This window comes from Gilliamella sp. X-46 (assembly GCF_057063525.1).
Map to the genome: position 1 here is coordinate 346,029 of NZ_JBXSQH010000001.1, position 55,889 is coordinate 401,917.

Annotated in this window: 69 protein-coding genes, 1 tRNA gene, 1 pseudogene and 1 CRISPR repeat array (1 of these 72 only partly in view); of the genes and pseudogenes, 9 read left to right on the forward strand and 62 right to left on the reverse strand. The window is 36.0% G+C overall.

Annotation, left to right across the window (positions count from 1 at the left end; all coding sequences use genetic code 11):
• Positions 1 to 1,299: the 5' portion of a heme anaerobic degradation radical SAM methyltransferase ChuW/HutW gene (hutW, locus tag ACYIAJ_RS01735; RefSeq protein ID WP_483559383.1), read on the reverse strand. The gene continues 117 nt to the left of window position 1, outside the view; only the first 1,299 of its 1,416 coding nucleotides appear in the window; it begins with the start codon at positions 1,297 to 1,299; its stop codon lies off the left edge, out of view.
• 342 nt (positions 1,300 to 1,641) lie between these two features.
• On the opposite strand from hutW, the gene ACYIAJ_RS01740 reads away from it, so the two are divergent.
• Together ACYIAJ_RS01740 and ACYIAJ_RS01745 are read left to right on the forward strand one after the other, a co-directional pair.
• Complete coding sequence (locus ACYIAJ_RS01740) at positions 1,642 to 2,493, forward strand: heme/hemin ABC transporter substrate-binding protein (protein ID WP_483559381.1); 852 nt, start codon at positions 1,642 to 1,644, stop codon at positions 2,491 to 2,493.
• 106 nt (positions 2,494 to 2,599) lie between these two features.
• The gene (locus tag ACYIAJ_RS01745; RefSeq protein ID WP_483564227.1) at positions 2,600 to 4,903 is read left to right on the forward strand and encodes a TonB-dependent receptor domain-containing protein; all 2,304 of its coding nucleotides are present in this window, start codon (positions 2,600 to 2,602) and stop codon (positions 4,901 to 4,903) included.
• A gap of 711 nt (positions 4,904 to 5,614) precedes the next feature.
• On the opposite strand, the gene ACYIAJ_RS01750 is transcribed toward ACYIAJ_RS01745, so the two are convergent.
• The 3 genes from ACYIAJ_RS01750 to ACYIAJ_RS01760 form a co-directional block, all read right to left on the reverse strand.
• On the reverse strand, positions 5,615 to 7,090 hold the full coding sequence (locus tag ACYIAJ_RS01750) for a hypothetical protein (protein WP_483564228.1): 1,476 nt from the start codon (positions 7,088 to 7,090) through the stop codon (positions 5,615 to 5,617).
• 817 nt (positions 7,091 to 7,907) lie between these two features.
• Positions 7,908 to 8,558, reverse strand: coding sequence for a hypothetical protein (locus tag ACYIAJ_RS01755; RefSeq protein ID WP_483559378.1), 651 nt, complete (start codon positions 8,556 to 8,558; stop codon positions 7,908 to 7,910).
• Between the two features lie 415 nt (positions 8,559 to 8,973).
• Positions 8,974 to 9,423 carry a hypothetical protein gene (locus ACYIAJ_RS01760; protein WP_091349688.1) on the reverse strand — a complete coding sequence of 150 codons (450 nt, stop codon included), beginning with the start codon at positions 9,421 to 9,423 and terminating at the stop codon, positions 8,974 to 8,976.
• A 352-nt stretch (positions 9,424 to 9,775) separates the two neighbouring features.
• Between ACYIAJ_RS01760 and ACYIAJ_RS01765 the strand changes: the two genes are divergently transcribed.
• Positions 9,776 to 10,348, forward strand: coding sequence for a serine acetyltransferase (locus ACYIAJ_RS01765; protein ID WP_483559376.1), 573 nt, complete (start codon positions 9,776 to 9,778; stop codon positions 10,346 to 10,348).
• Positions 10,349 to 10,607: 259 nt separating this feature from the next.
• Here the strand turns inward: ACYIAJ_RS01765 and ACYIAJ_RS01770 are convergent, their stop codons facing one another.
• Positions 10,608 to 11,039, reverse strand: a complete 432-nt coding sequence (locus ACYIAJ_RS01770; RefSeq protein WP_483559374.1) for a hypothetical protein — start codon at positions 11,037 to 11,039, stop codon at positions 10,608 to 10,610.
• Between the two features lie 952 nt (positions 11,040 to 11,991).
• Here ACYIAJ_RS01770 and ACYIAJ_RS01775 point away from each other — a divergent pair.
• Positions 11,992 to 12,699, forward strand: a complete 708-nt coding sequence (locus ACYIAJ_RS01775) for a CatB-related O-acetyltransferase (RefSeq protein WP_483559373.1) — start codon at positions 11,992 to 11,994, stop codon at positions 12,697 to 12,699.
• An 11-nt stretch (positions 12,700 to 12,710) separates the two neighbouring features.
• On the opposite strand, the gene ACYIAJ_RS01780 is transcribed toward ACYIAJ_RS01775, so the two are convergent.
• The 15 genes and pseudogenes from ACYIAJ_RS01780 to ACYIAJ_RS01850 all read right to left on the reverse strand — a co-directional run bounded on the left by ACYIAJ_RS01780 (position 12,711) and on the right by ACYIAJ_RS01850 (position 29,494).
• The gene (locus ACYIAJ_RS01780) at positions 12,711 to 13,145 is read right to left on the reverse strand and encodes a tail fiber assembly protein (RefSeq protein ID WP_483559371.1); all 435 of its coding nucleotides are present in this window, start codon (positions 13,143 to 13,145) and stop codon (positions 12,711 to 12,713) included.
• 2 nt (positions 13,146 to 13,147) lie between these two features.
• Complete coding sequence (locus ACYIAJ_RS01785; RefSeq protein WP_483559369.1) at positions 13,148 to 14,398, reverse strand: prophage tail fiber N-terminal domain-containing protein; 1,251 nt, start codon at positions 14,396 to 14,398, stop codon at positions 13,148 to 13,150.
• A 39-nt stretch (positions 14,399 to 14,437) separates the two neighbouring features.
• Positions 14,438 to 17,419: pseudogene (locus ACYIAJ_RS01790) on the reverse strand (TipJ family phage tail tip protein); the annotation flags it as partial.
• A 253-nt stretch (positions 17,420 to 17,672) separates the two neighbouring features.
• Positions 17,673 to 18,302, reverse strand: a complete 630-nt coding sequence (locus ACYIAJ_RS01795) for a tail assembly protein (protein WP_483559368.1) — start codon at positions 18,300 to 18,302, stop codon at positions 17,673 to 17,675.
• A complete protein-coding gene (locus ACYIAJ_RS01800; RefSeq protein WP_483559464.1) occupies positions 18,245 to 18,961 on the reverse strand; it encodes a C40 family peptidase in 717 nt (238 codons plus the stop codon). The genes ACYIAJ_RS01795 and ACYIAJ_RS01800 overlap by 58 nt, the downstream gene beginning before the upstream one ends.
• Before the next feature lie 3 nt (positions 18,962 to 18,964).
• Positions 18,965 to 19,669 (reverse strand): phage minor tail protein L, encoded by a 705-nt coding sequence (locus ACYIAJ_RS01805; RefSeq protein ID WP_483559366.1) that lies wholly within the window; start codon positions 19,667 to 19,669, stop codon positions 18,965 to 18,967.
• Positions 19,666 to 19,995 carry a phage tail protein gene (locus ACYIAJ_RS01810; RefSeq protein WP_483559364.1) on the reverse strand — a complete coding sequence of 110 codons (330 nt, stop codon included), beginning with the start codon at positions 19,993 to 19,995 and terminating at the stop codon, positions 19,666 to 19,668. The genes ACYIAJ_RS01805 and ACYIAJ_RS01810 overlap by 4 nt, the downstream gene beginning before the upstream one ends.
• A gap of 62 nt (positions 19,996 to 20,057) precedes the next feature.
• Entirely contained in the window at positions 20,058 to 20,531 is a 474-nt protein-coding gene (locus tag ACYIAJ_RS01815; protein ID WP_483559462.1) for a type II toxin-antitoxin system death-on-curing family toxin, read from the reverse strand.
• Between the two features lie 18 nt (positions 20,532 to 20,549).
• The gene (locus ACYIAJ_RS01820) at positions 20,550 to 20,729 is read right to left on the reverse strand and encodes a hypothetical protein (protein ID WP_065567067.1); all 180 of its coding nucleotides are present in this window, start codon (positions 20,727 to 20,729) and stop codon (positions 20,550 to 20,552) included.
• A 510-nt stretch (positions 20,730 to 21,239) separates the two neighbouring features.
• Positions 21,240 to 21,965: a DUF3800 domain-containing protein gene (locus ACYIAJ_RS01825; RefSeq protein WP_483564229.1), complete on the reverse strand. Its 726-nt coding sequence runs from the start codon at positions 21,963 to 21,965 to the stop codon at positions 21,240 to 21,242.
• A 254-nt stretch (positions 21,966 to 22,219) separates the two neighbouring features.
• Positions 22,220 to 22,667: direct repeats of the CRISPR family, unit length 28 nt; unit sequence TTTCTAAACCGCCTATTCGGCGGTGAAC.
• Positions 22,668 to 22,870: 203 nt separating this feature from the next.
• Positions 22,871 to 23,692: a phage antirepressor N-terminal domain-containing protein gene (locus tag ACYIAJ_RS01830; protein ID WP_483564230.1), complete on the reverse strand. Its 822-nt coding sequence runs from the start codon at positions 23,690 to 23,692 to the stop codon at positions 22,871 to 22,873.
• A gap of 242 nt (positions 23,693 to 23,934) precedes the next feature.
• Entirely contained in the window at positions 23,935 to 24,732 is a 798-nt protein-coding gene (locus ACYIAJ_RS01835; protein ID WP_483564231.1) for a hypothetical protein, read from the reverse strand.
• A 9-nt stretch (positions 24,733 to 24,741) separates the two neighbouring features.
• On the reverse strand, positions 24,742 to 25,188 hold the full coding sequence (locus ACYIAJ_RS01840) for a hypothetical protein (RefSeq protein ID WP_483564232.1): 447 nt from the start codon (positions 25,186 to 25,188) through the stop codon (positions 24,742 to 24,744).
• Positions 25,189 to 25,615: 427 nt separating this feature from the next.
• Complete coding sequence (locus ACYIAJ_RS01845) at positions 25,616 to 28,849, reverse strand: tape measure protein (RefSeq protein WP_483564233.1); 3,234 nt, start codon at positions 28,847 to 28,849, stop codon at positions 25,616 to 25,618.
• Between the two features lie 90 nt (positions 28,850 to 28,939).
• On the reverse strand, positions 28,940 to 29,494 hold the full coding sequence (locus ACYIAJ_RS01850; RefSeq protein WP_483564234.1) for a Rha family transcriptional regulator: 555 nt from the start codon (positions 29,492 to 29,494) through the stop codon (positions 28,940 to 28,942).
• A gap of 201 nt (positions 29,495 to 29,695) precedes the next feature.
• On the opposite strand from ACYIAJ_RS01850, the gene ACYIAJ_RS01855 reads away from it, so the two are divergent.
• A complete protein-coding gene (locus ACYIAJ_RS01855; RefSeq protein ID WP_483564235.1) occupies positions 29,696 to 29,992 on the forward strand; it encodes a hypothetical protein in 297 nt (98 codons plus the stop codon).
• Positions 29,993 to 30,006: 14 nt separating this feature from the next.
• Here ACYIAJ_RS01855 and ACYIAJ_RS01860 read toward each other — a convergent pair whose 3' ends face one another.
• The 42 genes from ACYIAJ_RS01860 to ACYIAJ_RS02065 all read right to left on the reverse strand — a co-directional run bounded on the left by ACYIAJ_RS01860 (position 30,007) and on the right by ACYIAJ_RS02065 (position 52,408).
• Positions 30,007 to 30,297 (reverse strand): hypothetical protein, encoded by a 291-nt coding sequence (locus tag ACYIAJ_RS01860; protein ID WP_483564236.1) that lies wholly within the window; start codon positions 30,295 to 30,297, stop codon positions 30,007 to 30,009.
• 10 nt (positions 30,298 to 30,307) lie between these two features.
• Complete coding sequence (locus tag ACYIAJ_RS01865; RefSeq protein ID WP_483564237.1) at positions 30,308 to 30,892, reverse strand: DUF6246 family protein; 585 nt, start codon at positions 30,890 to 30,892, stop codon at positions 30,308 to 30,310.
• Positions 30,893 to 31,381, reverse strand: a complete 489-nt coding sequence (locus tag ACYIAJ_RS01870) for a phage tail tube protein (RefSeq protein WP_483564238.1) — start codon at positions 31,379 to 31,381, stop codon at positions 30,893 to 30,895. It abuts the gene before it with no gap.
• A gap of 10 nt (positions 31,382 to 31,391) precedes the next feature.
• Positions 31,392 to 31,775 carry a phage tail termination protein gene (locus tag ACYIAJ_RS01875; RefSeq protein WP_483564239.1) on the reverse strand — a complete coding sequence of 128 codons (384 nt, stop codon included), beginning with the start codon at positions 31,773 to 31,775 and terminating at the stop codon, positions 31,392 to 31,394.
• The gene (locus ACYIAJ_RS01880; protein ID WP_483564240.1) at positions 31,772 to 32,170 is read right to left on the reverse strand and encodes a hypothetical protein; all 399 of its coding nucleotides are present in this window, start codon (positions 32,168 to 32,170) and stop codon (positions 31,772 to 31,774) included. The genes ACYIAJ_RS01875 and ACYIAJ_RS01880 overlap by 4 nt, the downstream gene beginning before the upstream one ends.
• On the reverse strand, positions 32,170 to 32,523 hold the full coding sequence (locus tag ACYIAJ_RS01885; protein WP_483559346.1) for a hypothetical protein: 354 nt from the start codon (positions 32,521 to 32,523) through the stop codon (positions 32,170 to 32,172). Before ACYIAJ_RS01885 ends, ACYIAJ_RS01880 begins: the two co-directional genes overlap by 1 nt.
• Positions 32,516 to 32,899, reverse strand: coding sequence for a DUF7370 family protein (locus ACYIAJ_RS01890; RefSeq protein WP_483564241.1), 384 nt, complete (start codon positions 32,897 to 32,899; stop codon positions 32,516 to 32,518). The genes ACYIAJ_RS01885 and ACYIAJ_RS01890 overlap by 8 nt, the downstream gene beginning before the upstream one ends.
• 2 nt (positions 32,900 to 32,901) lie before the next feature.
• Positions 32,902 to 33,081, reverse strand: coding sequence for a hypothetical protein (locus ACYIAJ_RS01895; RefSeq protein WP_483564242.1), 180 nt, complete (start codon positions 33,079 to 33,081; stop codon positions 32,902 to 32,904).
• A gap of 3 nt (positions 33,082 to 33,084) precedes the next feature.
• On the reverse strand, positions 33,085 to 34,155 hold the full coding sequence (locus ACYIAJ_RS01900; protein ID WP_483559342.1) for a major capsid protein: 1,071 nt from the start codon (positions 34,153 to 34,155) through the stop codon (positions 33,085 to 33,087).
• Positions 34,156 to 34,164: 9 nt separating this feature from the next.
• Positions 34,165 to 34,593, reverse strand: a complete 429-nt coding sequence (locus ACYIAJ_RS01905; RefSeq protein WP_297223832.1) for a hypothetical protein — start codon at positions 34,591 to 34,593, stop codon at positions 34,165 to 34,167.
• Positions 34,593 to 35,762, reverse strand: coding sequence for a DUF2213 domain-containing protein (locus ACYIAJ_RS01910; RefSeq protein WP_483564243.1), 1,170 nt, complete (start codon positions 35,760 to 35,762; stop codon positions 34,593 to 34,595). Before ACYIAJ_RS01910 ends, ACYIAJ_RS01905 begins: the two co-directional genes overlap by 1 nt.
• Before the next feature lie 61 nt (positions 35,763 to 35,823).
• On the reverse strand, positions 35,824 to 35,997 hold the full coding sequence (locus ACYIAJ_RS01915; RefSeq protein WP_174798208.1) for a hypothetical protein: 174 nt from the start codon (positions 35,995 to 35,997) through the stop codon (positions 35,824 to 35,826).
• Positions 35,994 to 37,544: a phage minor head protein gene (locus tag ACYIAJ_RS01920; RefSeq protein WP_483564244.1), complete on the reverse strand. Its 1,551-nt coding sequence runs from the start codon at positions 37,542 to 37,544 to the stop codon at positions 35,994 to 35,996. Before ACYIAJ_RS01920 ends, ACYIAJ_RS01915 begins: the two co-directional genes overlap by 4 nt.
• A 31-nt stretch (positions 37,545 to 37,575) precedes the next feature.
• Positions 37,576 to 39,030, reverse strand: coding sequence for an anti-CBASS protein Acb1 family protein (locus tag ACYIAJ_RS01925; RefSeq protein ID WP_483564245.1), 1,455 nt, complete (start codon positions 39,028 to 39,030; stop codon positions 37,576 to 37,578).
• A 2-nt stretch (positions 39,031 to 39,032) separates the two neighbouring features.
• Positions 39,033 to 40,526 (reverse strand): terminase, encoded by a 1,494-nt coding sequence (locus ACYIAJ_RS01930; protein ID WP_483564246.1) that lies wholly within the window; start codon positions 40,524 to 40,526, stop codon positions 39,033 to 39,035.
• Entirely contained in the window at positions 40,526 to 41,128 is a 603-nt protein-coding gene (locus tag ACYIAJ_RS01935; RefSeq protein ID WP_483559333.1) for a hypothetical protein, read from the reverse strand. Before ACYIAJ_RS01935 ends, ACYIAJ_RS01930 begins: the two co-directional genes overlap by 1 nt.
• Positions 41,129 to 41,137: 9 nt before the next feature.
• A complete protein-coding gene (locus ACYIAJ_RS01940) occupies positions 41,138 to 41,650 on the reverse strand; it encodes a Rha family transcriptional regulator (RefSeq protein ID WP_483559331.1) in 513 nt (170 codons plus the stop codon).
• A gap of 275 nt (positions 41,651 to 41,925) precedes the next feature.
• Positions 41,926 to 42,537 (reverse strand): hypothetical protein, encoded by a 612-nt coding sequence (locus ACYIAJ_RS01945; protein WP_483564247.1) that lies wholly within the window; start codon positions 42,535 to 42,537, stop codon positions 41,926 to 41,928.
• 10 nt (positions 42,538 to 42,547) lie between these two features.
• Positions 42,548 to 42,796, reverse strand: coding sequence for an Rz1-like lysis system protein LysC (gene lysC, locus ACYIAJ_RS01950; protein WP_483564248.1), 249 nt, complete (start codon positions 42,794 to 42,796; stop codon positions 42,548 to 42,550).
• Positions 42,717 to 43,046, reverse strand: a complete 330-nt coding sequence (locus ACYIAJ_RS01955) for a hypothetical protein (protein WP_483564298.1) — start codon at positions 43,044 to 43,046, stop codon at positions 42,717 to 42,719. Before ACYIAJ_RS01955 ends, lysC begins: the two co-directional genes overlap by 80 nt.
• 67 nt (positions 43,047 to 43,113) lie before the next feature.
• Positions 43,114 to 43,647 carry a lysozyme gene (locus ACYIAJ_RS01960; protein WP_483564249.1) on the reverse strand — a complete coding sequence of 178 codons (534 nt, stop codon included), beginning with the start codon at positions 43,645 to 43,647 and terminating at the stop codon, positions 43,114 to 43,116.
• Entirely contained in the window at positions 43,607 to 43,831 is a 225-nt protein-coding gene (locus tag ACYIAJ_RS01965) for a phage holin family protein (RefSeq protein ID WP_080702289.1), read from the reverse strand. Before ACYIAJ_RS01965 ends, ACYIAJ_RS01960 begins: the two co-directional genes overlap by 41 nt.
• A 154-nt stretch (positions 43,832 to 43,985) precedes the next feature.
• Positions 43,986 to 44,063, reverse strand: a tRNA-Met gene (locus ACYIAJ_RS01970).
• A gap of 93 nt (positions 44,064 to 44,156) precedes the next feature.
• Entirely contained in the window at positions 44,157 to 44,318 is a 162-nt protein-coding gene (locus ACYIAJ_RS01975; RefSeq protein WP_483564250.1) for a hypothetical protein, read from the reverse strand.
• A gap of 45 nt (positions 44,319 to 44,363) precedes the next feature.
• Entirely contained in the window at positions 44,364 to 44,771 is a 408-nt protein-coding gene (locus ACYIAJ_RS01980) for a type II toxin-antitoxin system HicB family antitoxin (protein WP_483564251.1), read from the reverse strand.
• A 48-nt stretch (positions 44,772 to 44,819) separates the two neighbouring features.
• The gene (locus tag ACYIAJ_RS01985; RefSeq protein ID WP_483564252.1) at positions 44,820 to 44,999 is read right to left on the reverse strand and encodes a type II toxin-antitoxin system HicA family toxin; all 180 of its coding nucleotides are present in this window, start codon (positions 44,997 to 44,999) and stop codon (positions 44,820 to 44,822) included.
• A gap of 186 nt (positions 45,000 to 45,185) precedes the next feature.
• Positions 45,186 to 45,731 carry an antiterminator Q family protein gene (locus tag ACYIAJ_RS01990; protein WP_483564253.1) on the reverse strand — a complete coding sequence of 182 codons (546 nt, stop codon included), beginning with the start codon at positions 45,729 to 45,731 and terminating at the stop codon, positions 45,186 to 45,188.
• 3 nt (positions 45,732 to 45,734) lie between these two features.
• Positions 45,735 to 46,283, reverse strand: coding sequence for a recombination protein NinG (locus tag ACYIAJ_RS01995; protein ID WP_483564254.1), 549 nt, complete (start codon positions 46,281 to 46,283; stop codon positions 45,735 to 45,737).
• Complete coding sequence (locus ACYIAJ_RS02000) at positions 46,280 to 46,459, reverse strand: hypothetical protein (RefSeq protein WP_483564255.1); 180 nt, start codon at positions 46,457 to 46,459, stop codon at positions 46,280 to 46,282. The genes ACYIAJ_RS01995 and ACYIAJ_RS02000 overlap by 4 nt, the downstream gene beginning before the upstream one ends.
• Entirely contained in the window at positions 46,443 to 46,601 is a 159-nt protein-coding gene (locus ACYIAJ_RS02005) for a hypothetical protein (protein ID WP_483564256.1), read from the reverse strand. The genes ACYIAJ_RS02000 and ACYIAJ_RS02005 overlap by 17 nt, the downstream gene beginning before the upstream one ends.
• Entirely contained in the window at positions 46,601 to 47,044 is a 444-nt protein-coding gene (locus tag ACYIAJ_RS02010; RefSeq protein WP_483564257.1) for a recombination protein NinB, read from the reverse strand. The genes ACYIAJ_RS02005 and ACYIAJ_RS02010 overlap by 1 nt, the downstream gene beginning before the upstream one ends.
• A gap of 414 nt (positions 47,045 to 47,458) precedes the next feature.
• Positions 47,459 to 47,818: a hypothetical protein gene (locus ACYIAJ_RS02015; protein ID WP_483564258.1), complete on the reverse strand. Its 360-nt coding sequence runs from the start codon at positions 47,816 to 47,818 to the stop codon at positions 47,459 to 47,461.
• A 3-nt stretch (positions 47,819 to 47,821) separates the two neighbouring features.
• Positions 47,822 to 48,058: a DUF3310 domain-containing protein gene (locus tag ACYIAJ_RS02020; protein WP_483564259.1), complete on the reverse strand. Its 237-nt coding sequence runs from the start codon at positions 48,056 to 48,058 to the stop codon at positions 47,822 to 47,824.
• Positions 48,055 to 48,261 carry a hypothetical protein gene (locus tag ACYIAJ_RS02025; protein WP_483564260.1) on the reverse strand — a complete coding sequence of 69 codons (207 nt, stop codon included), beginning with the start codon at positions 48,259 to 48,261 and terminating at the stop codon, positions 48,055 to 48,057. Before ACYIAJ_RS02025 ends, ACYIAJ_RS02020 begins: the two co-directional genes overlap by 4 nt.
• Complete coding sequence (locus ACYIAJ_RS02030; protein ID WP_483564261.1) at positions 48,254 to 48,568, reverse strand: hypothetical protein; 315 nt, start codon at positions 48,566 to 48,568, stop codon at positions 48,254 to 48,256. Before ACYIAJ_RS02030 ends, ACYIAJ_RS02025 begins: the two co-directional genes overlap by 8 nt.
• Complete coding sequence (locus tag ACYIAJ_RS02035; RefSeq protein ID WP_483564262.1) at positions 48,561 to 48,857, reverse strand: hypothetical protein; 297 nt, start codon at positions 48,855 to 48,857, stop codon at positions 48,561 to 48,563. The genes ACYIAJ_RS02030 and ACYIAJ_RS02035 overlap by 8 nt, the downstream gene beginning before the upstream one ends.
• A complete protein-coding gene (locus tag ACYIAJ_RS02040; RefSeq protein ID WP_483564263.1) occupies positions 48,842 to 49,030 on the reverse strand; it encodes a DUF1187 family protein in 189 nt (62 codons plus the stop codon). Before ACYIAJ_RS02040 ends, ACYIAJ_RS02035 begins: the two co-directional genes overlap by 16 nt.
• Positions 49,031 to 49,049: 19 nt before the next feature.
• Entirely contained in the window at positions 49,050 to 49,268 is a 219-nt protein-coding gene (locus ACYIAJ_RS02045; RefSeq protein ID WP_483564264.1) for a hypothetical protein, read from the reverse strand.
• Between the two features lie 168 nt (positions 49,269 to 49,436).
• Positions 49,437 to 50,846, reverse strand: a complete 1,410-nt coding sequence (locus ACYIAJ_RS02050; RefSeq protein WP_483559311.1) for a replicative DNA helicase — start codon at positions 50,844 to 50,846, stop codon at positions 49,437 to 49,439.
• Entirely contained in the window at positions 50,843 to 51,736 is an 894-nt protein-coding gene (locus ACYIAJ_RS02055) for a hypothetical protein (RefSeq protein WP_483559309.1), read from the reverse strand. The genes ACYIAJ_RS02050 and ACYIAJ_RS02055 overlap by 4 nt, the downstream gene beginning before the upstream one ends.
• A 191-nt stretch (positions 51,737 to 51,927) precedes the next feature.
• A complete protein-coding gene (locus ACYIAJ_RS02060; RefSeq protein ID WP_483559307.1) occupies positions 51,928 to 52,212 on the reverse strand; it encodes a CII family transcriptional regulator in 285 nt (94 codons plus the stop codon).
• Entirely contained in the window at positions 52,193 to 52,408 is a 216-nt protein-coding gene (locus tag ACYIAJ_RS02065; protein ID WP_483559305.1) for a Cro/CI family transcriptional regulator, read from the reverse strand. Before ACYIAJ_RS02065 ends, ACYIAJ_RS02060 begins: the two co-directional genes overlap by 20 nt.
• Positions 52,409 to 52,507: 99 nt before the next feature.
• On the opposite strand from ACYIAJ_RS02065, the gene ACYIAJ_RS02070 reads away from it, so the two are divergent.
• The 4 genes from ACYIAJ_RS02070 to ACYIAJ_RS02085 all read left to right on the forward strand — a co-directional run bounded on the left by ACYIAJ_RS02070 (position 52,508) and on the right by ACYIAJ_RS02085 (position 55,632).
• Positions 52,508 to 53,158, forward strand: coding sequence for a LexA family protein (locus tag ACYIAJ_RS02070; RefSeq protein ID WP_483559303.1), 651 nt, complete (start codon positions 52,508 to 52,510; stop codon positions 53,156 to 53,158).
• A 47-nt stretch (positions 53,159 to 53,205) separates the two neighbouring features.
• The gene (locus ACYIAJ_RS02075) at positions 53,206 to 53,433 is read left to right on the forward strand and encodes a putative hemolysin (RefSeq protein WP_483559301.1); all 228 of its coding nucleotides are present in this window, start codon (positions 53,206 to 53,208) and stop codon (positions 53,431 to 53,433) included.
• 194 nt (positions 53,434 to 53,627) lie between these two features.
• The gene (locus tag ACYIAJ_RS02080; RefSeq protein ID WP_065590040.1) at positions 53,628 to 55,055 is read left to right on the forward strand and encodes an AAA family ATPase; all 1,428 of its coding nucleotides are present in this window, start codon (positions 53,628 to 53,630) and stop codon (positions 55,053 to 55,055) included.
• Positions 55,048 to 55,632: a hypothetical protein gene (locus ACYIAJ_RS02085; protein ID WP_483559299.1), complete on the forward strand. Its 585-nt coding sequence runs from the start codon at positions 55,048 to 55,050 to the stop codon at positions 55,630 to 55,632. Before ACYIAJ_RS02080 ends, ACYIAJ_RS02085 begins: the two co-directional genes overlap by 8 nt.
• Positions 55,633 to 55,889 lie beyond the last annotated feature (257 nt).

The following is a 55,889-nucleotide window of genomic DNA, read 5'->3' on the forward strand; positions in this document are numbered from 1 at the left end:
ATTGTTGAGTTGTAATAGTAATTGCTGCAAAGCTTGTAGCATGTTGCTTGACCAAAAACGCCCCGACAAAGTTAAAAACATGCAATGATCTCTATTTTTTAAAAGTCCTACTTGATGCCATTGAGCAATTAGAGGCTCAAATAATTGATAGTGTGGCGTTAATTTTGTTAAATCAACTCGCCCCTTTTCAATACCTGCTTGCAATTGATATAACCATTCACCTACCAATGGTTTGTCAGTTAACATCATTATTGGTTTCTTTCCTTGATCAAGCTGGGCATAATATTGGCTTAAATCGCGATGGAGCATAAACGATTGACCACCTAAACGCCCACCAGCGCAAGATCCAAAAGCAAAGAAATTCGAACCTTGTTTAATTAAAAAATTATATAAATTTCGTTCACGGCTGTTTTTTGCCCAATGAGAATTGGTTAAATGAACCCAACCTTGCTTAGCAAGGAACTCGGCACCTTGATGGTAAAAATCACACTTATCTATTACTGATGGTATCTCAATGCGCTTATTTTCAACACTTTTAGCCAGTGGCGTAGTTGGCAATAAATTAAGCGAATAAAGATCAACGCCATCTAAAGGTAAATTATTGGCAATGTCTAAATCTCGTTGCCACGTTTGAGCGGTTTGATTAGGTAAACCAAACATTAAATCACATACCAACGCAACACTATCACGCAATGCAATACGCTCAAAACGCTTAATAATTTGCGCTTCGTTCGATTCACGACCTAATTTTTGCCTAATTGCAGTATTAAACGTTTGCACTCCGATCGAAAAGCGATTTGCCCCCGCGTCAATATAACTATCAACACGTTCATCATCAAAATCAGAGATGCGACCTTCGATTGTAATTTCACAATCGGGTGCTAAAGGTGCATACTGTTTGAAATAACGAATAACGCGTGCTAATTGCCCTGCGGCTAAAGCAGAAGGCGTACCACCACCAAAATAAATGGCATGAATAGGCGCTGATTGCATCGCTTTATTGTGAATTTCGAGCGATATTTCTTTTAATAAATAATCGATATATGTTTCAGTATTAAATTTTCTTAATGGATTTTGATAAAAACCACAAAATTGGCAATGAATATCACAAAAAGGAATATGGATATAAATCAACCGTTTTTTACCTGTTAAAGCGGTATTTTGGATAATTTGCCACTGAGGTACAACATATTGCGGCGATAAAGGTAAACTGGCTTGCAAAGGCATCACTGCCCAGCGATTTTTGAAAGGTAAAGTCGCATTTTCTGCATAAAAAGGACTAACATCTAATGATTTCATAACAACAATTCTTGAACAAATAATCTTCATAAATTAAATAATAATTATTATCATTTAGCAATATTTTTTATTTATTTTTTTTATAACAATTTGATATTTTTATGTATATTTTTATTTGGATATCTGTAACAAAGTTTTTAGGCACAAATTTGGCGATGTTTTAATCTATAAAAAATAGTCCAATAAATTAAATTTACTACTAATTAAAATTCTCAAAACATCATGCAATCCTATTGAAATTTTTATCGTTGCAAAAATAAATATTACTACGTTATTGATAATGGTTATCATTTTCATTATAGTATTTCGATTAAAAAATAACTAATCAACAGGAAATAAACGATGAAGAAAAATTTTTTCGCAAAATTAGGACTATTTTTATTCATTTTCGGCTTTAACAGCTTTATTAATTTAAGCTTTGCGAATGAAAGAATTGTTATTGCTGGAGGCTCTTTAACTGAGATTGTTTTTGCCCTTGGTGCAGGCGATCAGGTTGTTGGTGTGGACAAAACAAGTATTTATCCTAGTAAAGCCAAACAACTTCCCCAAATTGGTTATTGGAAATTGTTAAATATTGAGGGAATCTTATCGCTTAAACCATCGCTATTTATTACATTAAGTGATGCCGAGCCTGATAACATCATAAGCCAAGTCACTCAAGCGAAAGTTGATGTTTTATCGTTACAACGAGTACCGGGAACGACCGAATTACTTTATGCTAATATTGAGAAAATTGCCGACAAATTAAATAAACAACCACAAGGGCAACAATTAATCAACAAAATAAAAACCAACCTAACAAAAATTCAAGAAAAAATCAGCAATCACCCTAATAAGCCAAAAGTCCTTTTTTTAATGAGCATGGGTGGAACGAATTCGGTCGCAGGTAAAAATACCACCGCCGATGCCCTCATCACTATCGCAGGGGGGGAAAATCTTGCCAAACATACAAGCTACAAAACCTATACAGCGGAATCCCTAATTGCCATGGATCCTGAAATTATTGTATTAAACAAACATTCAATTGAACAATTAGGTGGAATGGAAAAATTAAATACTATTGCAGGAATAACAGAAACATCGGCTTATAAAAATCACCGCATTATTGCCATTGACGATAGCTATCTTTTTGGTATTGGACCAAGAGTTGACGAAGTTGCCCAAATACTTTATCAACATTTTTATCCTCAATAATATTGGATAACTAATTTGTAACATAATAATTATATTTAATTTATAACAATTTTAAGCGAAGCAATTGAAGCGTATTATTTAATTTATTATGTTTGAAAGGAATAAAATGCTTAACTTTACTCATTTTAAAAAAACTAGCACACTGGCTTTAAGCTTGTCCTTTATCATGCCCGCAATCGCAGCAGAAAATAATGATAAAGAAAAGTACAATGACGTCATGACAGTCACTGCACACGAAGCAACAAAAAAACCCGGCACCAATGCCGAAATTTCTGAACAAGAAATCAGACGCGATGGCGGAACCAATTTTGGCACACTTATGCGCTATCAACCACTTATTTCAGCGCCGGGGAACATTTCAGGATCTGGCAGTGGTAAAAGTAGCTGGGATCGAGGTGGATTTACTGGCTATAACATTCGCGGTTTAGATGCCAACCGAGTTTCCATCGACATTGACGGCATGCCCTTACCCATCGCACAAGGACGCGTCAACTCAGTAGGTCGAGCTGGATTTGGTACTTACGGCATTGGGCGTGATTATATTGATACCTACATGTATAACAGAGTCGATATCCAATCAGGTGCAACACCCGTTAGTAATGCTAACAATGCATTAGGAGGATCGGTATCATTCCAAACCAAAACTGCAGGTTACTACCTATACCCTGGTAAAACAAGCTACTTTGGCTTCCAAAACAATTATGACAGTACCGATAGAAGTTATCATCAAGGATTAACCATAGCAGGTGGCGACGATTACCTTAATGGCATTCTTGTATTAAGTCGTCGTGATGGTCAGCAAGGTCGCAATCATGGTGATTCAATCAACAATTACCCAGAAAATTGGCATTCAAACTCAATATTGGCTGGATTCGGATGGCAAATGAATGATGAACATTTACTTAATACCACGGCTGATTACAACGGCAAAACCAAAAATTCACATTACGACACATGGGATAAATATGGTAAAAAAATCGAATCCTTTGATCACCAAAGAAGCAAAAATAACCGTTTTAATCTAGCCATCAAAGAGCAATGGAAACCAACCAACATTAGCTGGATTGATAGCTTAACCACCCAACTCAATTATCAACAAACTCACGTTTACGATAATACAGACTTAAAACACACATCTAGAGGCAATTTCAACACACAAACACACTACAACACCAAGGCTTATAACTTTATTACAACCCTCTTAAAAAATTATGAAAATCAAAAAATCAGTGCGGGTTTAAATACAAAATGGAGCAAAGATGAATCGCCATTTTACACATCGGCAAAATCACAATATGGAAGAATCTTTCCGGATGGCGATTACACCAAACCTCAAGCTGATAGCCGCAGTTATCAATTAGGTGGATTTGTTGAAGATCGTATTAGTTTTAACGTCAATAACAGCAATAACTTCTATTTGGTCCCTGGAGCAAGAGCGATATACCAAAACACCAAACCGCGTCATCTTGAAAACATGAGCGTAACAAACATAAACTCAAGTCAACTTGGCAAACAGTACAACGGCAATAGTGATTTTAAAATATTACCATCCATGTCATTAATGTATGACATCACCCCAAATATGACCACTTACTTACAATACAAACGTGGCGCACAAATGCCAAATCAAAACCAATTATATGGTTCATATTTAGCGCATAGCCAAATGTATGTACTCGTGGGTGATTCTAATCTAAAAACCGAAACCAGTGATAATTTTGAATTAGGACTAAAAGGACAACCAACGGCAGGCGTTACATTATCAACGGCAGCTTTTTATAATAAATACAAAAACTTCATTGCTTATTCTCGTTACAAAAAGAATTTTGTCGGAACAGGTAACCGTATCGTTTATCAATCGGAAAACCGAGATAAAGCCTACATTTACGGTGCCGAACTCAGCAGTGAATTTAATATAGGCACATGGTTTGAATCTATAAACGGTTTAAGCGCAAGACTTGCTGTCGGCTACAACCAAGGTAAATCAAAATCTAGCTATCTAGGCGACAAATATATCGAAATGGACACCATCTCACCATTAAAAAGCATCATTGGTCTAGCATGGGATGACCCTAACAAATACTATGGTTTCGCATTGACCACAACCTTCCAAAAAGGCAAGAAAACAGACGGCACAACGCGTGAAACCTACAACAATGACGGTAAGCCAATCAAAAATTCAACCGATGACTATTTTAGAATTGCAGGACATGGAATTGTTGATTTAACAGGTTATATTAATATCACTAAAAACGTAAAATTAAGCGGTGGTATTTATAATCTGACCGACCAAAAATACTGGGATTACCTAAGTAATAATAAACTATACAAAACATCAAATTATAAATATCTAGAAATGTTTACCGCACCGGGTAGGACATTCCAATTAGGTATGGATATTGATTTTTAATTGTAAATCAAAAATGATGTGTTGTTTTGGATCAACCCGTTTAGGCGGGTTGTTTTTTTTACGTTTTTTTTGGTAAAATTACGAAAAATTTTAATAAAATCAATAAAATTACCAACCACTCTTTAGCAGTTAAATGGCTATTGCCTAGAGTAAGTTATTATTGATTTTGCGGACTTGTTGGTCATCAGCGTCCTACCGTAGTTATGTAAGTAATTGATTTGTTTAAAAACAGCAAAATAAAAACTTCAATAAAATCAATACCTTTCCTGACCGATTTTTGGATAATTATTGCGTTTCTTTTGATAAAAAGTAACTTATAAAAACCACTCAAGGTTATGTTGCCTATCTTATTCCGTCGTTATAAAGTGCCAATAACAGAGCGAGATCAGCACGTCAAACAAGAATGATAGCGATGCTATGCTTCAATCGGAAACACAAATTTGTCTGAAACAAATTTGAATATAGGTGGCTTCAAAGAGATAAGTAGCGTAGTAACCGCAGACCATGTTCTGTAACTTAAAGCGAGGGGGAGGTAAGGAATTCGCTTTAATTGTTTAAACTCGGACGTGGACACTATAACTATTTTTTTCACTAAAGGTCAAAACATCCTAAACCTTACCACACTAGAATAGACTGTAGCTTTCAATCGCAACAGCGCGGAGAGCGCTGTTCTTTGATATCATCTCCCTCCCTTTGCCAAAGGACTAAAAGCTAAGGTGAGGTGCAAACAGCATAGAGGTCACTGGATGCTAGGTAACTATAAACGACACCGCCACCAGAGCTGACAGCAAACGGAGTACTACCTGCTACGTCGCTTGCCCAATAGTAGTTATAAACGAAACCCACATCAGCGTAATAGTTCATGTAGCCCCACTCAGTGAAAAAACCTGCACCTATATGACACATGTAATTATTATCAGATGACCTAGGCGTGGCGCCATCTATACCTCCATAGCATGGGAAATAATGATGCACACCACATTTCGCGTTAGTCAAATCCTTTACCTTAGCAAGACGATAACCCAAACGGCTACACCAAGATATTTGATTAGACTGGGTATCGTGTTTACCACCGCGATTGACGAACCACTGCCTCAACACAAATCCATACCTCACCTCATTACCACGACTATCCCTTCCCACCAACTCAAAAGTCTGCGGCAAAGAGGGTACAGTTAGTGGACTAGGATTTGCTGAACTTATCTGACTACTATCCGCTCTAGGACCATTTAACATTACCCGTGTTACATAATGGGATTTATCACTAATCCAAATATCAGCCGGTCTGCTATTTCTCTCCGGATCTATGAATGAACCAGAATGGGGCCTTGTCCAACTCACTGTTGCCCTTATACTACCATTCGTGACAACAGACCACATCAACTCACTTCCATCCACTCCACCTATATCTAAATCAAAATACAAACCATCTAAACCCGTTGTCGGAAAATTAAGATCATAAGATGACAAACTTGTTGACTGAACTAAAAAACCCCTATTTTGATCCCAAATGCTTGCTGGACCAGCAAGGCTAGGATTATCTCTAAAATCAAGATTACCACCGCCATATATCAAATTCACCCTTACGTAACAGATTTTTGGCAATTCATTTGGATTGATATAATACGACACCGTACTACCACTGAAAGTACTGTTATTCGGTACACCATACTGTGTAGCTAAGCTGCCTCCAGTACTACTTAATGTTACCTTATAAGGCGCATCACATATATCTAATGTATCGCTACGACTTACTGTATGGCCATTCTTGTCAGTGAAACTTACCGATATACTCCCCGTCGCTGTTATGCCATTTGCACCCTGTCCATCTCCATCATCATCCCCCCAATAATGATATCTATTCACTAAATCATTTAAATTCAATAAATTAGTCGATGAAGGTACCGACATACTTATATCGCCCAAAGTTCTTCCGTTAATTAACTTTATCGGATTTGTTGCGTCTGATGTATTAGTTGACGGCGTGATGGTTCTACCATCTGGCAGTGTAATAGTCAATAAACTATCCACTGAAGTCGCCCTAGTTCGACCACCATCAAACGTTAAATAAGGTGCATTCCCCTCAATAACCTTTGTGGTTTGCGCCGATAATGCCTGAGAACTTTGCGAATACAGTAATAGCAACAACGGTACAAAAACCAACCATGGCTTGAATAATTTAGACAATTTAGGTAGGAGAAGTAAGCTCTTCGACCTCAGCGATGAAGTCAGGTTCGATAACTTTGGTGATAAAAATAAGAATTGAGTCTGATTTCGACTACGATGATATTGAAAAAGATTTAGGGCGTAGATTTGGCAGGCCAGATGCTAAGTATGATAGCGCATTTCGATTATCCTGTCAAGTAACTTTTTGTTTTATTTATACTTTTATAATTAACCGCTCAACTAATGAGCATTTCCTTGCTTTAAAAGTGCTTAAATTATAGCCGATTGAAAAATAATGTGCTAGTTTTTTTGTTAAATGGATAAGTTTAAGCTTGTGTTGACGTATTTTGGGGGATGGTTTTGGTGGTATTTTTGACTAAAAACCACCAAAAAAAACTTCAATAAAATCAATACCTTTTCTGACCGATTTTTAATTGGTTATTGCTAATAACGATGTATGTGCAATTATTTTTTATAGTTTTATCCAAAAAACGATTGAATATACATAACTAATGACAATAAACATAATAGAAAAAATACCTAAACCATAAGAAAACTTATTCTTACTTGATTTTACAAGTATAATTCCTACAATCAATAAGGAAAGATAAAAATACCAGAAATGCATTGGTGCATAAACAAAGATAACTCTAAGCAAAAAATAAACTATGTTAACTAAATCCCATTCGTACATTTAATTTATCATCCATTAATATTTTTTATTTATTATATATTCTTTTTTCATTATTACTATCAGCAACTATTTTTAGTTTGTGCTATATATTCATAATGTAAAAAAATATCGTGCTGTTTTCTTTCTATAAAAGATTGGAAACGATTATTTTTCTGGTAACGACATAACCGCTGTTTCTTTATATTCTTTTGTCTTTTTATCCCACTCTTGTAATCTGAATATACAAAAGGATTTCTTTTTATCCTCTATTGGGTTAGCACCGATAGATAGCAAGTAATCGGTATCTTTTTTCGGTATAAATACTATTTTTTTGTTATTCCAGTTACATGTAACCAATTCGGCGTAACCTCGATGGAACCATCCCGCTTCTTGTTTTTTATATCTATAAACAGCCACATTAAAAATAAACGGCTTATCTGGCACTATATTGAGCTGATTTATTGGTTTTGCATTTTCATCCGAAACGTGTACGTCATGAATGTCGGTAACAATAGGCGCATAAGTTTCATCACCAAATCGATAAGCCATGAAATATCCTAATTTACGTGTATTTGTTTCGTCATATACACGTAATCTGCTTGCAGTAAAATCATCTGAGCCCACTTGTACTACAGTAATCCTAGCCTTAGGTTGTTTACCTTTTGGCTCAACATCTGAATAAAAACGGGCTTTTGCTAAATATTCTTCTTGCCTTTTTTTTGCGCTATCAGCTTGTTTTGTTGCGGTATCTTGTGCACAAGATGTGATTAATAGCGAACAGATAATAAAAATGGATAATTTGAATAATTTATACATTATTTTCTCTCATTATTTTTATAGTGAATTCAAAGGATAATATATATTTCAATTTAAAGAAAGAATTTTAGTTTTTATTGAGTTGATTTGATTAACGTTAATTTTATCCTCAACAAAACTCTAATTTGTGAACTATGGCTTAAAATTGCCTTAAGGTAATATCTTTGATAACTCATGACCTTAAAACTAAATATTTATCAACCATTTTGTTAACTCTAAAAGCCTTAATTTGGGTCTGATGATTTTGACAAATTGATTTATTTCTAACTTTTTAATTATTTTTGTAAGTTAGACGCAATCTGAAATAAATCACATTATTGGTCACTGTTCCAATAAAAATAGAATGTTTATTTAACTTACAAAAAATATTAAATATATTATAGACAAACCCTCTTAAAGGGTTTGTCTATAACTGTTATTTCATTCTGGTGCAATTTGCCTCTTCTTTAATTTTATTATTCGATGAACTATATTCGATATCTTTAGTTATTGTTTCTCGCTCATAAGTCAAAATAAATTTATCATTGCTTTCTTTTTGTAATGATCGTGTCTTTTTGCTAAAAAAGTAATCCGTTTCTTCTTGTTTTGTTTTATTATCATAAGTTTCTACAAGGCTTTCTTTGTCCCAATGTCCTGTTTTTAGATTTTTAGAATATAAAGAATTATTCTCATATTTAAATGACATTAACACATATTCATCATTATATTTTTTTTTAAATTCCTCAAAACCATTGCCATTCCAATCAGAGTTATAGAATGTCACTTTACAACTCCATTCGCCTACAAACATTTCATCCGATACTCGTTTTTCACCACAACCAGATAAAATTATTCCTAAGAAAGCAACTAAAAATATTTTTTTCATACCATCTCCTTAATTAAATCTAGATAATAGTATGAAACTTATCAATTAATAGCAATAAAAAAATCCTCATCAAGTAATCCTACAGATGTTTTTTTTAAATCATTCAACAAAATAAATTTACTTTCGTTTTATATGTGTATGACACCGGAAGATTATGAAATTAAGCAACCCGAGGAGAATGCTATATTATCAACAGCGACGACGAGCACAATTATGTGTTCTATCAAACGCAGAAAGCGCTATATGATATCGCTGATTTTGTGATGTTAGCTGATGCTGTTGAGTATTGTAAGTTGAAGATTGATAGTGTGTTTGTTAATATCTAAATTATCAAATTAAATTGAGTAGCGCTATGAAGTATATACATATAATTAAATTTTTAATGACTCATGATTTAACGCATTTGAAAGAGTGCTGGCGAGCTGAATTAACAAGGCGAAAACAAATATCATTTTATCGTGTTTTAATTTCATATATCAGAACAGATTCAACACATAAAAAATACTTATTTTGGTGGCGTTTAGCTCATGAAATGTATATGTATGGAAATAAAAAACAAAAAGAAACCTCTTGGAAAATACAAAAAAAATTAATATATAGATTTAAAATTGATATCCATCTTGGTGCAAAAATAGGTAAAAATGTGTCTTTCCCTCACCCTTATTCTATAACTATTGGTGAAAACGTAATAATTGGTGAAAATCTTATTATACATCAGAATGTCACAATAGGATTTGGGCATGGGCCTATGCATATTATTATGGGAGATAATGTTTATATTGGTGCTAATTCACTGATACTCGGTGGTGAAATAAAAATAGGCAATAATGTAAAAATCGGCGCGATGTCATTTGTAAATAAAGATATTCCAGATAATTGCACTGTTTATACGAAAAAAACACATACAATTATCCAGAATAATTGATTATTACTGTGGTTTTTCTGGCTACTTGATTTTAGGTTCTGCATCTAAATCAATGCGATCTAATAATGCCCTATTTTTTCATTCTTGTAACTAATCTTCTTCGCCTGATACTCATAACTCAAAATCCATGATTTGCTAAATGATCTTATTCAAGGTTCTTATCACATACAGATGGAACCTCATATCAATCCTCATCATATAAGCATAAATTAGCTATTTACAAGCATAGGTATCCCAACAATTGCTACCATTTTGATCGCTAATTTTTCTGCCTAAAACATGTTGTTGTCCAAACATCTAGCTCGCTAGGTTTTTTTGTTTGAATATATCTAGAACTATAAGTGTGTACATATTTAAATTCATCATCTGAAACATATTGATATTCCCATATATATTCGTACTCAATGTTTTTATCTAGATTATGATGCTCTTTTCTATAGCGTTTAAATGAAAATTTTTCCGGTGCTAAATTATAAGATTGTTTCGTCATTGAGTTGTCTTCATGTTTTTCATATCTTATGGGGATGTCATTTATCTCATAATTTCTTTCGTCATTGGCATTTTTTCCTATATTGTATACCCCTTGGTTATGACATATCCATTTCCCAATTAGCATATCTTCTGTAACTTCAGGCGAACATCCAGACAAAGCAAATGCCATTAGTAAAAATGCAACTATCCTTTTTAACATTATTATTCCTTTTTTATTATTATAAATTTAAATTATAACAAATCATTCTAGATAGCTCATTTATTATTTGTTTTTAGTGTACTTCTCAATAACATTTAGCAAATACTCTTTATATCAGATGCTGTCGTCGAACATTGATATTTTTATTGTATTTAGATGGTCATTAACCATTCCCAATATTGTCTTCTAATTCAGTTAAGTAATAAGAAAACTCAATTTGCAGCCATGTCTTCTATCCTCTAATATTCTGTTTATCAATTATCTTTAATTTTTGGCAAGATACACAGCTACTTGTAAATGTAGCTGATCTCTTTTCATAATAATGAATTTGAACTCTATTTAGAATAAAAATTAAAGCACAGTTAATCTGTAAAATCCAACTTAAGCAGTTAAATTTTATAAAACATTAGAAATTGGTTTAACTTATTGATTTTAATGGCGTCCCCTACAGGATTCGAACCTGTGACCTACGGCTTAGAAGTGCCTTAATATACTAAAATATATTAATTGAAAAACCTTAATAACACTAGAAACAACAAGGGCTAGCCAAAATTTCAATTAGTAGATTTTAATAGATTTTAGTATATATTAATAAACATTTGTGTCACAAAATGGTCACACCATCTTACAACCGACCTTCCAAAATTTCACATCAAAAAACAATCAATATAAAATAACGAAAAATAAATTTACTTTTGTTTTATATGCGTATGATGCCCGAAAATTTTGAAATTGAATTGTCGGGCGAATGATACATTATCAACAGCGACGACGAGCACAATTATGTGTTCTATCAAACACAGAAAGCACTATATGATATCGCCGATTTTGTGATGCTACATGACGCTGTTGAGTATTGTAAGTTGAAGATTGATAGTGTGTTTGATCATTAATATTTTGCTATAATTTTATTTTGTTTGGAATAACCGATTTAATTACATGGGGTTTAGATATGGGATTTAGATATTGGATTTATAAAAAAACCGGATTAAAACTACGCAAAAATTTAGATTACAGTTCTCAGATAACTAAATCAATTGAAGAAGCAACGATAAATTACGATCAAAATGTCATTGAGGATAACTGCAATCTTTTAGATAATATTATTCAGAAACCTAAATTAATCGCTGAAACAGCGACAATTTGTCCTCAAGTCGTCATCGACGATAACTGTAGAGTTGATGAGCATTCTTATATTGTTAGTGGTTTAGTTAAAAACACACATATTGGTAAGTACTGCTCAATTGCAACAAACGTTACAATCGGCGCAGATAAACACCCCACGGACTGGTTATCAATACATCCATTTCAATATAATGAAACTGACAAGTTCAAACCACTAGAAATCACAACAATTGGTAATGATGTCTGGATCGGAGCAAATGTTGTTATACAAACAGGGGTAAAAATAGGCGATGGAGCAATTATTGGTTCATCAGCAGTTGTCACTAAAGATGTCCCTCCCTATGCTATTGTTGCAGGCATTCCAGCAAGAATTATACGATATCGTTTTTCAAATGATATCATAGAGAAATTACTGGAATTAAAGTGGTGGGATTTAGAACATCATTTATTAAACAAAGATGTCATTGACTTTAACAACATCGAAAAAGCTATCGAACAAGTTGAAACAATAAAAAATAAAGATAAAGTGGCATAATTGCCACTTCTTTACGGCTTGTCTGGAAATACTGCATTAATGTCTGATACATCAACACGCATTAACAAGATTCGATATTTTTTCCACTCTTTTAACTGCGCTTCTTCGTCGGCTTCTTGCATATCAAAATCGATAATATCTTGCAAAATAGCTATTTTTTCGCTGGCTTCGTTGATTAATGAATTTTTTGTAATTGTATTTTGCTCACAAAGATATTGATTACGCTCATTAATGTCTTCAACCCATTTTTTACCATCCCACTTGTGAAAAGCTGATGGCTTCGGATCTGAGTACGTTAAATCACTAAATATAATGCAGCCTGCGTTTATTGCGTTATGCAATTCATCGTGCTGTTTAGCTGTGATTTCTACAGCATCAGACGGTATTTCGTTGTTAATTTCATCTATATAAAATGATTTTGTTGTATGACTGTAAAAATGTTTCATATTTAAAATCCTATAGCTATGTAAAGAAAACCTGTGTTCGCGTAGCTACCAACTGGATCTTTTCCCCAACACTTAAACTGAGAGCGAGATATTGGTGATGCTGCTGTAGAATTAACTCCAGCAAACAAATCATTCGTCACTATTGATAAACAAGCATTTGGGAATACTGTAAAAAATGTTTGAATAGACCCACCGAATCCTGCCCCAGCCAAATATTGTCCTTCCCCCCATTGGATGATCAGTCCATTGGCCATTTTCGCATAACCATTTTTAGCAAATACTGCTGCATATTCTGCGCTGCTAATCAAGTCAGAGTTATTAAACTTTGGGCGCTGTTTAAAATTCGTTTGTTCACCTACCATGTAAATAGGTGAACCGTTCACATCCTCTTTAACGGCAGGAACAGCGCCAACATCATCAGCAGTTGGTTTATTATTCGGCGAGTAAACTCGTTGGCCTTGTTCATTTAGAACTTTTACATCTAATGAGCCATTAATTGACTGATTATCTACACCAGATTTTTTTATGAAAACTGTAGTATCAATTGATAGCGCAGCGTTTTTAGCGTCATCTGCTGATTTTTTAGCATTTTGTTCAGATGTTTTAGCGTTGCGCTCAGATGAGCTAGCAACATTTGCGCTATTACTAGATTGTTGAGCTGAGTTATGTGACGCTGTAGCTGATGAACTAGCACTATCTGCATATGATTTTGCTGAATCTGAATGTGATTTAGCTGATTCGCTAGCATCAGTTGCTATTGTTGCTGATTCACTTGCTGATCGTGCTGAGTTGCTTGCATTAGCGACCAAGCCTTCAACTGAATGCGCTATATTTTTTGCATTAGTTTCGCTTATTTTTGCGTTCGTTTCAGATGTTTTACTATTCTGTTCTGAATCTGCCGCTTTTTCAGCAGATTTATTAGCATGATTACGAGCATCAATAACTTGTTGCAGTATTTCAGGTGTTATCTCACTCTCCGACGGGTTAAGTAAAAAATCATTTAATGAGCCGTCAGATGAGTCAGAAAAAACTTGAATTGTACCCAGCCTTTTTGGTGGGAATCCATTTATAATCAACTTTACTTCATAATCACACGGCAAAACGTTCATTATGTAACTACCGTTACTTGCTACTTGAAATGCTTGCGTTTGCGTTAGTACTTTGCTTGTTGTTTTTTTTGCGCATAACTCAATAGTGCAGTTGTTAATAATATTACCTGCGCCGTCTGTTAAAACGCCTGATATTTTTGCCATAATTTTCTCCTAAAATAAAAACCACTACGAAGGCGATTATTATTTTTTCAATGTCATTATTGTGATGAAATCTGGTATGCCATCTTTTTTATATTTGTTCGGTGTTTGTGTGTTAACAAAAAAAGTTACATTAGCGGGTATTGTAGTTGAAAGAGTTTCACTTACAGTGAGACTTATCTCTGATGTCTCTATCCTTTTTGTGATAACTTGATTAGTTGCACTATTTCTGATGATGATATCCAGCCTACCAAATGTGAAATAATTCGGGCTCCAGTGGTTATCGCCAGTATGGCCCGGGTGACCAACGGCTGCTAACGTAACTGGTAAAATAAACAACTCTCGATCGAACGACTCAGGTGCTATAGTAACGGAGCCATCTTTTGCACATGTGTGCATTTTTATAATGTCGCCGACAATTTGCATTGCTGTTAACTTCCCTTTAACTTGGCAATTCTCATTAATCACAACATTATTTAATTGCCCTGAGTTCGCATAAATGCTGCCTGCAATATTCGCCCGTCTAGCGTTTAGCGTACCGTCCTCCCATAGTTCAAAAGCTGGAGGATTACCTGCACTGATAACGCTACCTGCAACCATTTTACCGCCTGAGATTAGCGGTGCTTTGATTTCAGTGCCAGCGATTAATCTGTCCCCCCTCATTGTGCCAGTAGCAATTAAATCACCGTCCAAGAACATGGCAGGCTCAATCCAATATGAGCCGTTGTACATACGCGCCTCTGAATGTGCAACTTTCCCCGCACCATCTAATGAGTAGATAATTAATGTGGTATCACGGGCTGGATAAAATCCGAATTCACGATAAAACATTTGGGTTGCTTCATCATTGTTAGTCGGGAATTTACCGTCGTGAGTTTGAATCCTAAATAATCCCCCTGCTCCATTTTCTGCAATTAATGTTTTTGTGTTAGTGATGAACATCTCTGAACGCCCAACAACATTAACTGCATTCACACCGTACCAGTACTCAGTATCAGGCTGACAATCAACATCAGTTAATGTCATAGCTCTACCAAGATAATTGGTTTTTGCTTCAACTTCGGACTTTGTTGTACCTTTGTAGAATTCGAATTGTGTACCCAAGCTCGATACAGACGTCATAACAGGGCGAATCGCTACATTAAAACTACTTGGCGTGAGTACCAAGCCTGATGGTTTAGACGGCGGCAGAATCGAAAAAGCAATCGTAGTTTCATCGCCCAATCGTCCGTCTTCTGCTACCCCTCTAACCGTTGCGCTAAACTTGCCTTGCTGTAATTCTGATAAATAATACTCAGTATCATTAACAGTTTCACGACTAATTAATTTATCATCACGATGCACCTTAACCTCAAATTTCAGGTTTTGAATCGTGCGAGGTGTGGACCATGACAAACGAGCTTGATATAAGTCGGACTCCGGTATAATTTCAGCTTGTAGTTGTTCAACAGGCGGAATTGACCAGCCAAAAATAGTACCACTTTCTGCTTCAAATTTTGCCCCATTATCTACTATCGCCTCTTTTTGCGGTTCATGTTGTAACGCTGTGATTGAGTAAGTGCCGTCGCTGTTTTCAGCAATCGTTATAGCCTTAAATAACCGTGGTTTGATTTTATTGTCATATAAGCCCCAAACCGAATATTCATCGACATTAACACTACTTACTAAAACAATTTGATTAGGTTTAACCTGAGCTTGAATTTTAACTTTTTGTAGTTGCATATTTGTGTCAGTCACACTTAAATACGCATGTTTCATGTGTTTAATGTCAATATCACGGTCTAACGTAATCGTGCTACCATTTGCTTCTAAAATTCGTCCGCCAATAGTTGTACCTGCAAAATCATTATCAGCAATACCGATAATATCGCCGGGTAAATGACGGATACCCTCACGTCCCACGCTAAACGTAACCGTTTGTGTTTCAAGCTTTTCAGTTTGAATTAACCATTTACCAACCCTGTGAGCTTGACCTCTCGACGTACAACCAAACGCATCGATTTGCGCTACATTCAGCCCGAATCGCTTAATTAGTTCATCATCAGCGACGTACTCAGTTGTTGGCTCCCAATTGTTATTAGGGTCAATATAACGCACATGCACAGCAGTATGCCGTGATTTTTGTGCTGCTGAGGTGTAGTTGAACTGCCCCTCGACTACATTTGAGTTTGAATAAATTGCTACAGGGTCGCTTGGTCTATCCATCACCGCAGTGTACTGCGTACCGTCCCAAATTGGCATGGCTCGGAAGATTGAGCACAGGTCGTGAATAACATCGTACGCCTGTCGTTGCTCTGTAATGTAACAGTTACAGGTAAATCTTGCCTCTTTACCGCCAAAACCATCATCAACTAACTGGTCACAGTATTGAGCAATCGTGTATAACGCAAATTTATCAACACCAAATTGACCAATACGATTACCCATGCCGTAGCGTGTATTAGTTAGTATGTCGTAAAATATCCACGCTGGGTTATTCGTCCAAGCAAGCTTAAAATTACCTGACCAAAAACCCTTATACTCTCTCGTTTCGGGAGTGTAATTGTCAGGCACTTTAACTATCATACCTTTGATTAAATAATTACGGCGAGGCACACCACTAAACTGCGATGAATCAAACTTCAAACCAACGACCGCGGTGTTCGGATATGAAAATTTAGTATCGTAAATTTCAGTGTACGAACTCCATAGCGTGTTATTAACTAGCAATGATGATGTGCTGTCTGGTGTTCTGCGCACCACTCGAATGTTAAACGGTTTCGGTGGTAAATCATCTAAAATAACAGAAGTTAAATACTGCGAGCGTGTTTTTTTATCGATTAAATCCACCGTTTTTACCGTTTTCCACACACTACCCACACCGATTTGAATTTCCATTGATACTGAGGTTCGGTTGATGTTGCCTTTTTTATCTGTGGAGCTCAACGACTGCACACCAACAGTAATGCGTACCCTATCAATATTTGGGTCGGTAATGGTTCGCACAATCGGCGTTGCTGCTTTTACTTCCAAATTAACAGGCACTTCGTTTTCGGTTGCCGGAAATCCTTCTAGCGGTGATTGCGCCTGAATGCCTGCCGTCCATTCAACATTAACACCATTGAAATTGTATGAACCGTCGGGCGCTTGAATTGGTGTATCATTTAAAAATATGCTTTGCAATCCGTTTGCTGGACCCTCTATCTGCCCCTCACATAATAAATCAATAATACTCAGTTGCTGGTGTGATTTTAGATTGTCTTGTGCTTCTTTTGGTGTTTTTGCTTTTCCTGAACCTTTACCCATTTTTCTTCCCCTTTATGATTTTATCCCAAGGGATTGGTGTTGTTGGTTTTTTATCTGGATTCGTTGCGTCGTCTAATGTTTCAAGCCCTTGTGACAGCACTTTCGAACCCACTTTTATTAAGCCATAGCAAAGCGGCACAGGTGCTCCTTGCGCTATCGTGTTGTCCAGATTAGAAAAATAGGTGTTTTTATTAGCGCCACCGTCAGCTGATTTGTCTGTTTTGGGTAGTTTGGTTAGCATTTGGGCTACACCACCAATCATCAAACCCAACCCCGCTGCCATTAATGGATAACCCATTGGCGTCCAGTAAAAAATAGCACCAACAACGAACATCACCGCACCAGCTATAAAGCTGAATGCTCCACCTTTTGCACCCTCTGTTTTAGGTACAATATGAATAACAGCGTCCTGAGGTATTCGACTGTGTAGACCAAACTGTAAATTGTCCTCGTTCATATCTACGCCGTTAATTCGCACCCGAAAATAACCGTCCATAATCTGCTGCTTCAAGCCTTTAATTTGACAATACAATCCGTTTAATGCCTCCGCTGCTGTTTCAACGCTCATATTGAACTTATCGCCATATTGTTTAAGATTGCCGTAAAGCCTGACGATTGCCATTTTTTATGCCTCCAAATTGAATGTGTGTATTTAAGCCAAAATCCATCATATAAATCTCGTTTAGAGAGACGATTTGGGCAATGATGTAAAATGAATTGATTGCCGATATAAATGGCTGCGTGGTTGGGTGTTGTCGAGCCAAGACAAACCAAGATAACGTCGCCCTCTTGAACATCCTCAACTTGTTCAAACTCATTTTTAGGTAGTAAATCTAAGTAAAGATTTTGCCCGTTATGCCACCAATCATCTTGCCTTTCGTAATTCGGTAAATCGATACCCGTTAACATGTACGCATCTCGTACTAACGTTAAGCAGTCAGTTTCACCATGCTTAAATTCACGACCAAGCAGTGGCTTGATATACCTGAACTTGTGAATTTGATTGTTGCAAACTAGCCACCAGTTCAATCCTGTTTGCTGTTGATAAAATTGGTCTGCTTGGCTGAGTATCGGTAAACCGTTTGGGTGAGAGTGAACAATTGCGGTTATCTCTCCTTTTTGTTCTGCCTTTATCCAATCGTCAGGGGATATTTCAAATGTTTCGGTTGGTGTAGGTGAAATGTTATTGCATGGCAGATAGGATTTATTATCAATAACAAATCCGCAGCACTCAGCCTCACCGCATTGTTTAGCGTGATTAAGTATTTGTGTTTTCATAATTAATTAAGAGAGTTTAGCAGCAGTTGGAAAACCACCAAAAGGAAGAATACCGTGTTGGCCATGACGAAGCTTACAGCCATTTAGACAACGGCTACATTTATCTTTAGTAATATCGTTTGTGGGTTTATCAAATTCATCAGCTACAGGCCCACCTGTATAGCCGCACTCTGACGAGCGATATATCCAACTGCAAGTATTAGCAATAATGACGCGTGCTGGAATTAATGCGCCGTCTGACTCACACGGTAACGCTAATTCAAACGTAACCACCATTGAATTTTGTTGTTTTACCTGCTCAATCACATAATTTGAGCTGATTTCGCAAAACGGATCGGCATATTGATTACCGTTCTCGAAGTTAACAGCGTCTAAGTATTTAACTGGCACTTCGTGACGTGTGACAATTGCGCCAAGTAAGCCGTCAAAATCGGCTATTAGACCAGTAATAAAACCCATTGCATTGCTAACGCTCATTGTCGGGCGGTTACTAGTGCCCTGCCCGTTTTTCTGAAAACCATCTACTTTAATAGGATATGGCTCATAGATATTACCCTGCCATGTAATCGGACGCCGAAGCTCATTTAATCCATTATGAAAGCGAAATATCGTTTTATTACCCACGATTTTAGTTAAATCGACTTCATACAGGTCAATAATCGCATCTTGTGCTATTTTTGTGATATTAAGTAGCATTTTTTTGGGGATCATGCGACTACCTCCTCAAATGTTGCGGAAATTGTTTTAGCTGCGCCATTGGGCGTTGATGTCCAAGAACGACAAACAACTTTGATCGTTTTGTGAGTGTTAGGCTCTCGCCATAAAAAAGCTTTAACCGCATTGTGTCGGCTAAGAAAATCATCAATCAAGCCGACATCTTCTGATAACCCGACAAATGTTACATTGTATGAGCGCAAATCGTTGTTAATACCGTCCCGAATGCGTTGCTCATAGCCGTCGCCGAATTTAATTACCTTTACTTTCGGTGATACTGAGATTGTGGAGCTGTTTTGCGGTCTCCAGTGAAATGTTTCCATAATTTTCTCCAGACATAAAAAAAGCCCGCAATTGCGAGCTTTAGGTTTGATTTTCTTTATTACTAATTTTTAATAGAACCCATTAGCGTTTCAAGTGAATGCGCATTACTGACGCAAAGAGTTCGTGAGTCAAATTCTTGTGACCAACAAAAAAGCCAGTTTTCTAACTCCTCTACATTATACTTTCCTGTAGCGACTCCAACGCCCATCTCAACAACTTCTGCGTCAGGAGCTTTTAACTCTTGCCCATTTAATAGTAAAAATAGATAACCAGAAAACATAGCCGTTCTTTTATTAGCATTTGCAAAAGGGTGGTTTCTAATTAAACTCTCAATGAGAACAGCCGCCAACCTAAAAATATCCTCAGTTTGTTCGTGATACCTGTAAAGACTGGGTCTAACTTGGGATGAGCCCAAGGTATTCTCATCACGAACATATATAGGCTCTTTAGGTGTCTGTAGTTTAATTAGCAATGAATTGATAAGCTTTATATCATCAACTGAAAGAAAATTGATTCCATCAACTATTTCCCCAATTTGTGACACTAGCATTCGTTAAACCTTTGATAAGTCTCTCATGGCTTTTTTGTAGCGAGCGAACCCAAAGGCAAAGGCATTTAAAACTTGCTCATTATGATTGCAGTCATTACTTAACGCAGGTTTTGCTTTAACCTCTACATGTTTGTCACGTGGAGGAATATAAAGACGATCTTCCTTTATTTGTGCGTGACCCATAAATTCACCTCATTAGTTTTTATATAAGAATGGCTGAGAACTAATAAGCTCTCAACCTCAACTTGATTATAAATACCATAAGGTAAAGAGTAAAGAAAATTTATACTAATTACAAAAAATTAATAGGTGCTATATATTTGACTGTTACACGCCGCTCGTAACCCAAATTTGGGTTACCTTACAAATCAACATGTTAGCTTTAAGTCGTCTTCATTATAAAGATAACTGATAATAAAAAACAGCCGAAGCGGGTTAGGATCTAATTATATTTGATCTAAAATTAACTTATTAATAAATAAAGATTTTAAATTTAAAGCATTTATATAGTTACAATAAAGCTATTATTAATCAACACATTAAAAACTTGTTCTGCATTTGATTGATCACCAGTTTTTCATGACAATAATTACACGAAGTTTTTCAAAACCGCCTACTCGGCGGTGAACTCTCACCCAGACGGTTTGCCGATTCTTAGCGATTTCTAAACCGCTTATGCCGCGGTGAACTATTTTACCTCCACTCAAAGCGAGTGCTACAAGGTTGTCCGTGAACATATAATCCATGCTTTATTCCACAATCAAAATCAAAGCAGTGTTCTATAATATGAAAGAACTGATCATCATTTTTCTCGTATTTTCTAAAAATGGAATAAGCGACTAAATCCGCTAACTGAATTAATCGTGAAGACTTAGAATCCATAAATAAGGGAACTTCTGCAAACTTTCTCAATTTACCCCATGTATGTCCATCATGTTTAAATCGTTTTGATAATGATTGTATGGTTTTTTCTGTTGAGGATTCATCAAATATCATGATTCCACGCTGATCATCTTCATATCGATTATGAATTCTTTTGAGAAAATGATCAAATCTAGTCGATATTTGCTCGAATGCGATTTCTGAAACATCACCTGATTCTACTTTTGATTTATCAATAACAGCAGCAAAAAGCCTGACGTTTTTCCCATAATTTGTTTTTACTATGTTTAATGCTTTTTTAATTGCATCAATTCTTTCTTCTTTTAAATATTTTCGCCAACTACCTTTTCCTGCCATCATTGGCGAGCCATGCAGTTCAATAGCATCATAATCTTGGTCAAAACTAGATGCGATTAAATTTAAATCTTTTTCTAACCAATGAGTCTTTTTCTCATGAACGGAGATGCCAGCCAACACAAAATGTCTTTGACTATTATCTAAAATATGACCAGATTCATCCACATATAACAGATGCATAGAAAATCCTCAAAAAAAAAGCCGCAATAGCGACTTATATAATTAGGAAAGCCTACTGGAATCATATTCCAACGCGCCAAATTAAGTCAGCACTGTAAGCTCTTGTAAATAATAATAAGCTTTTTTATTACCAAGTCAATACAAAATTAAAATTAATTTTTGTTAACTTTTTTAATTCTCCATTATTTAACGCATAAAGTTTGCCAAAGTTTTCAAAATTGATTATCCAGATTTTGAGTTTTATTTCTTATTACTTTCTAAACCGCCTATTCGGCGGTGAACAAAGTCTACTCAAGAACTTATTGAAGAGCTAATTTCTAAACCGCCTATTCGGCGGTGAACCGAGCACACTGGCATGGGTACTGGGTAGGCAATTTCTAAACCGCCTATTCGGCGGTGAACGCAAATCTTATTAAATAACTATCCTGCTGCTTTTTCTAAACCGCCTATTCGGCGGTGAACAAAGTCTACTCAAGAACTTATTGAAGAGCTAATTTCTAAACCGCCTATTCGGCGGTGAACCGAGCACACTGGCATGGGTACTGGGTAGGCAATTTCTAAACCGCCTATTCGGCGGTGAACGCAAATCTTATTAAATAACTATCCTGCTGCTTTTTCTAAACCGCCTATTCGGCGGTGAACAGCTGTTTACCTGCGAATGAAAACCCTTGGCATTTCTAAACCGCCTATTCGGCGGTGAACTAGATTATATCAAAGATATCATATTGTTTTAACTAAAATTTAGCCATTTTTTCGAAAATAACCCTTTTTTTCTAGTGCTTAAATTAATCTATATTTTTCAATAGGTTAAAAAAGCGATTAAAAAAAGGGTTTTTGAGTTTAACTCCAAAAGCGCCAGAAAAAACATTAATAAAATCAATACATTTCCTGACAAGTTTTTTGGGTTAGTTATGTCGAATGATTGGCAATACTTTATTCCAATTTGTAGTAAGATGACTTGTAATTATATGCGCTGTTTCTCGTTCAATAACTTTTCTAGCTTGCTTTAACGTATATTTGTAATCATAAGCCATGGAGTAAAAAGCTCCCGTAAAACGTGAATCTATTGCACGCAATGCAGGCTCTACCAACTCTATGTGGTGACGCATTCTATCAGCTACTTTATATAACCAAGCCAAATTATACAAATCTTCATCAGATAATCCACTTCGAGAATGCACACCACCCAACCACTTAATCGCCTCATCAAATTTACTAGCAGGCAAATCTTGATAGCGTGGTATCTTAAATTGCTGATGAAACTTTGAATAAACAGCCTGATGTCGTTCTCCTGTTCGATAAACTCGCTCGTTGACAGCCTGTTGGATTTGCTGTTGTTGTTCGGGCGAAATCGTATTAGGGAATTGTTGCGCTACTTTTGGCATAAAGTGGTTATAAAGTACATCGAAACATTCAAGCTGATATTGTTCAAGTGTTGCTCTGATTTCTGGTTTTACCCGACTAGTTTCAATACCAAAAAGCCAACCGTTGATCATTGAAATTGGTAGACAAACGTACTTTTGTACACCGCCTTTTGTGGGGGTCGCTATCATGGCGACACCTTTGCTTAAAACATGGTGGCGATTGATTCTGTTTAGTTGAGCGTGCCAGTCTAACCCAATATTTTCGCAAACTGGCTTCATTGCAATATAAGGTTTGTTTTGGTGATTAAGAACGATTAATTGTTGATTGTGAAACTGAATTGTTTCTAATTTTGTATTTGACATGCTATATCCTCTTTGATTTTATTATTAACCCCATTTTGAGTAGGGCGATCAGGAGCTCAAAACTGCAAAGAGACAGCGGACTTATTTCCCGAGGGTGTTTTATTAGTCGCACTCCCGATCATAAAATCTGGATATAAAAAAGCCGCATTTCTGTCGGGTGCGGTTGCCGCTCTTTGAAGGTGTTTTGAGCACCTATTTAGAATATACAATTAAATTGCTTTGGTAGTCAATAGGTAATTAACTCAATAATCATTACCTTTTCCCCATCCCTCAGCCTCTTTTTTAGCATTTATAACAGCTAATTTATCAAAGTTTTTCTGCCTTTTTAAAATTACAGCATACTGATTATATGCTGGATTGCTGGGGTAAAAAAACTTATCACGCTTTCCAGTATACTGTTCCGCGATAGAGGCTATTTCGGAGTGCTTTCTTTTCATTGCTTCTATAACAAGCCTTGACAGGGTAATACCTTGTTCACAGAAATCAATTGCGATATCCAAATTTTTACCCTGCGCTCTCAGCTTATAATGTTTCTTTATTAACGATAAAATCTTAAAATGCATATCAATGATAACTTGATCTGGAAGTTTTTTTAATGGCTCAAGCCATTCTCTTTTGCTTAATCCGGCTTTTTTCTTCCCAGCTCTCTTTTGTTCTACAACACAATCATCGTCAACCCAGTCTAACCAATCGTCCTCTGCATTTTTACAGTTCATTATTTTATGATTTAAATTGTCATCAAAAGAATTTTCGAGGTTTTCATAGTCTTTTGATCCTTCTGACCACTTATAAGTAAGCACATGATCACTATGAATATTCTTGTATCCAAGCAATTCATCCTCATGCAAATCACCAACGTCACTAACATGTTTCATTCCAGCATATTTATTCTCTGAAACGCTAGCTTCCAATGAACGATTAGATGGCTCATTTTTAGGATTAACCAACTTTTCTATTTGCTGTTGTTGAAGAAAAAGTAATCCATAATAAAGCACCATTATAACTACACCAAATATTGCAATACCATACAATAACCACATAATTGATACCTATTTTATTCTTGTGCAAAAACCCTCTGACTTTGTTTTAAAATCTAAATATTCATTTTTATTCTCATCATTTTTCATAAAAATATATTCCTCTGTTATAAAGAATTTATTTTCAGACTTTTGTGATATTAACGCGGTAATTTTTAATGAGCCCATTTCATCCTTATTAACCAGCGTCTGCCCTGAATGTCTATTAATTATATCGCTTTCCATCCAATCAGCGCTATTTTTCCTAGAGTATAACTTTCCTTCCTCTATTTTGTATTCATCAACATAAAAATAACTGCCGTCTTTTTTATAATCTGTAGATTTACCATTAACATTATTTGCAATAAAATCCTCTAAATTACAATCCCATTTACCCACCAAATACTCTTTAGTAACTTTATCATCGCCGCAGCCAGTTAAAGCGATACTAACTAGGCTAATTATCAAGATTCTTTTCATACTATCTCCTTAATTTTGATAGATAGTATGAAATTTATTAACTAAGAGCAATAAAAAACCGCTTATGCAGCGGTGAACTGGTCGAGTAAAGCGGCAGAAGCGAAACAAAATTTCTAAACCGCTTATGCAGCGGTGAACCAACCGATTCCTACATTAACTGTTAGCGAATGTTTCTAAACCGCCTATTCGGCGGTGAACTAGATTATATCAAACATAGCCTTTTGTTTTAACTAAATTTTAGCCATTTTTTCGAAAATAACCCTTTTTTCTAGCACTGAAATTAATCTATATTTTTCAATGGATTAAAAAAGCGATTAAAAAAAGGGTTGTGGCATTACCCTCAAAAAACGCCAGAAAAAACTTTAATAAAATCAATATCTTTCCTGACGAGTTTTTGGGGTGAAAATATGAAAATTCATCTATAAAATCAACGCCGATTTAGTAGTCCTCCTGGTCTTTGTTCTTCTTGAATTACACTTCTGAGCGCTTGTTTCAGCATTCTAGCTGTCTCGTTAGCTGCTTCTTTATTGTCTTGCCCGTCACCAAAAGATATGTTTTGAGTAATATTATTTATGATTGTTCTGCTTGCTGAACCTCTTAGTTTGTTGGACGGAATAACTTCACCATTTTTGTTCGGTATCATGTACTGTTTTCCGTGTGCGACAAACAATTCAGGCTCTCCGCTTTCGTTAACTCTATAAGCTTTCCCAACATCAACACCACCGCCTCGTAAGCGTCCTCCGCCATAAGCTATACCCAAAGCTTTCATAGACCCAATAGCTGTTGCGTATGCCTCTGCGCCTATTGCTGCTGCTGCGCCTTGTGTGGCAATAGATGCGTTCATTGCCGCTGGTTCATATGCTAAAGCTAACGCCTGAGCTTCGGATACTTGAGCTGCTGTCGTTGCTGCTGATGTCGTTTTTGCTACAATTGCGTTTTTAACATATTGCATACCCATTTGAACCAGCGACCCGATAGCTTCGTTCAAAATCACATTAGCAAAGTTTTGCATTGCCTGTGTCGCCGTCATTGTGCCTGACATCAGCCCTGATATCGTACTTGTCGCACTACTTGCTAGTCCTTCAAGTGATGACGCTAAAAACTCGTTAGCATCGCTCTGATTTCTCCATATTTCCCACTGCGCATTGATACGATTTTGTTCGTACTGATGATTAGCTGCTTCACGTAAAGCTATTGCGTTTTCTTCGGTGATCCATTTTTGATTTTCAAACTCTTGAATCAAAGCAAGTTTTCTATCATTTTCATTTTTAAGGGCTTGAACAGGGTCTACTTGTGCTACAGCGTCGTCAATTTTAGATACAACAGCTTCAGACTTGATTTTAGCCATGTTTATCTGATGCTGTTTTTCTAGTTGTTCAAGCTTAGCGTTGTATTCTTCTTGGGTTTTTATTGCTCCCTCTTTCCGTAATACATCTAATGATTTTTTAGATTGTTTAAATGAATCTTCTTCGGCTTCAATCGGGCTTTTTAATGAACCAAGCTCTTTATAAGCTTGTGATGCTTCGATTAGTTTTCTAAGCTCTTCTGTTTGTTTTGCTGTAACTTTGCTACCCATTTTTTGAGTAATAGCAAGTAATTCAGATTCAACAGTAAGCCCTTGAGCCTCAAGTTTAGCAACTTCCAACTTATCGTTAAGTTCTTTGATTTCCTCTGCGTATGATTTTGTTGTGCCTTTCCCCCTTTTTTTGCTTGCGTTTAGCTTTTCACTTACATCAAAAGCCTTGCCGAGCGCTTTAAGTAAAGGCTCTAACACTCTTATTACTTCTTCGGACATATCAGCCCATTCAGCGGTACCGTTTATCAATCCAAGTAAAGCAACTTTATACTTATCCGATTCATCCCCCAATTCACTTAAAGCGTTTTCATAAATATAAGCAGCTTTTTTCGCGCCGCTAAGCTTCATTTCTGAAATTTCAAGCTCAGTAGAAAGAGATTTTATTTTTTCATCAATTTTAGTTTTAGTTGTCTTATCCAAACTGTTTGCTAAGTTTTCTCCAGACTTGGCTGCTTGCTCTGCTCCCGAACTCGTGTCTATTAACAGCGTGTTGATGTAGCTCATTAAGCCGTGTATATTTGAAATGCTTTGCTTTGTTGTATCAATACTAGCTCTAAGCGCTTGAGCTTTCTCTGTTAGTCTATTAATTGCTCTTTCTGGGTGTTTATAATAATTCCCACTTGCTATAATGCTATTTAGTTGTTTTTCGGTTTTCTTAAGTTCAGCTTCTTGATTAGAAAGCTCACTAGTTGCAATCTTTAGTGACTGCATATAGTCTTGTTGTTGTTTAATTAGCTGAGCATACGTTAAAGATTTTAAAGAGTCTCTTAAATCATCAACTTTATCTTTAAAATTAATCGCAGCCTCTCTCGCTTCATTTGCTTTGCTCGCCCAAGTCGTCAAAGCACCAGCCGCGAGGAACAACATACCAGCAGGGCCACCAAGTAAAGCCATAGCTGAGCGCAAACCTTTTGCTGCAAAAGATGTTGCTTTCATCGCTACATCAAGTCTTGCTTGCGCTGCTGTCTGCTGATTTGTAGCAGCAGTTAATTGAGTTTCAACAACTGCGAGTTGCTTATTTAATGCCATTTGTGCTCGTAAGCTATTACAATGTGTTTGAGCTAAAATAATATTTTGTTTCTGAACCTCTAACGCTCTGATGTTCTCGCTAATTCTAGCCATTTCAGCTTGAATTAAAACTTTTTCAGCTTGTGCTTGACGAATATTTGCAATTGTTTGTTCAGCACTTTGCTTAGTCGCATTAGCTAGTGATGTGATGTATTTTCCTGCGTAAATCGCAGCTAAAGCACCGACACCCGTCATTAAAATATCGACATGCTGAGACATCAAAATCAACGAATCAACTAAAATTTTTGTTGCGCCAGTTGAGTTATTAAGCTCGCCAAGGTACTTTTTAAGATTGTTGGTAACACGGTTAATACCATCGGTTACTGTGTTGCGCATATTATCAGCAAGCGCAGCAGTTTCTTCTTGTGCAGCTATCATCGCATCGGTAAATTCCGACATAGATAACTTGCCATCAGAAGCCATTTGTCTAACTTCTGCCTCAGTTTTCTTTAACTGCTTTCCGAGGGTTTTAAGAACGCTTGGCATTGCATTAAAAACAGACATTGCATCAATACCAGCCAGTTTCCCTTTCATTTGCGCCTTGGTGAGGGCGTTTATGGCTGATTCTGCGCTTAACGCGTTAGTTTTATTAATTGTCATCAAGTTAGATAACGTATCGATGTAAGACAATGTACTCTGAGTGCTATACCCCAGCTCACTCATAGAATTAGAAAGGCGAATATATAACTCTGATGATTCTTCAATTGTACGACCGTTTCGGTCAGAAGTTGCCAAAAGTTGGTCTAGAATATCTTTAGTTTGTGATGCTGTAGCGCCAGTATTCTGTATACGGTCTTCTAGCTCGTTCCAGCTTTGAGCGTATGCAATCACGGTGCTAGAAACAAGGGCAGCAGATACAGCTTTGGCAATCTGTGTTAGCTTGCTCATTGACGCCGCTGTTCGTTCAAACCCCTCCTGCGCTCTTTTGTTAAAACTAGATACTTGTTTATCGGCTGTTAATAAAGCCCCTGTTTTAGCATCAATTGTGTAATATATACTTCCTGCTTCAAATGACATAAAAACCTCTTATAGAAATTTAGGTAATAAAAAACCGCACAAGGCGGTTATTCTGTTAGCTGCGTCTTCATAATGAAGATGAAGGCTTTATCAATTGAAAGCCAGACAAGGTTGCATAGCTTTTTCAACTTCATTAATAGCATCAACAAGTAAGTCTCGTTTCTTTTTATAGCTACCCAAAATGCTACCCGCTAAACTTGCATCTGATTTTTCCAAATCCAACTGAGTTGTTAATTTTGAATATATTTGAGCGAAATCCCATGATTTATTATTCAAATACTCTTTGGTTTTAAAAAAGGCTTCAACAAGAACACACTTAAATTCAACAACTTTTTCTGTATTTCTCATTAAAGTCATTAAAAAGGTTGCTTGCTGCTCATTTAATAATGCAATTCTTTTTAACTGAACACCTCCGTTGGTCTCAAAGGGTCGCATTTCAAATTGCACCCTTCCGAATCTATTGAAGTGATGTATATGTGTCCTGATTAATTGGATAATTGCTCTGTGATTTCCGTTTGTGCCATCTGCTATATGTAAAGTAGTTGTCAAAGGTTTTTCATTTTCAATTATCACTATTTCTTCTGATTTTATTAAATTTTTCATATTTTCCTCATGCCATTCAAAAATAAACAGCCACTTAGGCATAAAAGTTCGTAGTAGCTGAAATGGGTGTAAAAAAACCACCCGAAGGTGGTTGTGTAGTTAACTTCAACGTAATCAATTCAAAATGCTTCCTCTTTGTTTTGCTGAAAATTTGATCTAACATAAATATTCAACCTAGCCATGTGTCCGCATGTCTATTAACAAAATTAAAGTGATGGTTGATAAGCTTTAAGAGGAAATAAAATGTACGAAGATAATTTAGATTGCTTTAAACAATTGCATGAACAACCAGAAAAATTGTTTAAAATTCTTTACAGCAATAAAAATGTAGTTAACGAGGTTTTGCCTTTTTATATAGCTTTACTTGCTAAAACATCATCAAACCCTGATAAATTTATGCGGTACACTATGGATTCTTTAGAAAAAATTTATGGCTCGGATAAAACTAATAAAAACCCTAAAGAATTAGAAATATCTGAATATGCTTATAAATTTAGAATGAAAGTGGGTCATATTTTTAGTCAGTTAGATGATTATTAATTAATTTGCGGGGATCACCCCGCATTTAATTCGTCAATAATTGATTTAGCATATGCAAGAGCATTATCATAAAACTCACCAATAACAGTATGCTTAGTCAAATCCTCAGCATATTTAGATAACAGCTTTGTCGTCGGATTAGCTTTGTCTATTCCTTTAATTTCGATTGATACATTTAATGTTGGCACGAAGTCGCTGTAGGGGTAATCTTTTTTTTCCTTTGTATAACCGCCGTTACTTAATTCGTGCAACCTTATTCGTAATCCTTTGTAGTGAATTTTTTCGATTATAAAATCATTCTTCATATTCTATTACCTATATTTTATTTAATCCAATAACGGAATCTGCATAAGACATTGCAGAATCATAGTCGTCTTGTGAGATGATATCTTTATCGTGATTAGGAAATTTCGCTTCCATCGCTTCTTGAAATGCTGTCATTGACATATTCCAAGCATCAACCTCGCTTATACCAAGATGAGCTACAGCCATGTAAACAAACTTTCTTGCATGAAATTCATCGCTGTAATCTGTATCTTCGCTAGTTTTTTTAGGCGGAGCATCACCTATTAAGCCGTGTTTTAATAAATGCTGAGATAAGATTAATTTATCTTCAACAGGTATCACCGCTTCGACATTAACTAGCTCATCTTCGCCTTTAATGTAACCAGTAATAACAGAGCAATCCGTGGTGCAACACGCTTCAAGTATTTTGTCAGCGCATTCTATAACGGATGTGAAATTGTTATTATTTATTTCGCCAAAAATGATAGAAAAAATCTCAACTATTTCATCTGGTTTACCTATCTTTGTCATATTAAGAAAAGATGGAATAAATAAATAATCAATTTCTTTATGATGAATTATAAATTCCCCAATGTCCTTTATTACTGGTTTCATCTACGCTTTCCTTGATACTACTTCTGGTATAACGGTTCTTGTTACATTGCCTGCACTTGTGCCCTCAATTGACCACGTGCAAACATCATCGTATGGGTATTCTTCAGTTAATGATGACAGCAAATAACATCCCTCGATCACCCTGTTAATAGTTGGATTGACAATTTTAATCCAAGCGTACGGTTGTCCATCGGTGTCCTGAGACGGGCTTTCGATGTGATCTAATAAAGCGCTTTGATTCTGGATGTCATCACCCCTAGAAATACCGTCAAATGACACCGTCTTTTCCTTGGTTGTAACCATTGATTCAGTTGTACCATCTTCGGATGTATCGGCTGTAACATCAATTGTGTTCCAGTTGACACCACGTGATTTACCCCGAATCATGCCAAGTCGTTTATAATCCGTATCATTTGGTTTTTTGTCTGGATTACCAATTGTATAATAAACACCAACCTTTCGACCTGTTCCTGCATTACTTTTAGCCATAATGTACCTCTTATCTTGATATAATCATTTGAGCGGTAAATTCAAAAATAAACCGCCCTTCTTCTGTGTTTGATTGCGTTATTCCACTGATTGGACTCATTGAAATAACATTGTTGGATTCAAAATCATCTAGCATAAACTGCCTGATTTCATCTGCTTTATCGTTAACCGCTACGATATTCGAATCATTGATCGCTGAAATAATTACAATCCTAAAATAATCTCTCGTTATCGCCTCACTAGCATTACCACCCCCAGCAGGGACAATCACAATATATCTATTAGATTTTGTGTTTTTTTCTTCAACCCATTTTCGAAATTGTAAAATGTAATCATCAAGTAAATTATGTGAATTCAGCCAGCTTTTTATTGAGTTATATGTATCAGAAATCATATTTTGTAACCATCTTTAATCACTTGCTCGATAGCCTGCTTTCCGTCCCTTTCAAAACCCTTTTCAACAAAGTGAGGTTCTGCGTTGGGAGACCAATAATCCCCCTGAGATTTCTTACCGGTACGTTTACCTTTTGCTGTACCTTTGGCATTATTAACAAATGCTGCGTAATTAGCAGTATAGCCAACTCGACCAGTCCAGCCTTTTGGTATTGGCTTTAGTTCTCTATACTGCGAATTAATTAGCGTTGAAGTGTCTCTAGGTGTGATTGGAGCCACAAAAGACATACCAACAATCATAACTTGCTGGATAATCCTTTGAGTTCTGATGTTGGCAATTTCATTAGTTATTCTGTGAATATTTCTATTCACCTTTGAAACGCCTTTAACTGTCATTATGTAACCACCTCGTAATCAGGGATTTCACCGAAAGCGCTCATATCATATTCAAGCACAAACTCCACTTTTTCAGCGTTTGAGGCTTCTAACGATAATGAAGTTTTATCACCTTTTGCTATGAAGTCGCCCTGTTTAATTCGGCTGTCTTCGGTGTAAAAAGTTGTTTTTCTTACTCTTTCAACACCTAAAGAATCAATGTAAGCACCCAATGCGTTTGGCGCTTCATCTTTCCATGTGCATTTCACCAAATAAGGTTGACCGTAAGTATCAACATTGTTTTCTCCGTCGTATCCTGTATGAGGATATACGGTTGCAACGTTTGTATAGCTCCAATTCGCGGTATTACTCATCCCTACCTCCCACAACTAAAAAAAATGGTTTCTTTGAGCAAGAAATACCTAGACAATCAGTACACCCGTGGACATCAAGATTTTTTAGCAATGAGTACAGGGATTTAAAACCCACGTCATCATATTTAAATGACCTTGACGCACCGCTTGGTGCTGATTGTGAGATGATTTTTCTTGCTCCTTGCATTTGAGCCAGTAAACAAGCTGAGTAAATAAGTATCAAAAGTTGGTCGGCTTCTGAATAATTATGAGCAACCAAGCAATCACTGATTGAATTCACCTTATTAAGGATTGCGTCAATAACAATGCTCGGTACAGAATAACCAAGCTCTGATAACATTTGATTAACGTCTTCTGCGGTTACCTGTACTGACATGATTATTTACCCTTTTTCTTTTTGTCTGCTTCAACTTCAACAGATTGCTGCTCTAACACAATTACACGCCCAATAAAAGCGATAGGAATGTCTGTAGCGCAAAACTCATACCCGATAGGTAGTTCAGCCACAGCGCCATCAATGCGGCCGAAACAGCCGCGTTTAGTTACCCGTAATTTCATCAATTACCCCCGAGCGTTAAAGACTTTGCTTTTACCGTTAAAGTCACGTTTGATTTGCAAACCAAATGCCGACCAAACAAGTGTTTGATAGTTGTCATGCGGATTAATTCGTTGCTTCATGAACGAGCCAATCGGTGCAGCAATGCGGGTTTTAATGTACTGAGCATTACGAACGTAACCAAGGAAGTGATTGTCTTTTAACTCAAATGTTTTGGTGAATGAAGCGATATAAGGGCAGTATCGTAAGATATAGTCTTTTACTGTTCCCTCTTTAAATCCATTTGAATTAGAGTAAGGAAGATTTAAACGGCGCTCAATCTCAGGAGAGATAAAGACTTTTAATTGTTCTGACACTAAATTAGCATCAAGAATGACTACAAAGTCTTTTGTGAAGAAATTAATAATATCGTCGTTACTTGTGGCTGTTGATGTTAAGTCAATATTAAAACCTGACGCACTTAAATCCACTTGATTGGTGTGTGGATGATTAGTGATACCTTTACCCTCAAAGTTTTGTACTTTGATTTTTTCATCACCTGTTAAAATGTATTGCGCCATATTTTGGCGTAATGCCGCCACTGCTGCTTCTTGGTCATCTGACATTGCGTCGATGTTTTCAGTTTGAAAACCTAACCATTCACGCCATTCACGAGCATAACCTGTTTTAAAGATTGGCACAGGGTCGCCGTAATGGTCATAAACAACCTTATCTAGCGTTTCTGGCTCTTGCCCTGACATTGAGCGATTAACATATCCTGCATCGCTTGAAACACGGTATAGTGCCGCTGTTTTGCCAATAGAGATAGGCGTACCTAATGACAATAAATCATCAAGTAATGGCGCACCCTCATCATCACGAATAACACGGGTAGTCACGTTATCCACTTCACGCCAGTAATCTTGGGTTAAGATTGCGGCTTGATTAACTTCAATAGCATTGCCGTGTGTTGCGCTCATTTGGTTTTGAGCGTTATTAAAGATTTGACGGCTTGCTTTTAACTGATTCCAAGCCTGTGCTACTTGAGCGGAATTGGTAATTAATTTTTTATTAAAAATAATCTTTTCGTTCTTCATTATTGCTCCTTAAGCTTTACGAACTCGAACTTGTTCAGCGGTTGCGCCAACGGTATAGGTTTCAAATGCATAGAACAGCACCGCATCAGTACCGCTTGCTTTTTTTAGTGTACCGTCACCGTTAGATGCTAATTTGTCACCAACTGTTAACGCTTCACCTGCTTTTACTAAAACATGGTAAGTAACATCATCTTCACAAATAATGGCGATGCCTGATGTGTCATTAGGTACGTTGTCGCGAATATCATGTCCACCCAAATAATCATTTGTGATGACTAAGGCTTGAGTTTGCTCACCTGCTGCCGAATGTTTCATTAACTTATTGTTAACCACGGCAACCAAAGAGCATGGCGCAATCGCTTCACCTGTTTTTAAGTCAATTGTTTGCGGGTCGTTTTTGCGTGCAGGACCACCAATCACGGTTTTAAATCGAATCATTACTCTGGAGCCTCCATATTTAATAGTGAATTATCTGAATTATTAGCAAAACCGCCGCTAATAGGCGCTGTTTTAACGCATTGAGCATATAACGCATCTAACGGCTCACCGGATAGCGCATTTACCGCGGTTTGTGTCATGTTGAACTTGTTTTTTACTGCTTCTCGCTTAACAGAGAGCTCTTTTTCTGTGTTAGCATTTACTGCTAATTCCAGACTTGTAACCTTGTTCATCAATGCTTTTGCCCATGCTGGCGCATCTTCGGCATTAGTTGCATTTTTCTTTTCCTGTTCAGCTTTTTTCTTTTCTTCTTCCTCAGAAGTTTTCTTTTTCTCAATCGCTTCTTTGGTTGTTTGCTCGTTATAAGCCTTTAACAGTTGCTCATCTGATAAGCCATCGGTCTTAATACCTGCAGCATTTAGAGCTAGTAAGATTTTTTCTTTCATTAAGTCTTCTTCCTCTTTTTGATTAAATTTAAATACGCTTAAAACCTCTTTAATGGTTTTGCTAATTACATTGCTTACTGAATCTTCTGAATAATCAATAAGGCTTACGTTTTCAATTGGCGATTTTTCACCATTAGAGTTAACAAAAATACCGACCCCGTCATCTGGCGTGGCTGCACCTTGTTTATCTGGAAGTATTGCGACATGATCGAACTTCATGTTTCGAGCTATTGACTTGTACCGTTTACCTTTTGATGTTCCTGATTGATTATCAGGCGTATAAGTTAGCCCAGTTGACACATGAATTGGTGTGGTGTTCTTCCCGCTCATCATGTCATCAAGTCGATTCACAAGCATTCGACCTTTTTCAGTGCTTTCTGCAAATTTTCTATCGATATAAGCATCCATAAGCACCCTATCGTTAGATTTGCGAACATTTCTACCCCAAGCGCCAATATAGAAGTTATTAATGGCTTGAGGGTTTAATGCGGAAACGTGCTCGTTATTTATTCGCGGATGGTCAAGTGGCATTAAATTATCATTCAATGTCATGTACGATTTGTTAATTTCATCTGCCGGATAGAAAATCCCATTCATGACAATATCATCCACGATAGGGACCACATCATTGATAACAATGTGCTCTTTACCGTCGATGATTTGCGTTGATATTTTGGATTTACTATTAACGACAGATAAAACATTTACACTTTTAAGTGTCATGCTTTACCTCGAGTGAATTTTAGATATAAAAAAACCGCCAGAGGGCGGTTCAGTGAATTAATTACTCATTCCTTATAACAAACAGAGATTCAGCAAAACTCGCTAACATGCGCCTTTCCGTTTTGTCGGCAGCTTGGTCGATAATTTGTTGCAATTGTTCCTCTGCGTCATCAGGAAGTGGCTCGGTGTTAATCAGTTTAGTTGCTTGCTCAACTAATAAATCAAACTTATTCATTTAATGCCCTTATCTAACGATTGGAAAAATTTAAATAGTTCTGCATGTAGTCTTTTTTTAGCTTCTATGCGATTTTCAATATACAACGAAAACGCCTCAGCGACAAATTCTCGTTTGTTACGTTGAGCATACTTACTAATTGCGTGTGCCCAACCTCGTCCCCACAATTTCTTAATGATATTATCAATTTCTTCCTGGTGTTGATAATGTAATGCGTGTCCCATCTCATGAGCATAAACGCCTCTTGGAGTTGATACCGCTATCCACGGGATGTAATCCATTTCATGAATTATTTTAGCTAATTCTTCGTTATTAGTCTGACCAATCATATTTATAGAGCTTCGTTTATATCCATTTGCTTTACTTTTTAAATCCTCTTCTAACAACGCTTTTTTATCAACGCTATCAGATGTAATAAGCAATGCATTAGCTTTATGTGAATAAGCAGCCAACATCTCTTTTGGAGGTTCTGGATATTTATAAATATCACCTGTTATTGTTCCAGCATACCTAAATTTAGGTAGGTTAAATCGTTCTTGAATTTCCGATACCAATTTCAGGCATGGTGCTAACTCTTTAGTATCAATATCTTTCGGTATATTAGCTGTTTCAGTAATGTTATTTTTAGACCATGTATTAAGATCATCAGCTGTAGATAATGACTGTTCTGTTGTTTGGTTCTGGTCTTTCCATTCGTTGACGCCATTTTGAAGACGCTCAATATATGCCTTGTTATAAGGCTCTCCTTTATCATTGAGAAGAACGGCGACTTGCGCACAATAGCAATTAAATCGATTACCATTCTCGTCATACCACTCCTGGACCTGCTCAACAGTATAAACCTTACCGTGCCTATCAACATGAGTAGTTCTGGAATTGGGTTTTAACGCAGATAGATGAAGCAAGCCCGTCTTTAATCCTAGCTCCTCCTGAACACGTTTAGTTTCATCACATGTAGCTTGGCGTAATGCGCCTACTTGTTCGGTTTGAGCGATAGCCTTAGCTTTGCTATATGAAACATCAATCCTTTTACTAATAATATCGGCTGTTTCTCGTGGGTTAATCCCTCTTGCTACAGCACTACTTAGAACGTTACCTAAATCGCCTTTTAAACCATCTGCAACGCTTTTCCAGTCATTAAATGTAGCTGTATAGGCAAGTCCAATCCTGCGAATGTACGCATCACTAAATAACAGTGATTCCAGTGATGTAGCTTGTGAATAGAGTGTTGATTGAGTAGATAGATTATGAAAAGTTCGATTAGTCCCCATTTGATACATATCAGCAACAAACTTACCTGCCCAAAACCTGTCAATACCGCCATCAATTAAGCTTTCATCAATAATTTCTTGAATGCGAGTTAACACCCTAGCAAGTTGATTACCGTCAACAGTGTAATTAACGCTAGCGTTAACAACATAAAGCGTGTTATCAACAAATATCGCTGTTTTAGTCGGCTCTTTAGTATAGTAGCCTAAACTTAATTCGATATGCTCAATAATTGATTGTTTGATTGTTTTGTAGCGTTTTTGTATTTCGCTACGCATTTGGAGGATTTGTTTGTTGGTGAGTGTGGGGTTATTCTTGCTTTTCGGTAATATTGGATTCTTTGGAATCGGCTTTATTATCGTCGGTCTTTTCAATATCGATATCCTCTAAATCAGGATCGGGTTCATAGCCGCCAGCTTCTCGTATTTCGTTCGGTGTAAATACAGGAATACCCATCGATTGCTGTGCTTTAACATTAACGTCTGACATCTTGAGCATAAGCTCAATTCGTTCAGCTTGACTTGGTGCTAATAAGTCAGACCATTTAAGAGTAAGTGTACCGTTAACTAATGGTTGGATAACTTTTAGCTTAATAAGCCGATTAACAAACTCTTTGATTAATGTGCTCAAAAAACCATTACGTCGAGACATTCCTCGTTTTGCGTAATCTGTCTTATCTTCATCTGATGCTAATCGTCCCGTTTGTTGACCAAAAATAATGGTAAATGGCATTCTGACCGAGGCTGCAAAGCTATTTGCGGATACTGACCATCCAGCGCTCGGATCGGCAGGAGCAACCGATAAAATATTCGCTGTCGCACCTGCTGTAATTAGTGCACTGTCTGTACCTGAGTTTAACAATGCGATTTGTCGGTTTAATGCATCAGCAGGCTTTTCAAAGCCTCGCTTTCTTAACTCTCGCTCCAGCTCTTCCATGTCGGTATCAGTGTCATAATTCAGATGAACTTGCCTACTAGCATTCTTTAGGAAGCCCTCTGCGCTACCGCCTGAGTATTTCATCATGTCGATTAAATCGTTATAACCAACTTCAAGCTGTGATTCGCCATCATCCATGGAGTTAATCACGGATGTCTCATTTAAAATGATTATGCGATCAGGATGTATTCTGCGAGAGATATTGGGCTTACCTGACTTGTCACCTACCGATATTTCATTAAATTGGTACATTGTGACTTGGCCATAGTTTTCATCAGCTTCGTCATTATTCCATTCGCAAGCAGTTAACTGGGTTTCCCAAGTGGGGATTAGCTTAACAATGGCATCTTTTGGTTCAAGCCGGTTTAATACAGCGGTATCAACTGGTTCTTCCCATTTCCTACCGTCTCGTAATTGAATAATTATCCCAGCATATCTACCCACAATTCCACGCTTATCCGCTTCAGTGATAGCTGACCACAATTTATCGTTAAACAAATCAGTAACTATTTGCTCCCACGTTGTCAGTTTTGAATCTTGCTCTCGAATGTCGCCATCAATGAATTTTGGGTAATCTAGCCAGCAAATATCACTCAATCGCTCAACAAAACCGCGTGCAGCGCTGTTTCTTTTGTATAGCTTATAAAAATCAGAGAAAGTAAGGTTTTCTGGATAACCAAACTCGCGATCGATAAATGCCCTTTTGGTGTTATTAACCAAGCCTTGTGATGCATACGCTAACCGTTGTCTACTTATATCCTGATTGCTATTAATTGCTGTTTGGGCAGTATTTAATAACTGTTCATCTGTTAAATTTGAATAACCCATTATTACCTCATAAATAATCCTGCTGAGCGTTTGCGTGCATTTCGATTAGCCACAGCAAAATATCTAAACGCATCCGCACCGTGTGATGTATGGTCATGAAGCGGTTTATCTCGCCAACAGCCGTTTTTATCATCCCATGCTTTACGATACGCTTCTAAATGAGCAATACCTTGTTCACATTTGCTTGAATCAAATGCACAAAGCGGAAGAATTTCACGAACTGATTCGATACCATCATCAACACTTAACCTTGGAGCTACATTAAACTTAATGCTGTATTTCTCACCGTCAATTTCATAGCCTTCTTTTGCTATCTGTTTACGGCTCTTACCATCACCCGATAATTCACGATTATCAATATCGTGAGGTGCCCAGTGCTCAGCATATTCATAACCAAGCTTTTGTGCTTTGTCTTTTAAGACCTTCATGTAGTGCCTGAGACCCTCACCACTATTTTCGTAGTAGTCGATGATGTGAAATTCTTCACCCACTTTACGCACAAACCAAATAGCAGTTGAATCACCGACACCCAAGTCCCAATAGGTATAAACAGGTAAATGGCTATTATCAGGTAGCGTGGTAATGCGTTTTTCTTTGTATAGCTCTCTGAATTGCCTTGCATAGTAAGCGCCCTCGATTGATTGCTCAAAGGCTTCACTTGGAATAGATGGATATTCACGCTTCATATCATCACCAAGCGTTTTCTCTTTAGCGTGATACCAAGCTTTTTGTTGTTCGGTCAAGTTGATACCGTACTTAGCTTTTATCTCGCTAAAATATTCCTCTAATCTAGACGGTAATTGTTCAACTGGCTCTATCGCATAGAGCGGATTTTTCCACCAAGAGAAAAAGAAGAATTTCCAATCAAGTGATGATAATGGTTTTCCTTGAATATGGGCTTTTTCAGCTGTATTACAGTAATCGTAAAAATAACCACTTTTACCCTCAGCTGTACTTTCGATGGTAATGAAACAACCGGTAGCAACCGCCTCAAAAGCACCTGTGACGATTTCCTTAGCTTTATCAGGAAACTTAGCACAAATCTTACCAAACTCAGAAACATGTAAGTAACGCAATGTACCACCACGAAATGAAGTAGAAACATAAAGCGAACCACCCTTTTTAAAAACCAACTCGCTAGCAGCATCATTACTAGCAGGGTTGGCTTGTTTTATTTCTTCGGGTAGTCTGTCATAAGCATATTTGACTTTTTCTCTAAATAATCTTTTAGCATCATTTAAAGTGTGAGCAATCAAGGCGCATTTAGCTGATTCAAATAAAGCGGCATCTAACTGAATAATACATACTTCGGTAGTAAACCCCAATTGCCGAGCTTTTAAAATGATATTCCTCGTATGCATACCCTCGAAGTATTCAAGCTGTTCGGGGGTCATTGTGAAGCGAATTTGCTTGCCTGCTTTATCCGTGATGTAGTAGAGATTATTTAAACGCCAAAGCTTATTGCTGAGTTTTTTTAAATGACCAGGAGATAACATTAACCCTCCCGTGATAGTTTATCCATTAAATCCGAAAGTTGGCCAACTGAATTATCTTTTGGTGTATCATCAATGTTGTAAGCTTGACGCTCTAAAGTGATTAAATTTTTCAGCGTTTCACTTAATGCTTTCATTGACTTTACCCTTTCTGGCATTGATATGACGGACATATAAACTTCATTGAGTTTGTCCCTGCCGTTCTGGTCTGGATTTGCTAATAACTCACCAAGTTTTTTGAATGCCTCTATATCCGCACATTCAGCACCAAGCTCCTCAAACAAAGCATTAGCAATATTACGAGCTTTACGAATATCGCCTCGGTGTTCCATTCGGATATTAGCTATTACTTCGGCGTTAGCTTCAATAAGTATCCGCTCGTTTAACTTATTTTCACTGGATACCTGAGTGGATACCTCTTTTTTGGATACCAATGAGTCTGCTTTGTTTTTAATTTTTGCGCTTAAATCTCTTTCCCAACCATCACGCTTTGCTCTTTTATTTATTGCGCCGTGAGTTATTCCGTGTTGTGAAGCTATCTCTCTTATAGATAGTAATCCAGCCCTGTAGGCTGATTCGATAGCCTCCCAGTCTGGCTTTTTCATAATCTTTCCTTAAATTAATAATTGAATTTGTGATTGTTCTTGTAGTTTTTGTATCCTATTTGTTAACTCTGGCTTTTTCTCTTTACCCCAGCGTCTTAATAAGCGACCTGACATACTAGCTACATCTTTTTCTTTCATGTACTCAAGCATTAAGTCATTATGTTGTTTCATGTAGCTATGTTGCATTTTAGTAAGTTGTTCAGCCATCCAGTTAAATGCGTTAATGTACGCCTCTTTTATCTGTGCCGCAGCTTTACCAGTGAAGCCCATAACCAAAAATATAAATCCATCTTTAGTCATTTTATAAAAAGGCTGTGGCTTATTATTTTGTAAGTGATTGATTTCATAGCAAAGCTCAAAATTGAGCTTTGTAAAATCATCTGAACACTCTAAATTTTTTATGGCTCTTAAAACATTTTTATGATTTCGACCGAAATACTCCGCCACCTTTAAAGATGTCGTCATCACTTGATTACCTTGTAAAGTAACCATGTTTTCAAATTTGAATTGAGTTATAGTCATATTATGTCTCTCTATAGAATGAGCCTAAGTCACACAGAATAAACAGCCCCAAGAGTTCAGACATTAGCTGTCATTCTCTTAGACCCATTCTGTAAAGCTCTTGGTTAATATTTGCCGTGTGATGGCATTATGATTGGTTGAAAAGTGAATTGGGTTTGTGGTGTTTCAAACATTTTAGGCATAAAAAACCGCCAATTAAGCGGTTTGATTAAATATGCAGTTATTTTTTATAACCGCCCAGGATTTTTTATAGTTTATGCGGTAAAAGTGAATAGTTATTTATTTTTACTTTTGCTTTTGCTTTTGATGTATTTTTCTAGATTACTAATGTCATGTTTACTATCGTACAGATTTTTGCAACTAAACAAATCTAACACTAATAACGCGTCAGCCACCATATTGAATGCATCCTTTGCCATGGATTTGCAACCATGCTTGTCTTTTGAGTATTCAATAAATCTCAATGCACAATCTAATTTGTCACAAACCCAATTATCTACCCACGCTGGGAAATCGGGGTTGGCTCTAATTTTATTTAAATCGTATATTGCGGCGTCCAATTGACTTAGCGTGAACTCTTGCCAGTGTGATGATTCTTCATATGGTTTTAATCTCTGCATTTTTGGCAACCAGTTATCTTCGTCGCTTTTTATTTCACCTGTCACTTTAAACATAAACATATTCTCTTTACCAAGCAGCGTTAGCATTGGTTGAATGATGTTATCAAGAAAAGTTAGACCCCACTCTGGAAACCAATTCCTAACTTCTACAGTTGGTGATTCGTGATGTAGTTTACCAATATAAATTGGGTAAATTCCGTATGCCAAAGCGTAATGGGTATAATTAATTTGGATATATTCTTTTGAAACACGTTTAAATATCGCCATTTTTACCTCTTTAATTATTAATCTCTCTTATCGCCCTTTTATCGCTATTACACTGCCTCAACTCGTTCAATAATTCAGTGTACAGAACTGGACATTGCCCCCAAGTGATTCGTTTATCAATATGAGGCTCGTTATTTGGCTGTGTCAGCGATGCAGGAATATTGCATTGATAAACGTACTCAGTTTTTACCGTTCCGCATCCAGTCAGATACGTTACTAGGCATAAAATCATTAGCACATTGATTATTTTTAAGCGCATCTTTTATCTGCTCTTGAAGTTGTTTAATTGACATAGCGTCTTGAGCTTTTTCTTGCTCTCGTTGCGCTATGATTTGATTGTTTTTAGCAATGCTCTGGTTCAACTGTTCGATTTTCTCAGATAGTTCAGCTTTATCTTTTTTGAGCTGCTTTTTCTCTCGATAATTGTCGTAACCGAAATAGATAGTAAAAGCAAAACTAACAATGATTAATACTATGCTTACTATATTCACTTTAGACAGTTTGAACATGATGAATCACTCAACAATAACGATACAAATAAAAACCAACCCCAACCGTTGACATCATTAACCGCCATTATTGAAGCGATGATAAAGCATAAGATAGACATAACGCCTTCTCCTTTTCTCGTCTGATTACTAAGCCATTCAAAACCTGACCGCCTGCTTTATTCCATTTTGGAAACTCATTACACGCCGCTTTATAATCGCCGTTGTTCAGATGCTTATACATTGTTGATGTTCTCATTTTTGAGCATCCAACGTTAAAAGTAATCGAAGTAACGGAATCAAAAGCAGGTTGCGGCAGATGAAAACCATTAGCGTAGCGATTGACACACCGCTCCGCAGTTTTGATATCACCAACCCAACGCTCCGCTATTTCCTCGTCTGTGTATGCTTTTTGTTGAATGTTACCCGTAGAGCCAATACCAACCGTTAACACATTAGCTGGGCAATAATACGGCTCTCTTACGCATGATTCAGCATTACCGATTATTTCAAGCCCTGCTTTGCTCGTTCTGATTTCATCTGAGTAATTAGCAACAACAATACCGATAATTACCGAAACACTACAAATCGCACTCGTCGCTATTCTTGTTGTGTTTTTCATAGTATTGCTCTCTCAAATTCTTTTTATGATAAAAATCTCGGCGTTTATATACCCAGTTAATAATAAACGTCGCTATTGATAAAATAATACCAACCACAATAGCAATATCGTTCAAACTGAGCGCACCAAATAAAGTGCATATAGCTCCCCAGAAATACGAAATCGGTGAAGTGTATTTTTCCATGATGAATATTCTTGTTAGTTAATGATGTGACAGCGTGCTAGCTATTGTGTAGTTATGCATGTGTCTAGCTTTGCTGTCGATTCTGTAGATGCCCCCAAACGTATCACAAACCAGATTTATCCAGATTGTGTAGAGGTTATGAGGGGGACTGTTATGGTGGGTCTAGCTGGACTCGAACCAAGCTACCTTTCAATTATGAGTTGACCGCTCATACCGTATGAGCTTTAGACCCTTGAAAATGATTGACCTAAACGTGATATACAGAGGTTTAGGCACTGTTACGGTTCAACGACATCGATGTCGCCGACATTTGTAATATTGATTGTTAAAGCGACATAGCCCAAGCTAACATTGCCTCATCGCTTTCTAATGCGTAAAGCGGAATTTCTAGCGAACCCGCTTTTTCTGAGCTGTTTAGCGCATCTAAAAGATCGATTAAATATTTATCTTGTAAATCCGCTAGTTCTTTTGTTGATGTATTTTGCATATAAAAAAACCGACTTTCGTCGGCTTAAGTTAATTCATTTAAATACTAAATTTTTACAATTTTTTCCATTGATACTTCAGCAAGAAACCCGCTTCTACTTTTGTATTGTGGATTGTTTGCAACAATTCTATCGATCTCTTTTAATAATTTTCTTGGCAGTGTTATATTAAGCTTCTCGGCACCACCCATCAAATGTGTCAGATCAACATCAATCAACGCGAAAACCATCCCCTTATAATCATCATCATTTAAAAATGATTCAACATTACTTGGCGCAGGTATTTTTTCGCCATCCTCTACCAGAATTTCAATATGACTTGTAATTGCTTCTTTAGCATTACTTAATGCTTCCTCAAATGTATCGCCAGCAGAGAAGCAACCAGCAACATCTGGAACGATAACGCAATAAGCGTGTTCTTTATCACCTAATTCAATAGCAACTGGATATAACATAATTCACCTCAATAATTATCGAGACAACAAATAGCAATGTAGCAGGGCTTATAACCCTGCTTGTTTCATTATTGACTTAACTGTTTTTTCTTTTAAGTCTTTTTTGGGGTGTGGTATTGTTACTAGCCCCTTTTTTATTTGATGCTTAAAGTGATGATGACTACCTTTAACTCTTACTAAAAACCAACCATCCAACTCTAACATCTTAATTATTTCCTTGCTACTCATTATCTCCTCTGTTTTGTTAATTTATAGTGGTTATTATACCCACTAACGTAGAGAAGTCAACTTTTTATACCCACTATAACCACTTTTTTATAATTAGATAACAAAAAAGCCCGCATTTGCGAGCTTTGTATACAATAATTTCATGTTGATACCTTTATACTACTTTTTGCGTACGCAGTCAATATCTCACTTAAATAAATTTATTTTTTTAAATAGTTCCAACTCCATTCCCGTTTGCTGGGTTTGTTGAGCCAAAGCACCTATAACATGGCTTTCACCTGAGCTTTTAATTTTTCTAACACTACCTTCGCTACAACCAAGCTCACTCGCTATTTCCCTTAATGTTCGAGGTCTAATAAGAATAGAGCAAGATTCTTTTACTTTGTAACGCTCAATAAAAACATAATCATCATCTAATATTTCGTCGCCATAATATGATTTTATTAAAACAAGGGCTTCTTCTTTAGTTTTTTGAAATCTAATGTTCTTCATACTTGAAATAATACCATCTATAATCAACCCATCGTTATCTGAACACAACTCTTTATATTCTGGCTCTTGAGATTGATATAAGTTTAGCGCTCCTTGCTTCTTGTAAGCTTCCTTTCTTGACCAATTACCCCACAGCCTTAACACATCAGTAATATCGTAATCAGCCTGAAAGCGAACTCGTGTAACTGGTTTTACTATTTCCTTTGGCTCATCATCAACGTACATATATTCTGCTAGCATTTGTTACCTACCCTTCTTTAACTCTTTTAATTTTTGCTTATACTCAGCTTTAATCTGCTTTATTTGTTCTACCGTGTATTTTTTGGGTTCGTGATAACCCTCTAACCACTCAACTTTTTCAGCACCTATTTTTTTCACTAAATTAATTCTGTACTCAATGATGTTCCCCGATTTGTGGTTGTTACACGCTGAACATTGTTTATGTACATTCAGCTCACAGAATCGCAATTCTGGACATGCACCGACACTTCGATAATGCCCTGCATGATATTGCCCGTTATGATGACGCCCACAACTGATACACGGCTCGCTTTTATCTCGTTCTCGAATAAATGCGTTAAATACTGTTTGCGCATCTCTTAAATGCTCTGAGCGTGTTTTTATACGCTCTTTGGCTATCTGTGTTAACTTTCTTCTAACTCGCTCTTGAACTTTGTTATCTTTTGCATACTGAATAGCACAATCAATAGAACATACTTGAGCGAGCGAATTAAATAGCGCAAATTTTCTGCCGCAGCTTTTACATTTTTTCTGCTTTATTTCTCTCTTCATCGTCGAAACTTCGCTTTATTCTTGTAAAACTTACCACAAGAGCCTTTTACTTCACCATCAACGCCAATTAACGGTCTATTGCAAACAAATAAATCCAAATCAACGTTATATAAACAAGCCCCGCCACATTCAGGGCATTTAAAGCCAGTTTTAATTAGTTTATGTTTCTTTGGCATTGTCGTTAACCCTGTTTAAATTATGCTGGTTAATGTATTCCCTGCGTTGTTCTCTAACTATTGTGATTGCTCGCTCTAACTCTTGTTCTTTTTCTTCGTATCGTTTCAGTTGTTCTTTGTGTTCTTTGTGTTCGTTGTTCATCATGCCACCTTTGATAATTGGTCTTTGTACTGTTCAGCCAGTCGAATCGCTTCCTGTGCATCTGAGCTAAATATAACGCCATTTTCAGCTCCGAACTGTTCAGCACAAGTCACCACATCAGCAAATGCTTTTTTATTCATTCTTCGCGTTGATTGCCCCATGAATACCAGTCCGCCTTGAATTCCCTTTACACATTTCTGCCCGTGCAAATTAGCCGTGATTAAATGCTTCCATTCCTCTGCTGTGAGCTTTTCTCCGTTCCATTCAACTTGTTTTGCGATATCATTTAAAACAGCCCACATCATGCGATTTTGTGCTAACGTGCGATTGTCTTCATCAATTACAATTCGCAATGGACGCTCGCTATCAACTGGCAATTGATTTATTACGTTAATCGCTGTAGTGCGTGCTAGTTCGTGTGTTAATCGAAATTCTTTAATCATTGTTTATCACTCCGAATACTCAACTATTAACGTCGATTTGTTCTTCATTTTTTCGTGATAGCGTTTATATTTCTTTCTAACATTTAACCAAAATATCAATGCCCAAAAAGGAAAAAGAATAGGCGTTGTTAATATCAAAAACGTATATATAACAAGGCTTAACAAGTGTATTGGAAATAAAATCGCTTCTTGATTAAGAATCCCAAAAAACTCATCTTTAATATCGTTTAGCTGTTTAATTCCGAACGATGACGCTTTTAATGATAAACAGCTCATAAAATCAGGATAATATCCTTTCCGCATGGCTTTGAACGGTTCTTTAATAAAATCGTTCAACGTTGGCTTTGTCACTTAGTTGCTCTCCAAATTACGAATCCCCAAAAAATAAACGCAGCTATTGCTACAATCGCTTCATCACTCATCTGCTAACTCCTTATTCGCAACCATTTTGTTTAAATTGATTAATTTTGTTAGACCGAAAATCTGAGCTGGAATATAAAAACATAAAAGGACAACCCATCCCTCATACGCAATAAAAAAGGTCGATAAAATGGCATAAATCAAGTTCCAAGCTATATGAAAATTGGTTAAATAATTCCAGTTTTCAATAAACTTTTCAGACGGAATGAGAATAGCTAAATACAAAATGAAACATTCAAACCAAAACACAATTTTTGGTATAACTATAAAGTTTTCGCTAATCAATTTAGACATAAGAATAGCTATGACTATGATTGCCGTGTATGAAATTTTTATTAATAATTTACCGCTCATTATTTACCTCTCATCAATACACAGATGTTTTTTATTTTCAAAAATCTTCTCGTACTCATTCGCCTTTGCAATATCTTGCTCTAACGCATCTTTTTTACCTGCCCTGATTCGATATTTCAGAATGTTACCGAGACAAAAGCCCCTAAACTGCTCTACAGTCATGATACGCGCTATAATGTCGATAGATTCGATGCCCTCGATTACTTGATAGTGCTTTGGATTTTTTACGTTGTCACTCATTGCTCACCCCGATCCCCGTCTAATTCAGCTCTTGCTAGCCATGAAATTAATGCAGAACTAATAAAATCAACATCTTGCGTTAAAATTTTTTGAACAAACTCATTTTTTTTATAATCTTCGATCCCCTCAGGAATTGGAGTAATTAGATGTTTTTTAAATCTTTCTACTTCTTTTTCTAACTCTTGCTGTGTTAATTTAGTCATCACCCATCCCCAAATAATTATCAACATCTGATGTTGGAACTGAACACATACAAAGTGAAACTTCGCGACTGAAAAAACCTTTTTCCCTGAAATTCTCTATTTGATTGTCAAAACTCTCACGTGCATAAGAAATAGCCTTTTCTTTATCTTCTAATTTAAAATATTTAGTAGCGAGTATACCCTCATAAAAACCTATCAAAACCGTCTTTTCAACTTTCAATTTGTCTATTTTGTATTGCGCTATTTCAATTAACTCTTCTAATTCCTCAGAAGTTAACCCTTTTAAAATGTTAGATAATTTAGTCATTTTCTTTATTCTCTTGATGTTCGTACCATTCTTTTGTTGTAACTACAATTCGATGATTAGCTGTTTCATAAAACACAACCCCATTTTCGTTCACTCTGTTTTCAACTGAATCAAGGAACCTCCCAGCTTGCACTAACTCATTGTCTGAAAAAAATGAATTAATGATGTTAATGCTAGCTACTAAAACGTTGACAGCTAACGCAATAACGATTAACCAAGAAACTAGATAGTTAATAACCGCTTTAGAGCGTCTAGTAAAATCTTCAAACATCACTAAACCCTCACGCACTCAAAGTTCTCAAGCTGAATTAGTTCTTTTACTTTCCACCCAAAAGAATTCTTTTTACCGTTTGATAGCTTTTCAATGCATTGTTCGACTGTTAATTCTTCATTAGTAAAATGCGTCCAGTTTGTTGGTTGATGTCCTTCTTTTATGATTGTTGCTGTTATTTTGTAAGCCATTTATTCAAATACTCCTCATCTATCCACACGTCTTTGCTATTTTTTCTATTAATGGTCTGTCTATTAACTTCGCAACAGCGTTGTAGGTTGTAATTAAATCGTTTATTTCATCATTCCATCGACCGCAGTCTAAGTGACTTTTAAAGTGTTGTTTATAATTATCAATTGACGCAAATTGCGTATCTGCAAGCTCATGCAATAAATCGATATTGACTAAAATTTTATTTCGCTCAGCCATTTCTGTATCAACTCCCTCAATTTTGCCTTATCTGCTTCTGAATATTTTTTAACTCGTTCTGCTAACTGCTGCTTAATCTTTGCCACATTCGCTCCCCTGCTTTTTATCGCTCTCACATAGTCGTACGCTATTTTGTCTAGCATGTGATAACGTCCGAGTGGGCAGTGGTTAACTGGCTCGCGCATATTTACGCTCTTTCTTCACTGGCTCTGGATTAGCTTTAGCATAAGATTCAGCTTGATTAACTTCATAAATACGACCATTGCTAATACCTGCAAAAACAGTAAAATTTCCCGAACCGTGACGATTTAACGCTACATTAATTTCCATTAAGTTCTTATCTGCGTTATCGTTGTAAACTGCATCACGATAAATACCTACCCAGTAATCGCAGTCTTGCTCAATTTGCCCTGTGTCACGGCTATCACTTGGGATCGGACGCTTATCCGCTCTTGATTCAAGATTACGGTTTAATTGAGTTAACATGACAACAACGCAATTAAGCTCCTTAGCTAAGGCTTTAAGCCCTTTAGTAATTGCTCCATAAGCCAAGTCATTACGAGTATCATCGCCAGTTTTTTCTTTCTCCATTAACGTTAGATAGTCAACCATGATCATGCCTATTTGCCCCTTTTCTCTTGCCATTCGTCGAGCTTCTGAACGGATATGCGATAGCGTGATCGCAGGTGTATCATCAATGTAAATGTTATCGGTGTTTGATAATTCGTTGAGATGATGCATAACGTGCGCAAATTCTGAATCTGAACCTAACCCACCGTCATAAAAAATATTGCTATTTACCGCTGATTCTTGAGCTAAAATATTTTCAAGCATTTGCTCATCTTGCATTTCTAACGAAAACATCAGCACAGGTAATTTTTCATTCATAGCGCAATGACGAGCCATGTTAATTTCGAACGTGGTTTTACCCATTTTTGGACGAGCACCAACGACAAACAGCGATCCGCGAACAAGCCCTTTAGGCGATAATTTTTCATCTAGTGCTTTTATCCCAGTTGATAAACCACGCGCACTATCTGCATTTTCTAATCGTTTTTCTAATGTTTCAGTCCACTTATCAGCGATTATTTTTAACGACTTAAGCCCCGTTGTTTTACCTGTTTTGTTATAGTCATCAATTTGCGTAAATAGCGCATGAATAGCCGATATTTTGTCGCTAGTAGATAGATTTGATTTCTCAAAAATCATCGCACTACAGTCGTTTAATTTTTGCAATGTATAGCGTTCAATCGCTTTGTCTCGAACAATTCCAGCATAGGCTGTAACGTTGATCATCGACGGCGTATTTTTTGATAATTCAGCCAGATACGCTAAACCACCACAATCTTTCAAAATCCCTTTTGCTTCCATACAGTCTGACAATGTAATCAGATCAATTGGGTAATTTTTACGATTTAATTCAAGCATTTCAGCAAAAATAACTTGATGATGTCTGCCGTAGAACGATTCTGGCTTCAATGAATAGATTGCTTTTTGGCAGCGGTCTGATTGAAAATCTAACATCATTGAGCCAAGTACTGCTTGTTCAGCAACTAAATCATGAGGGATCACGTTCACAGCGTACCCTCCTTGAATTTTGTATAAGTTTCATCTGTCACAATGTATTCAAATTTAGCCTTCCAGTTTCGCTTGTTTTCACCAAACACCCAAGCTGGTGCTCTTTCTACAAAATCATAAAAATAGTTAATCAAATCATTTATGTTTAGTTTTTTGTTGTCTTTAAAAAATTTTTTAACTAGGTTTTTTCGTGCAGTGGTCATTTTTTGAATTTGAGGTAATCTGTTTTCTACAGCATCGTTGTATGCATCCATGACTAAATCAAAATCAATTGAGTTTTTATTTTTTGGCGCAGATGAGTCATCGTCAGATGACATATTATTTTTATTATTACTTTCTTGTTCTAATACTTTATTGTTCTGTTGGTCAACTTTTTGGTCATTTGATTGGTCATTAGGTCGGTCATTAACACCGTTTAAAGTCTTGATATTACTAGCTTGGTATTGGTCATTAGGTTGGTCAATCTTTTGGTCATTTGATTGGTCGCAAAAATATGACTGATAAGCATCATAATTTATGATAGTTATAACCGTACCTAAACGATTGCCAGACTTAGAAATCATGCCTTGATTTTCGAAAAATTCTAATGCCCTGCGGATGATTGTGGAGTTAACAGGTTTGCCACCAATTTCAATTTGACTAGCTAAAATTTCCCTAGTCGTAACTAGTTGCCCACGAGACAAATCCCAGTCACGGCCTTTAAAATTAACAGTTCTATCCTTGTAACTTGCATCAAGTAATAAATTTTCCCAAAGCGTGCGCTTAATAGCGCATTTAGCCCAATCAGCGTGTCTAACACTACGACTCAATGCAATATAACCCTTTTTAAAATTACTCATGTTTACGCCTTTTTTAGCGTTATAAAAATCGATTACTTCTGCCGTGGACATGATTTACCTCTTTTAGCTGATTGAAACACTTCTACAAATCGCTTTCCAAATTCTGGGTTATGTAATGCGATCATCGCTAACTCTTCGGGTTTTTCTGCCCGTTGACATGTTCTGTAATATGATTTATTCTTTCTCATGTGATTTACTCCGATTCAGTGATCACGCGCCACTAACCCTAATTAGTGGCTTTTTTATACCATTTCATCAATCTCTAAGTATTTTCTTGCTAATGTTTTTATAGATTTCAGCTCTGCTTGTGACACTTCTAACGAATCATCAGGAACAACTTTTAACCCTAAACAAGTTATTAGTTTTGCAATCACGGGAATATCATCGTTTTTTAATCTAGATATTTTTGACTCGCTCATACCCAACTCTATTGCAATAGTTGTCTGTGTTTTTTCTGCAAGACGTTGCAAGATTATGCTTTCAATCTTTCTCGCTCTTTCATTTGTTTTATTCGATAATTTTTCCATTGATTTGATCTCTGTTATTTTTTCGATACAAAGAACTATCTACCTTTAATTTTCCATTGGTAAATTCTTGTAGACGATACGCGTTTTTTTCTGGGATTATTTCGCCCCATTGAGAAACAGCAGCAGGACTAATCATCAAAGCATCAGCTACCTTTTTGGGATTTTTAAAATAATTAATAACTATTTTTTTTAGCATAATTTAAATCCATTAATTTAAGACTTCTAAAATACTACATTGTTAGAAAACTTAAGTCAATATGATTTAAGATAACTTAAACAATAAAAGAGGTGTCAAATGACAACAGAAACAATTGGCCAAAGAATACGGAGGCGAAGAAAAGCCTTAAATCTTACGCAAAAAGACTTGGCTAAATCTTTACAGGATGCTAGCCATGGGTCAATATCACAATGGGAATCAGATACAACATCACCTAGCGCTAAAAATTTATTCGACTTATCAATAGCTCTTGAGTGTGATTTTGCATGGCTTCTGAATGGTGGGGAAGAATCCAATGTCGTTCCCGCATCATTAAAATCTTTCAAGGTACCATTAATTAGTTATGTACAAGCAGGAGTTTGGACTGAATCATGCGAATTAAGAGATTCAACAGGATTTGAATACATTATGACTTCATTGGAATTATCGGATAAAGCATTTGCATTACAAATAAAAGGCGACTCAATGGAGCCAGAATTTAAAGAAGGTGATGTTGTCATTATAGATCCAGCCGTTAACCCCATCCCCGGTGAATTTGTTGTCGCAATGAATGGCGAATCAGAAGCAACTTTCAAGAAATATAGAGAGTTAGGATATGATGAGCATGAAAGAATGCAATTTGAACTTATACCATTAAATCCTGACTATACAACAATGAGCACATTAACTCAGCAAATAAGAATAGTTGGCACAATGGTTGAGCATAGGATATTCAGACGTAAAAGATAGATGTAATCAATGCTATAAAAAATGGTTAATATCAAAAAGAGGTTTTAATGAAAAAATTATTATTAATTAGTTTTTTATCTGCATCAACGATAGCTTGTGCAAAAAAAGAATCAGCACAAAACAACGTTAACATTGCTAATCCTGCATCAGTTTATTGCGAAAGTCTTGGTGGTAAATCTGAAATAGTAAAGGACAGCAAAGGTTGGTATGGATTATGCCACCTACCCGACGGAACTACTGTCGATGAATGGAAATTATACAGAGATAAACATTAATAACCGCTTCGGCGGTTAAATAAAAAAAGATCATAAAGATACTGACTATTTCTTGAAGTTTCTAGTTTCATAATAATTGAAGGTAGTATATCATACCTAATAGATTCAGTTAATTTGATAATTCATTTAAAATAACACACTGTCTATTTTTACTACATGATACAACAACTATTACTTAAGAGAACTAAGCTCATATGAAGTTTAATGTTAACATAGAAAACTTTGGTAAAATTCAAAACGCAAATATAACATTAAGTAATTTTACTGTGATAGCAGGCAGGAATGGTTGCGGAAAAAGTTTTGTAACTAGGGCTTTTTATAGCTTCTTTAATACAATAAATAAAGATCATTTAACAAAAAATTTGCTAAATGATATTGGAGTAACTGACTTTTTTTTAAATAAAATATTATCAACAAGTAAACTCAATACAAAAGAAACTACATCACTCTTATTAATGAAACAAGCGATTGATGACTGCGTTAATTTCATACAACATAATGTTGATGCTCATTATTTATCAGAGCAATTTTTGTTGACAAAACAATTAAATGAAAAATTAAAAAACATAATAAATAATTTCAAAGACTTTAAAAACGAGCTTGGAAGTAAACAAAAAATACAATCTTTCGTTGAAGAATTAATAGGATTAGATGATATCATTCACAATTTAGATCTTTTAGCTAAAGACCCTATTAATAATATAGCAAAATCAATTGAACAAGATCTTAGATCTGAATTACAAGAAAATTTTCAAATTGCTAAATTATCTCAATTAATTAATTATAATAACAATAAAAAATTTTCTTTTAACTTTGAAAAATTAGGCACAATAAGTTTGCAATATAATGAAAGAGAAAAGCAAGACAGCATTGCATTTGAACTTAATTCAGCTAGCATAGATCAGTTTCAACAGCTCAATAATATTGTGTATATAGAATCCCCTATATTTTGGAAAATACGACCTGCTTTAAATTTAATCAAAAGAAATCAATTTCTTAATAGATCTCTTCGTTCTAAATTTTTTCAAAAAGAATTGTTGGGTATCCCAAAATATTTTTTTGATTTATCGAACTTATTGGAGGTTAATTATACATTATCACCAATAGTTACTAAATTTGAAGAAATATCTTCCACCCTAAAAGATGCAATTGGCGGAAAATTTGATATTTCTGACAGTGGGGACATTCTTTTCAAAGAAAAGAATTGCGAAAACAGTTCTTTTTCACTTTATTTAACTTCTACAGGAACAACAAACCTAGGAATGCTATCTTTATTATTAGATAAAGGAATTATTTCTGATGGTAGCTATTTATTTATTGACGAACCAGAAATTAATCTACACCCGAATTGGCAAAGAATGATGGTTGAGTGTTTATTAGAGTTATCAAAATTAAACGTTCATGTTGTAATCGCTACTCATAGTATTGATATGATTAAATGTATCGAATTGTTAATTAATAAAAATGAAGATTTAGTAAGTAATGATCACTTTGCAATTAATCAGCTATCATCAGAAGGTATCTCAATCAACAATGAAGAAAATATATTCAACAAAATTAAAGCGATTAAAGATGATTTGGGTGAATCTTTTTTACAGATGTTTTTAGAAGAAAATGGCTAAAATTGAATTAAATAAATTTTTTAAAAAAATAGATCCAGAATTTAGAGATATAACAAAGGAATTGCTAGAACGATTACCTAATGGTTATTTGCTTGATAATGATGATGGGTTAAAAAAACATTGTAATTGTGATAATTTAAAATCTGTTGATTTTCTATTAGAAAAAGATGGAAATCTATATTTTACCGAATTCAGTGATTTAAATGCTGAAGATGGAAATATTAGAAAGAAAATAACACAACAGATTAATTGTTGTGAACAGGCAAAATCTTGTCCAGTTAAAGGACACTATCCCAAGCTACTTCAGAATATTAAAGTAAATGATTTTGCTTTAAAATACAAAGATACTTTATTATTATTACTCTCAATTAAAAACGATCTGGAACCTAAAACCATATTTCATGAAAATGCAGATAAATGGCATTTTTTAATAGTTTATAATAAAGAACTTAACTCTGATCTTGCAAGATATTTAGATTTATTAAAATCGAATATAAAATCTTCATTACCTACAAGATTATTGAATAAAGATAACTTTAAAATTCAAAATTTAGATAACTTCATCAATAATTTTTAGTCCGTGTATTCACAATAGTCTAGTTAAAGCTGCTTAGTTCATTCGAGATAAAATAAAGCCCCTTTCGGGGCTTTTTTTACACCTAAAATCCCACCACAACTTTAAAACACCTTTCTGGTTAAAAAATAATTTGCAATTCAATATTACTCATAACTCGCATACAAAAAAACAATTACAGAATACTTAAATTTATTTTAGATTTCTTAAATATTTTATTGACAATTAATTTTAGATATCTTAAATTATTACACATCAAA

Coding starts and splice junctions, on each gene's coding strand:
- ACYIAJ_RS01740 (WP_483559381.1), top strand. CDS start 1,642: ATGAAGAAAAATTTTTTCGCAAAATTAGGACTATTTTTATTCATTTTC.
- ACYIAJ_RS01745 (WP_483564227.1), top strand. CDS start 2,600: ATGCTTAACTTTACTCATTTTAAAAAAACTAGCACACTGGCTTTAAGC.
- ACYIAJ_RS01755 (WP_483559378.1), bottom strand. CDS start 8,558: ATGTATAAATTATTCAAATTATCCATTTTTATTATCTGTTCGCTATTA.
- ACYIAJ_RS01760 (WP_091349688.1), bottom strand. CDS start 9,423: ATGAAAAAAATATTTTTAGTTGCTTTCTTAGGAATAATTTTATCTGGT.
- ACYIAJ_RS01765 (WP_483559376.1), top strand. CDS start 9,776: ATGAAGTATATACATATAATTAAATTTTTAATGACTCATGATTTAACG.
- ACYIAJ_RS01770 (WP_483559374.1), bottom strand. CDS start 11,039: ATGTTAAAAAGGATAGTTGCATTTTTACTAATGGCATTTGCTTTGTCT.
- ACYIAJ_RS01775 (WP_483559373.1), top strand. CDS start 11,992: ATGGGATTTAGATATTGGATTTATAAAAAAACCGGATTAAAACTACGC.
- ACYIAJ_RS01780 (WP_483559371.1), bottom strand. CDS start 13,145: ATGAAACATTTTTACAGTCATACAACAAAATCATTTTATATAGATGAA.
- ACYIAJ_RS01785 (WP_483559369.1), bottom strand. CDS start 14,398: ATGGCAAAAATATCAGGCGTTTTAACAGACGGCGCAGGTAATATTATT.
- ACYIAJ_RS01795 (WP_483559368.1), bottom strand. CDS start 18,302: ATGGCAATCGTCAGGCTTTACGGCAATCTTAAACAATATGGCGATAAG.
- ACYIAJ_RS01805 (WP_483559366.1), bottom strand. CDS start 19,669: ATGATCCCCAAAAAAATGCTACTTAATATCACAAAAATAGCACAAGAT.
- ACYIAJ_RS01810 (WP_483559364.1), bottom strand. CDS start 19,995: ATGGAAACATTTCACTGGAGACCGCAAAACAGCTCCACAATCTCAGTA.
- ACYIAJ_RS01820 (WP_065567067.1), bottom strand. CDS start 20,729: ATGGGTCACGCACAAATAAAGGAAGATCGTCTTTATATTCCTCCACGT.
- ACYIAJ_RS01825 (WP_483564229.1), bottom strand. CDS start 21,965: ATGCATCTGTTATATGTGGATGAATCTGGTCATATTTTAGATAATAGT.
- ACYIAJ_RS01830 (WP_483564230.1), bottom strand. CDS start 23,692: ATGTCAAATACAAAATTAGAAACAATTCAGTTTCACAATCAACAATTA.
- ACYIAJ_RS01835 (WP_483564231.1), bottom strand. CDS start 24,732: ATGTGGTTATTGTATGGTATTGCAATATTTGGTGTAGTTATAATGGTG.
- ACYIAJ_RS01840 (WP_483564232.1), bottom strand. CDS start 25,188: ATGAAAAGAATCTTGATAATTAGCCTAGTTAGTATCGCTTTAACTGGC.
- ACYIAJ_RS01845 (WP_483564233.1), bottom strand. CDS start 28,849: ATGTCATTTGAAGCAGGAAGTATATATTACACAATTGATGCTAAAACA.
- ACYIAJ_RS01850 (WP_483564234.1), bottom strand. CDS start 29,494: ATGCCTAAGTGGCTGTTTATTTTTGAATGGCATGAGGAAAATATGAAA.
- ACYIAJ_RS01855 (WP_483564235.1), top strand. CDS start 29,696: ATGTACGAAGATAATTTAGATTGCTTTAAACAATTGCATGAACAACCA.
- ACYIAJ_RS01860 (WP_483564236.1), bottom strand. CDS start 30,297: ATGAAGAATGATTTTATAATCGAAAAAATTCACTACAAAGGATTACGA.
- ACYIAJ_RS01865 (WP_483564237.1), bottom strand. CDS start 30,892: ATGAAACCAGTAATAAAGGACATTGGGGAATTTATAATTCATCATAAA.
- ACYIAJ_RS01870 (WP_483564238.1), bottom strand. CDS start 31,381: ATGGCTAAAAGTAATGCAGGAACAGGTCGAAAGGTTGGTGTTTATTAT.
- ACYIAJ_RS01875 (WP_483564239.1), bottom strand. CDS start 31,775: ATGATTTCTGATACATATAACTCAATAAAAAGCTGGCTGAATTCACAT.
- ACYIAJ_RS01880 (WP_483564240.1), bottom strand. CDS start 32,170: ATGACAGTTAAAGGCGTTTCAAAGGTGAATAGAAATATTCACAGAATA.
- ACYIAJ_RS01885 (WP_483559346.1), bottom strand. CDS start 32,523: ATGAGTAATACCGCGAATTGGAGCTATACAAACGTTGCAACCGTATAT.
- ACYIAJ_RS01890 (WP_483564241.1), bottom strand. CDS start 32,899: ATGTCAGTACAGGTAACCGCAGAAGACGTTAATCAAATGTTATCAGAG.
- ACYIAJ_RS01895 (WP_483564242.1), bottom strand. CDS start 33,081: ATGAAATTACGGGTAACTAAACGCGGCTGTTTCGGCCGCATTGATGGC.
- ACYIAJ_RS01900 (WP_483559342.1), bottom strand. CDS start 34,155: ATGAAGAACGAAAAGATTATTTTTAATAAAAAATTAATTACCAATTCC.
- ACYIAJ_RS01905 (WP_297223832.1), bottom strand. CDS start 34,593: ATGATTCGATTTAAAACCGTGATTGGTGGTCCTGCACGCAAAAACGAC.
- ACYIAJ_RS01910 (WP_483564243.1), bottom strand. CDS start 35,762: ATGACACTTAAAAGTGTAAATGTTTTATCTGTCGTTAATAGTAAATCC.
- ACYIAJ_RS01915 (WP_174798208.1), bottom strand. CDS start 35,997: ATGAATAAGTTTGATTTATTAGTTGAGCAAGCAACTAAACTGATTAAC.
- ACYIAJ_RS01920 (WP_483564244.1), bottom strand. CDS start 37,544: ATGCGTAGCGAAATACAAAAACGCTACAAAACAATCAAACAATCAATT.
- ACYIAJ_RS01925 (WP_483564245.1), bottom strand. CDS start 39,030: ATGGGTTATTCAAATTTAACAGATGAACAGTTATTAAATACTGCCCAA.
- ACYIAJ_RS01930 (WP_483564246.1), bottom strand. CDS start 40,526: ATGTTATCTCCTGGTCATTTAAAAAAACTCAGCAATAAGCTTTGGCGT.
- ACYIAJ_RS01935 (WP_483559333.1), bottom strand. CDS start 41,128: ATGAAAAAGCCAGACTGGGAGGCTATCGAATCAGCCTACAGGGCTGGA.
- ACYIAJ_RS01940 (WP_483559331.1), bottom strand. CDS start 41,650: ATGACTATAACTCAATTCAAATTTGAAAACATGGTTACTTTACAAGGT.
- ACYIAJ_RS01945 (WP_483564247.1), bottom strand. CDS start 42,537: ATGGCGATATTTAAACGTGTTTCAAAAGAATATATCCAAATTAATTAT.
- lysC (WP_483564248.1), bottom strand. CDS start 42,796: ATGCGCTTAAAAATAATCAATGTGCTAATGATTTTATGCCTAGTAACG.
- ACYIAJ_RS01955 (WP_483564298.1), bottom strand. CDS start 43,046: ATGTTCAAACTGTCTAAAGTGAATATAGTAAGCATAGTATTAATCATT.
- ACYIAJ_RS01960 (WP_483564249.1), bottom strand. CDS start 43,647: ATGAAAAACACAACAAGAATAGCGACGAGTGCGATTTGTAGTGTTTCG.
- ACYIAJ_RS01965 (WP_080702289.1), bottom strand. CDS start 43,831: ATGGAAAAATACACTTCACCGATTTCGTATTTCTGGGGAGCTATATGC.
- ACYIAJ_RS01975 (WP_483564250.1), bottom strand. CDS start 44,318: ATGCAAAATACATCAACAAAAGAACTAGCGGATTTACAAGATAAATAT.
- ACYIAJ_RS01980 (WP_483564251.1), bottom strand. CDS start 44,771: ATGTTATATCCAGTTGCTATTGAATTAGGTGATAAAGAACACGCTTAT.
- ACYIAJ_RS01985 (WP_483564252.1), bottom strand. CDS start 44,999: ATGAGTAGCAAGGAAATAATTAAGATGTTAGAGTTGGATGGTTGGTTT.
- ACYIAJ_RS01990 (WP_483564253.1), bottom strand. CDS start 45,731: ATGCTAGCAGAATATATGTACGTTGATGATGAGCCAAAGGAAATAGTA.
- ACYIAJ_RS01995 (WP_483564254.1), bottom strand. CDS start 46,283: ATGAAGAGAGAAATAAAGCAGAAAAAATGTAAAAGCTGCGGCAGAAAA.
- ACYIAJ_RS02000 (WP_483564255.1), bottom strand. CDS start 46,459: ATGCCAAAGAAACATAAACTAATTAAAACTGGCTTTAAATGCCCTGAA.
- ACYIAJ_RS02005 (WP_483564256.1), bottom strand. CDS start 46,601: ATGAACAACGAACACAAAGAACACAAAGAACAACTGAAACGATACGAA.
- ACYIAJ_RS02010 (WP_483564257.1), bottom strand. CDS start 47,044: ATGATTAAAGAATTTCGATTAACACACGAACTAGCACGCACTACAGCG.
- ACYIAJ_RS02015 (WP_483564258.1), bottom strand. CDS start 47,818: ATGAGCGGTAAATTATTAATAAAAATTTCATACACGGCAATCATAGTC.
- ACYIAJ_RS02020 (WP_483564259.1), bottom strand. CDS start 48,058: ATGAGTGACAACGTAAAAAATCCAAAGCACTATCAAGTAATCGAGGGC.
- ACYIAJ_RS02025 (WP_483564260.1), bottom strand. CDS start 48,261: ATGACTAAATTAACACAGCAAGAGTTAGAAAAAGAAGTAGAAAGATTT.
- ACYIAJ_RS02030 (WP_483564261.1), bottom strand. CDS start 48,568: ATGACTAAATTATCTAACATTTTAAAAGGGTTAACTTCTGAGGAATTA.
- ACYIAJ_RS02040 (WP_483564263.1), bottom strand. CDS start 49,030: ATGGCTTACAAAATAACAGCAACAATCATAAAAGAAGGACATCAACCA.
- ACYIAJ_RS02045 (WP_483564264.1), bottom strand. CDS start 49,268: ATGGCTGAGCGAAATAAAATTTTAGTCAATATCGATTTATTGCATGAG.
- ACYIAJ_RS02055 (WP_483559309.1), bottom strand. CDS start 51,736: ATGTCCACGGCAGAAGTAATCGATTTTTATAACGCTAAAAAAGGCGTA.
- ACYIAJ_RS02060 (WP_483559307.1), bottom strand. CDS start 52,212: ATGGAAAAATTATCGAATAAAACAAATGAAAGAGCGAGAAAGATTGAA.
- ACYIAJ_RS02065 (WP_483559305.1), bottom strand. CDS start 52,408: ATGCTAAAAAAAATAGTTATTAATTATTTTAAAAATCCCAAAAAGGTA.
- ACYIAJ_RS02070 (WP_483559303.1), top strand. CDS start 52,508: ATGACAACAGAAACAATTGGCCAAAGAATACGGAGGCGAAGAAAAGCC.
- ACYIAJ_RS02075 (WP_483559301.1), top strand. CDS start 53,206: ATGAAAAAATTATTATTAATTAGTTTTTTATCTGCATCAACGATAGCT.
- ACYIAJ_RS02080 (WP_065590040.1), top strand. CDS start 53,628: ATGAAGTTTAATGTTAACATAGAAAACTTTGGTAAAATTCAAAACGCA.
- ACYIAJ_RS02085 (WP_483559299.1), top strand. CDS start 55,048: ATGGCTAAAATTGAATTAAATAAATTTTTTAAAAAAATAGATCCAGAA.